The following is a 56,407-nucleotide window of genomic DNA, read 5'->3' on the forward strand; positions in this document are numbered from 1 at the left end:
CCCCATTATCCCATTCCCCCATTCACTTATTTTTGCGCCCATGGGCTTTCAGCTGACAGAAGTGACGACCGAGGCGCAGGCGCGCGCTTTCCTGATGGTGAACGTAACGGTGAACCGCGCCAACCCTAATTATATCCGCCCGCTCGACAAGGACGTGGAAGATGTGTTCGACAAGGCGAAAAACAAGGCCTTCCGATTTGGCGAAGCGACCCGCTGGGTGCTGCAGGACGAAAACGGAAACCTGCTGGGCCGCATTGCCGCTTTCACCAATAAAAAATACAAGAACAAGGGCGACGAGGTACCCGTGGGCGGCGTCGGCTTTTTCGACTGCATCAACGACCAGGCGGCGGCCGATATGCTGTTCGATGTAGCGAAGCACTGGCTGCTGCAGCGCGGCATGCAGGCCATGGACGGGCCGATCAACTTCGGCGAGCGCGACCGCTGGTGGGGCCTTGAGGTGGAAGGCTTCCAACCGCCGCTATACTGCATGAACTTCAACCTGCCTTATTATAAGGAGTTGCTGGAGCACTACGGATTCCGCCCCTTCTACAACCAGGTGTGCTTCGGGATGCCCATTAAAGACCCGCTGACCCCCAAGATCCTCGACCGCGCCGCACCCTACCAGAAGGATCCCGCCTTCCGGGCAAGAACCATCGAAAAAGACAAGCTCGAAAAATACGCCGCCGACTTCGCGGCCGTGTACAACGCCGCCTGGGCCGGCCACGGCGGCCTCAAGGAAATGAAGCCCGAGCAGGTGCTCCTCATGTTCAAAAAGATGAAGCCCGTGCTCGACGAGCGCCTCGTGTGGTTCGTGTACCACCACGACAAGCCCGCCGCCATCTTCGTCAACCTCCCCGACCTGAACCAGTGGTTCAAGCACCTCCACGGCAAGTTCGGGCTGCTGCAAAAACTCAAGTTCCTCTGGATCAAAAAAACGAAACCCTGCACCAAGGCCACGGGCCTCGTTTTCGGCATCATCCCCGAATTCCAGGGCAAGGGCCTCGACGCCTTTCTCATTGCCGAAGCCGGCAAGGTGATGCAGCACATCGAGTACGAAGAATACGAGATGCAATGGATCGGCGACTTCAACCCCAAGATGATCAACGTGGCTAAGAACATCGGCGGCCATACGTATGTGAGCCGCAGGCTGAGCACCTTCCGCTACCTGTTCGACCGCACGAAAGAATTCAAGCCTCACCCGGTGCTGAACTAAGCGGCTGTTTGCTGCCGTTGTACCAGTACCAGGGCAGCGCAAGCGCGGCAAACGGGGCGCAAGCGCCCGTTGTACGCGACGGCACGACGGCACGACGGCGCAACGATACGTTTGTAGCGGCGCCGGCTAGCTCTATTAACACCTGACGTCGCGTCGTTGCGAACTGAAGGCCGCTTGCGGCCGGCGGAATGCGGCCGCCCTTCCTGGTATTGCAAAAACACCCATAACGCTACGAGCCGCCAAGCCCCCGGGCGGGCTATCTTCGCGTTTCGTCATACCAATTGCTTATGCCTTTCCGCTTTCGTATCCTTCCCGCCCAGGCCATCGTGTTGCTGGCCGTGCTGCAGGTGTTCTGCGTCACCTACGGCCTGCAGCTGCCCCACGCTTCGGGCTTCCTCAGCCTGCTCTTTTTCGCCAGCGGCCTGGCCATCGCGGGGCTGATCCTGGAAGTGCCCGCGGCCCGCTTCGATAAAAAGAACTTCTTCAGCCGGCAGTCGATCCTGAAGGGCCTGGTGCTGCTGGCCCTCCTGCCGATCTCGCGCTACGTGGCCCGCGGCATCATGGACGGAACGCCCATCGCCATCGAGCACGCCGACATGCTGCCGATATTGAAGGTGCAGGCCACCCGCTTCCTGCACGGGCAGTGGGACCAGATCCACGCCCCCGTTCCCGAGATCTGGAACGGCATGGTGCCCATCTACCTGCCGGCACTCTGGCTCCCCTACTGCTACCCCATCGCGATGGACTTCGATATGCGCTGGCTCACGGTGGCGGCCATCTGGCTGTGCGTGGCGCTGTGCGTGCTGCCGGGTCGCTGGCGGCGGCCGCTGCCCTGGGTGGGGCTGTCGCTGGGCCTGCTCTTCCTCCTTTGCTGGTTTCATTTCGAAGGCACCAACAATGTGATCCGGCTTACCGAGGAAGGCATCATTTACGCCTACTACGCCTTGCTGGCGGCGGCGCTGCTGTCGGGCAATCCCTGGCTGGCGGGCATCGCCACGGCGCTGTGCTTTCTCAGCCGCTACGCCCTCATCGGCTGGCTGCCCTTTGCCCTCGTGTACCTGTTGTATAAAAAGGAGTATGGCTACCTGTGGCGCTTCGCCGCGGCCGGCGCGGCCACGGGGCTGCTGCTGCTGGCGCCGGTGGGCCTGCAGCCGCTGCAGATCCACGCCAACCAGCCCGGGCTCTACATCGCCCACGCCGAGCGGGTGTGGCGCGAAAACCCGGAGTACTTCTGGCGCTCCGTGGGCCTGTCGAAGTTCTTCGGCGCCGGCGGCGTGCGCGCCAACCACGCCACGCTGCTCTACGGCACCTTCCTGGCCCCGCTCCTGTTCTTCTTCCTCATCCGCAAAATGACGGTACCCCTGCCGCAGGCCCTGCTGGCCGGCCTGCAGGTGGCCCTGACGATCTTCTACAATTTCATGGACGTCTCGTATCTCTACCTGTTTTACACCCCGGTGTTCGTCAGCCTCGTGTCGGGCGCCTGGCTGCTGGCGGGCAGCGAGCGGAAGATCGCTGATCTCTGATGTCGGATGCCTGACGTAGATCTTGGAACTACGGATTTCAGATCTCTGATTTCAGATTCAGTGCATAAAAAAAACGGATCGCGTTGCGATCCGTTTTCATATCAGACATCCGACATCAGACATGCTCCTCCGCTGCCGCCGCCGCTGCGCGGCCTTTGCGTGCGGCAATGAGCCGGTCGTAGTCGGCGGTGATGGCGTTGATCTTCGGCACGAGGGCGGGCCAGGGCTCCGCGTTGGCCGATTCCTCGGCGAAGTGCACGCACTTTTCGAGCAGTTTGGTGTAGACCCGGCGGGCCTCCTGGCGCTTGTCTTTCATTTTGAAGGGCAGGTCCATTTCAGCGTTGAGGCGGGCGCGTTCGAGCATCGCCTCGTTCACGGCGTCGTTGGCGGCCTTGAGGGCCGTCAGCCAGCGCTCCAGCCCGAAGGCGGCTACGGCGGCGGCGCATTCCGGCCTGGCGAGGTCGGCCAGGAGGTTGCTCACGATGGCCGATTCGGCGTTGAGCCCCGCCTTACTCACGGCGCTGAGGGAGCCGTATTTGTCCAGCACCTGCTGGATGCGGGCCGCGGCGGCCGCCAGCGCGGGGTCGGGGTCTTCGGCATGGATCGCTACAAGGCCGTAGAGGTTGCTGAGGCGGGCGTCGCGGATCTCGTCTTCCTTCATGGCTGTTTCGGTAAGGGCTTTGACGGTGTCGCGTTTGAACAGCCGGTCGAGGTCGCTCTCCAGCGTGCTGAGTTCGGCGAGGAGGGCAACGATCGTGGGGGGCAGATTGCGGGCGCCGTCGAACTGGGCGCGCAGCTGGGGCAGGAACTGGATCGTTTCGTCGACCCGGAGGAAGAGCAGTTGGATCTTGTGGATCATGTTTTAAGGTTTGGTTGAACCCTAATGTACGAATAAGCGGGAAAACGGGCAAGGCACCCCGATTTTTCCAATCCCGGGGGCCGGATCGGGTTGATCCAGGGCCAAACAGCGTTGTTTGGGGGTGGATCAGGGCTGATTTGGGGGCAAACAACCTTGTTTGGGGGTGGCTCAGGGCTGATTCGGTGCCCGGAAACGTTGTTTGGTGCCGGAACAGGCTGGATTAGGGGCAAACAACGTTGTTTGGGGGTAAATCAGGGTTGGGTTGGGGCCGGGAAAGGTTTTGGGGGTGGAATGGGTTGGGCGGGGGGCGCCATTTTCCGGGTTACTGGCAGGTGCGCCGGCGTTACCTCGTGATCCTGGGTAAAAGCCCGCAGAGAAACCGCTCCTCCGGAGCGGCGTGTCACTGGCCCCGGGCGCCAGCCCGGGGAAACAGAGGACAACGACCCAACGCGCCCCGAAGGGGCGCCGTGCTGCCGCGCAGGGGGCACGTTACTCCACCGGCTCCGTAAACAAATACTCTGGCTTCCAGGCAATGCCCGCCGCATCCAACAATTCGATCAGCTCTTCCCGGTGTGACCGGGTCCGGTGGTGCTCCTGCTGGCGGGCGATATACCCGCAGACCGTGCCCACCGCCGAGGGGCTTACGCTGATCGCCGTGTATCCTTCCTGCCAGGCAAACGGTCGGGCCGTGAAGCTGCGGGCATTGATCCAGGCGGAGGAATTGCTTTTCAGCTCGCGCATCAGGTCGGGCAACGGATCGCGCGGCTTACAGCCAGCCAACACGTGCAAGTGGTCGGCAACCGAATTGATGGCAAGCAGCTTATGCCCGCGGCCCTGTATCAGCCCGGTATCATAGCGGTGTAACTCTTCGCGCCAGTCGTCGACGAGCAGTGCCTGGCGATACTTTACGGAAAAGGGGATGTGGTAATAGAGCTGGGTATAGGTGGACATAGTTGCAAGTTGGAAAACGGGCGCCAGGCGGCCATGTGATTTCTCCCAGTAATGGAACGTGTTTTTCCGGACGAAGCGCGTTGTTTTTCTCGCGGCAGGAGAAACACGGCGCCCCTGCGGGGCGCCAGAATCAGCTGCTTGCTTTTTACCCCGGGCTGGCGCCCGGAGCTTGTCCCGCCCAAAGCGGGAGCCAGGGACACAGCACCCCTTCAGGGTGCTCCATCCGAATATCTATCCTTTCCCCGCTTGCGCCCGGAGCTTGCGCCCGGAGCTTGTCCCGCCCAAAGCGGGAGCCAGTGACACGGCAACCCTTCCGGGTGCGCCATCCAAATCCCTATCCTTTCCCGGGCTTGCGCCCGGAGCTTGTCCCGCCCAAAGCGGGAGCCAGTGACACGGCACCCCTCCGGGGTGCCCTCTAGCTACTGCCTGCAACACCCAGTCCCCGCCCTGTCCCCGTCCGCCGTAGCTTGCCGTCTTCGCATGGCTACGACGGCCAGGGAGCGAAGGCGGACATTTCTTCACATTCCCCTGCCACCTCAAATCCCTAACTTGCAGGTTCGAATCCCATGGAAAAATTCATCGTCTCCGCCCGTAAATACCGCCCCCAGACCTTCGACACCGTCGTGGGGCAGGAACACATTACCACCACCCTCCGCAACGCCATCAAAACGGGGCACCTGGCGCACGCCTTCCTGTTTTGCGGCCCCCGCGGCGTGGGCAAGACCACCTGCGCCCGGATCTTCGCCAAGACGATCAACTGCGAGAACCAGACGCCCGAGGGCGAGGCCTGCGACGTGTGTAATTCCTGCAAGTCCTTCAACGAGGGCACGTCGATGAACATCCACGAGCTCGATGCCGCCTCCAACAACTCGGTAGACGATATCCGCGCCCTCGTGGAGCAGGTGCGCTTCGCCCCGCAGGCCGGCAAATACAAGGTGTACATCATCGATGAGGTGCACATGCTCTCGCAGGCGGCCTTCAACGCCTTCCTGAAAACGCTCGAGGAACCGCCGTCCTACGCCAAGTTCATCCTCGCCACCACCGAGAAGCACAAGATCCTCCCCACCATCCTGAGCCGCTGCCAGATCTTCGACTTCAAGCGCATCACGCTCCAGGATACGGTGAACCACCTCGCGGCCATCGCCACGAAAGAAGGCGTGAAAGCCGAGGAGACGGGCCTGCAGCTCATAGCCCAGAAAAGCGAAGGCTGTATGCGCGACGCCCTCTCGATCCTCGACAAGATCGTGTCGTTCACCTCCGGCGAGCTCACCTACAACAACACGCTCGAACACCTCAACATCCTCGACGCCGACTACTACTTCCGCCTCATGGACTGCATGCTGGACCAGGACCTGGCCGGCGCGCTGCTCCTCTTCGACGATATCAACAAGAAAGGCTTCGAGGGCGACTCCGTGCTCAACGGCTTCGCCGAGTTCGGCCGCAACCTGCTGATCTGCAAAGACGCCCGCGTGGCGGGCCTGCTCGAAGTGGTGGAATCCTTCCGCAAGCGCTACGCCGACTACGCCCAGAAGGTAGAAGCGGGGTACCTCGTGAGCATGCTCAACCTCCTCAACGAGGCCGAGGCCGGCTTCCGCACCGCGCGCAACAAGCGCCTGCACGTGGAGCTCACCCTCATCAAGCTGTGCTACCTGCGCCAGGCCATCCAACTGACGGCCGACGGCAGCGGCATCGCTAAAAAAAAAGTAACGGATAACGCCCGCGTGCTGGCCTTCAAGGCCATCCCGCCGTTCGTATTGGAAAAGAACCCTTCGGCCACAGCGTACCCCGCGCCCACCGAAGCGAAGCTGGTGATCGAAGAGCCGAAGCCGCAACCAGTGGTTGCACCCGCGGCCACCGTAAAGGCGGCTCCCGAGCCTCCCCGAACACCGTCTCCGGCTCCGTCCGCCGAAGCCTTGGCGAAGGCGGACCCCGCCCCGAAAGCCAGGTTCAACCTCGCCGCCATCCGCAACCAGGCCGCCGCGCAGGCCGGCATGGTAAGCACCGACCACCCCCTCACGCCGGAGAAGCTCGCAGAGGGCTGGAAGGCGTTCATCCAGGTGCTGAAAGACGAGAAGAATCCCGCCTGGAACCCCTTCGAGATGGCCCAGGTGTCGATCCGGGAAGACCACGTGTTCGAGGCGGTCGTCAACGACAACATCGCCTACCGCTTCCTGGAAACCGAGCGTGCCAAGGCCACCGAGTTTCTCAAAACGTACGTGGGCAACCGGCAGCTCCAGATGCTGCTCACCCTGGTGGAAACCAATGAGCCCATCGACCTGTCCGACCTGCCCCTCACCTCGCGCGAGCAGTTCATGAAGCTGGCCGAAAAATACCCGCTCGTGCAGGAACTCCGCGACCGCCTGCGGCTGGAGCTGGATTATTAAGCCCAACGATTTTGAAACATAGAAAGACTGCCCGCGGGTGGTCTTTTTTCTTGCCCGTCGGGGTGGCCCCACTGGTAACGACTCGTCAACAGCGACGGCATTCTTCTGCCCTACACCGCCCTCTGCGGCAAAAATGCGCTCACCGAAGGAACCACAGCCCCTGCTAAACCCAAGCACGCGAACCGGAGCGTTTTTCAGACAGCCCCACCCGTTAACATCCGCTTTAAGCGCTTCGGCAAAACCTTAACAAGGGGCTGGTCTACCTTGCCTTCAAATTCCAACATGCAGGACCGGCAGATCTTCCAAACGAACAGCGCGCTGCGCTGGCGCGGCTTCCAGTGGAGCACGCGCCTCTTCCTCCTGCTCCTGCTGCTGGGCATCGTGGCCGTGGTCATCACCCTGCTCACCGACCGGAGCCCGCAGATGCCGCAACTGCGCGAGTTCCGCCAATCGCTCACCGACACCAGCACGCCGCCGGGCAACAGCCGGCTGGCACGCCGCTACAAAAGCTTCCGCCAGTACATCAGCCAGAAGGGGCCGGCCAACCGGGTGCCCTACCGCGACAACGGCGCCCCGGCGGCCCACGCGGGCATCCGGGCCGGCTTTTACGTGAACTGGGACCGCGCGTCTTTTGCGTCGCTCCAACGCAATGTCAACCACCTCAACCTCGTCATCCCCGAATGGCTCTTCTTCGACCCGAAGTCGGACAGCCTCGTGTTGCAGACCGACCCGAAGGCGCTGGCCGTCATGCGTGCCGCCGGCGTGCCCATCATGCCGCTGCTGACCAATGCGCGCGGCGGCGTCTTCCACGGCGAATACCTGCGCCCCATCCTCCACGACCGCGCCAGGCGGGCCGCCGTGATCGCGCAACTGCTGCGCCTGCTGCAGCAAAACCGCTTCGCCGGCGTCAACATCGACTTCGAAGAATTGCAGGAGCCGACCAATGAGCCCCTCATCGCCTTCCAGCGCGAGCTCTATGGCAAGCTGCACGCCGCCGGCCTGCAGGTGAGCCAGGACCTCGTTCCCTTCAACCGGGACTATGACTACGAGGCCCTGGGCGCCTGCAACGACTACGTGTTCCTGATGGCCTACGACCAGAATTCGCAAAGCACCAAGGCCGGGCCGGTAGCCCACCAGAAGTGGATCGAGGCCGCCGTGGAGGAAGCCACCCGCCGCCTGCCGGCGCAAAAGACCGTGCTCTGCCTCGCCGCCTACGGCTACGACTGGCCGCGGGAACGGGCGCGGCCCGGCGAAGTGTCGGTCGTTTCGTACCCCAGCGCCGTCTTGCTTGCAAAAGAAGCCCAGGCGCATATCGATTTCGACAACGATTCCTACAACCTGTATTTCTCCTACTACGACGACGAAGACCGGCAGCACGATGTGTATTTCACCGATGCCGCCACCACCTTCAACGCCGTACGCTTTGCCAGCGAAGCCGGCCTCGCGGGCACGGCGCTGTGGCGCCTCGGGTCCGAAGACCAGCGCCTCTGGAAATTCTATGGCAACCCCCTCAACCGGGAGGCCGCCCGCCGCTTCGATTACAGCAGCCTGTCACAGGTGCTGAGCCCCGAAAGCGTGTCGTACAGCGGTTATGGCGAAGTGCTCGACGTGCTGGCCACACCCGAAAAAGGCACCATCAACTTCGAGGTCGACAGCACCGACGCGCTCATCGCCGAGGAATACTACACGAGCCTGCCCACCTCCTTCCTGGCAAAAAAGTACGGATGGAACGGCGCCGACACGGCCCGCAACCGCAAACAGATCGTGCTCACCTTCGACGACGGCCCCGACCCGCTGTGGACGCCCAGGATCCTCGACGTGCTCGCCGAAAAGGGCGTTCCGGCGACCTTCTTCGTGGTAGGTCTCAACTGCGAGGAGAACATCCCGCTGGTGAAGCGCATTTACCACGAAGGGCACGAGCTCGGCGACCACACCTTCACCCATCCCAACATCGCCGATGTAAGCCACCAGCGCGCCGTAGTAGAGATGGAGTCGACACGCCTCCTGATCGAATGCATCACGGGCCACAGCACGGTGTTGTTCCGCGCGCCCTACAACGCCGACTTCACCCCCGAAAAGATCGAGGAGCTCGGGCCCGTGGCCATTGCCCGCACCCACAATTACCTCGACGTGGGCGAGTCCATCGACCCCGAAGACTGGGAACCCGGGGTGACCGCCGACACGATCTTCCGGCGCGTGGTGCGGATCAAAGACAAGATCGAGCGCGAAGGCCGCGACCTTACGGGCGGCAACATCATCCTCCTCCACGACGCCGGCGGCGCCTCGCGTGCCGCCACGCTGAAGGCCCTTCCGCAGATCATCGACTATTACCAGAAGCGCGGCTACACCTTCACCACTGTATCGGGCTACCTGGGCAAGAAACCCGCCGACGTGATGCCGCCGGTGGCGGCGGGCAGCGGCTACTGGCTCATTCAAAGCAACTACCTGCTGGCGATGGCCGGCTACTGGACGGGCAAGGTGCTCTTCACCCTCTTTGTGCTGTTCATTGCGCTGTCGATGGGTCGCCTCGGGCTGATGACCGCGCTGGCCCTGCTGGAAAGACGCCGCGAGCGCCGCACCGCCCCCCTTCCCGCAACGGCCGGCCCCTGCCCGCCGGTGTCGATCATCGTGCCTGCCTACAACGAGGAAGTCAATGCCGTGGCCGCCCTGCGCAACCTGCTGAAAACCGACTACCCGCACTTCAACATATTGTTCGTGGACGACGGCAGCAAGGATGCCACCTACGCCCGCGTGCGCGAAGCCTTCGAAGGCCATCCGCAAGTACGCGTGTTCACCAAGCCCAACGGCGGCAAGGCCTCGGCCCTCAATTTCGGCATCGCGCAGACCGACGCCGGCTACGTAGTGTGCATCGATGCCGATACGCAGCTGCGCCCCGATGCGGTGACGATGTTGATGCGTCATTTCTTTACTTCACCCCTTCCCCTCGGGAAGGGGTCGGGAGATGGGCCGGGTGAGGTCGGCGCCGTTGCCGGCAACGTCAAAGTGGGCAACGAGTTGAACCTGCTCACCCGCTGGCAATCGATCGAATACATCACGGCACAGAACTTCGACCGCCGCGCCTTCGGCTACCTCAACGCCATCACCGTGGTGCCGGGTGCCATCGGCGCGTTCCGCACCGAAGCGATCCGTGCCGCCGGCGGCTTCACCACCGACACGCTGGCCGAGGACTGCGACCTGACGATCCGCATCCTGCGGGCCGGCTACACCGTGCGCAACGAGAACGCGGCGCTGGCATACACCGAAGTGCCGGAGCGGCTGCGTCCCTTCCTGAAGCAACGCTTCCGCTGGAACTTCGGCATCCTGCAAACGCTGTGGAAACACAAAGACCTCCTGTTCAACAGCCGGCAGGCGGCCCTCGGCTGGCTGGCGCTGCCCAACATCCTGCTGTTCCAATACCTCATACCCGCCTTTATTCCACTGGCCGACTTCTTCCTGGTGCTCGGTCTCTGCACCGGCAATGCGCCGCGCGTGCTTCCCTATTACGTGGCTTTCCTGCTGGTGGACGCCGCAACGGCGCTGCTGGCCTTCCGGATGGAACGTGAACGCATGGGGCGCCTCCTGTGGCTCCTGCCGCAACGGCTGGTGTACCGCTGGCTGATGTGGCTCGTGTTGTTCCGTTCGGTGCGCCGCGCGCTAAAAGGAGAATTGCAGCAATGGGGCGTGCTGAAGCGAACGGGCAACGCGCAACAAGGAAGCCGGCAGACAGCGGCCTCCGAAGCCCGGGTAGTTAGCCGGCGCGAACCGGAACAAAGTCTGTAGTTTTGTTTCAAACCGCCAACATGCACTCCGAACAAGAACTGACTCTCCCCGCACAACCTGCTTACTCCCTCGACTACTGGGCCAACGAAGCCGCCCGTATGCTGATCCAGGACCAGCGCACCCGGCAAGACGTCATCGAACACCTGGTGAATGGCGGCGTTGCCGAAGACGAAGCCACGGGCATCGTGGAAAGCCTTGCCGGCGCCATCAGTGAAGCCAAGCGCGCACGGGCGAAAAAAGACATGCTCTACGGCGGCCTCTGGTGCGCCGGCGGCACCATCCTCACGGTCGCCAACATCGGTTACATCTTCTGGGGCGCGATCGTTTTCGGCGGCATCCAGCTCGTAAAGGGCGTGGTGAATTACAACGACTAAGCAACCCGTCCGTTCCTGTAATGCTGCCGGTTGCCAATGCGCGGGCACTTCGTTTTCCCGGCGCGGCGCACCTGCTCAACCTCGGCAACCCGAATTCTACCATGAAACCCTCCGCGCATTCCTATCCAAACCCTGACGCCATGAACCCTGCCCTCACAGCCCTTGCCGCCGCAGCAGACGGCCTCTTCTTTATCAGCGAAACCGATGCCCCTTTCGAAGCGTTTCAAGTCGAACCCGGCGAAGACACGGAGGCCGCCCTGCGCCGCCTTTCGGGGAAAGAGAAAACCGCCCCCGTAGAAATACAGGAAGCCGGCTATTTCTTCCGCAACCACACCCGCGCCCCCGATCCCGGCCCGGAAGCCGATGCCCGCGCTGCCCGCTTCCAGGCACTGCTCCGGCAACTGCAACAAACATTGGCAGACCTGAAGGTGTACCGCGTTGGTACGATCCAGGTAGACGCATTCCTACTCGGTTCGCTTCCCGACGGCACCCGCGGCGGATTACGCACACGCCTCGTGGAGACGTGATGATGAATAATGAGCAATGAATAATGAGTGCGATATTCTTATTCAAACAAAAAGGCCCCACGATGTGGGGCCTTTTTCTCATTACTGATAACTCATTACTCATTGCTGATCACTCATTGCGTCGGGCCGTTGTCTACGCGGCTCTCGATGGTGCTTTGAATGGTCGACGACACATTCGAGAGCAGGTTGTAGCCCGTAGCGGATTCGATGGCATCGACTGTGGTGCGGTAGGTGCCCCAGCTGGTAGAAATACTGTTGGTGTTGGGCGTGTTCACCGCAATGACGCGTGTGGCGGTCGTGATGCGCGCCAGGTCGCCGGTGCCCTGCGGCAGTACTACGAGCACTTTCCAGATGCGGTTGGGCACCGTGATGCGTCCGGCATCGATGGTGTTAGCCGTGCCGCTGCTGCCCGTGCCGCCTGTGCCGTAGGAGCCCATGATGATGTACACCTCGTTGCCCTGGTTAACGAGCGTGCGGGCGTAGTTTTCCAGGTTGGCCCAGGTTTGCTGGTTGTTGGTGGGCGCCTGCGGGATCATGTTGGTCATAAGGAAGGTAGCGCTGTTGTCGGCAACGCTGTAGGTGCGATCGGCAGAGGGGCAGTTGTGCCCGCGGTCGAAGCCCGATCCGCTGTAGGAGGTGCTGCCTACGCGGTACCAGCCGCTGGGGAGGGTAGCGTCGGCGGAGAAGTTGTCCTGGCGCGCCGTGCTTCCCAGCCAGGTCGGATCGAGGTGCCAGCTCACCCAGTTGGGCGTAGCGCGGTCGCGGTTGTAGCTGAGCGAATACTGCGTTTTCGTCATCAGGTAGTTGGTATAGTTGGCAGTGTTGGCCACCGCGCCGCTGGGGTTGCCGAGCGCCAGGTTGTCGGCGGAGGTGCGCAGCAAGGCGCTTGTGGCATCGGCGGCAGTCTGGCGGTCGTGCCAGGCTACGGATTCTTCACCGGCAGGCGCTGCAGCGGGTTCTTTTTTACAGCTGCTGACAAAGAGCGCAATTGCCAGCAGTGCAGACAGGGAACGAAAGGACGGTTTCATGTGTGTGTGGTTTGGTTAAAAAATAAAGTTCCTCGACCTGACCAGGAAAAACACGGTCAGGTGCGTTACGTTTTGATGAATAAACGGTGTTGAACTCGGTTAGGGTACGATCGGTCGGAACGACACGGACATGGCAGGCACAGCAATCGTGTGAAAAAGAAAATTAGGCAGGAATGCGTTGCCGTCCCAAACAATTTTTTCCACAAACAGTAAGAACACTTAGCCGGCGCAACGCCCCGTCCCGGAAAGGCGCACACGAAAAAGCCCCCGTTTTCACAGGGGCTCACACTTTTAAATCAGACATCCGAAATCAGGCATCCGACATTTTTTCTACCATTTAATCTCCAGGAAATTATTTCGCCGCAGCACGTCGGCCATCCGGCGGCTCGGGTCGATCTCCACCGAGCGGATGTCGGTGAGCGGGCGGGCCGTGTTGATCTCGTAGTAGGGATGCGTCCACTTCCAGGCCTCGTACACCTTGCGGCCTTCCTGGCCGGGCTCCGGTGCTTTTTCACCGAACTGCAGGTATTGCGGGATGTAGTGCCATTCGCTGCTGCCGTCGCGGAAGGTGATCTTCACATCGAGGGGCATCGGCACCATGCCGTCGTTGCGCAGGCGCACGCGGCTGCCGCCGCCGTCGCTCCAGAGGCTGTCTACGGCGTAGTCGATCGTCTTGGTCGTGTTGACCCAAAAGCCGCGGTACCAATCGAGCTGCAGCCCGCTTACCTTTTCGGCCACGCGGATGAAGTCGTTCGGGTTCGGGTGCTTGAAGCGCCACAGGCGGTAGTATTCTTTCAGGATGCGGTCGCGTACGGCGGCACCGGTGATGTAGCCCAACTGCTCGATGAACACGCCGCCCTTGGTGTAAGCGGCGTTGCTGTAGGCATAGTTGGTGTTGAACTGGTCGGCGTGCGTCGTAAGCGGCTCCTCGCGGCCGCTGCGGGCGAGCCCGAAGTAGCCGGCGTAGATATCGTCGAACATATGATTCTTCTTCGCCGTATCGGCCTGCGCCTGCTCGCTGGCGGGCAGCTTGCTGCGGCGCGACACCGAATCGTAGTAATCGCCCACGCGTTCGGAAGCCCATTCGGTGAAGCCTTCGTCCATCCAGGCATGCTCGCTTTCGTTGGTGCCCAGCATGCCCTGGTACCAGGTATGCATCCACTCGTGAAAGGCAGTGCCGATGGAAGCGCTTGAGATCATCGTGCAATTGGGATATTCCATGCCGCCGTCGCCGCCGTGGATGAAGGAGTATTGCTTATAAGGGTAGGGACCGAACGTCTTCGCGATGAAGGGATACACGGTCGCGGCCGCGTCGGCCACTTCGTTCCATTTGCGGTCCTCATCGGCGCTGGCTTTCGGGTTCTTGTACAGCACGTTGATGGTGGGACCGTTAGGCACGTGGCGCACGAGGTGCTTGTAGCCCGGGTCGGCGGCCCAGGCGAAGTCGTGCACGTTGGGTGCGGCGAACTTCCAGGTGCGCTTGCCGGCGGGGTCGAGCGGCTTCGCGCCTTTTGCCTCGTAGCCGAAGCCCACTTCGTTGGCGTTGCTGATGGTGCCGGAGCCACCGAGCAGGTAGCTTTTGTCGATGCGGATGGTAACGTCGTAGTCGCCCCACACGCCGTAGAACTCACGGGCGATGTACGGCGTCGGGTGCCAGCCTTCGTAATCGTATTCCACCAGCTTCGGGTACCACTGCGTCATGGTGTAGCGCACGCTGGTTTGCGGGTTGTCGCGTCCGCTGCGGCGTACCTGCAGGGGCACCTGGGCGGTCCAGTCCATATCGAAGGTCACTTTCGACCGGGGCAGGATGGGTTTGTCGAGCTGCACTTCCAGTATGGTCTCGTGCTCCTTGAGCTTTTGGGGGCGGCCGTTCATGCGCAGGGCGCTCACGCGCTGGTAGCCGATCTCGTCGGGCTTGAGGTTCACGATGCGGTCGCGCACACGCTGGTCCCAGTCCACGATCTCGCGGCCGTTGCGCGACGCGAGCACCACGCCGCCCTGGCGACGGCTGCGGGTATCCATCATGCTGTTGGGCTGAAAGGCGTTCCAGTACAGGTGAAAGAACACGCGCTTCAGCGTGTCGGGCGAATTGTTCCAGTACGCTACGGTCTGCTTGCCCGTGTATTGATTCGTCTGCACATTCATGTCGACGTTCATCGTATACTTCACGCGCTGTTGCCAGCGATCAGGCTGTGCGAATGCAGAAAGTGCAAGCAGGCTGAGGGCGGTTGCAAGAGAAAGGCTTCGTTTCATCAGTGTCGGAAAAAGGGGGTTCTGTTTGGCGAAAGGGTCCAAGTTAAGGAGAAATAGTACCGGCCACAGCCCCCTGTCCCCCAAAGGGGGCACTTAGGTGCAACATTCTTCCCCTTTTCAACATTTTTTATTTGATTGGTAATGAAAAACCCGGATCGCCATGCGATCCGGGTTGTATTCCCCTTCCCCTCGGGAAGGGGTTAGGGGATGGGCCGGGTGGCTTACAGCGAAAGCTTATCTTTCACGAGGCGGCCCGTGCGGTTGAAATAGAGGTAGCGCTTCTGGAAGTCGCCCTTGCTCACTTTGACGCGGAACTGCTCACCCCCGCCCTGCGTGGACGTGAGATACAGCTGCAGTACTTCCTTTACCTGCCAGTCGGAGAATTTGCTTTTCATGAAGCCGTCTTTTACTTCCGCCGACAGCCGTTCAAAGGAGATCGTTTTGTCGGAACCTTGCCAGACGCCCTTTTTGTTGTAGTGGGCAGTCATCCGCGCGGTGTCGCTCAGGAAGCGCACACTGTAGTCGCCGAGGTTGTCGCTGTACGACACTTGCTTCGCATCGGGGTATTGGCGGCTGAAGGAATCGGTAACGGCGGCGGGGATCTTGCCCAGTTGGGCCGAGGCGGAAACGGAACACAGAACGGCACAAAAGCAGGCCAGCACAATAGAGCGGAGCATGGGGGATGTGGTTTTTTAAGGAAGCGGAAAATTAGGGTTTTCCGCCGATAACGACCACGATTTCTCCCTTCACCCCTTTTTGCGCAAAGTGGTCGTGCACCTCCTGAAGCGGGCCCCGGACGTGCTCTTCAAACAACTTGCTTACCTCGCGGCTGACGCTGCAGGGGCGGTCCGCACCGAAGTAGGTGATGAACTCGGCCAGCGATTTCACGAGGCGCATCGGCGACTCGTAGAGCACGATCGTGCGTTCGTCCTGCGCCAGCTCCGTGAGCAGCGTATGGCGTCCTTTTTTGGGAGGCAGAAAGCCTTCAAAGCAAAAGCGGTTGGTGGGCAGGCCGCTGCTGACGAGGGCCGGCACAAAGGCCGTGGCGCCGGGCAGGCTTTCTATTTTGATCCCGTTGCGTACGCATTCGCGCACCAGTAGAAATGCGGGATCGGAGATACCCGGCGTGCCGGCATCGGTGATCACGGCCATCTTCTTTCCGGCCAGCAGTTGATCCACGAGGTGTTGCAGCACCTTGTGCTCGTTGTGCTGGTGGTAAGGCGACAGCGGCTTCTGGATATTGTAGTGCTGCAGCAGCTTCGACGAGATGCGCGTGTCTTCGGCCAGGATCAGGTCCACGTCCTGCAGCACTTCCAGCGCACGCAGCGTGATATCCTTGAGATTACCGATGGGAGTGGGAACTAAATAAAGCATGGAAGTGGGAAGTTTGAAGTGGGGAGTGAAAGAGCATAAACCTGCTTCCGACTTCCCACTTCGGACTTTTATACTTTCTCTATTTCGTAGTATTCCATCACCGCGTTGGCGAGCAGCTTCTTACTGGCTTCATCGGCAATAACGCGGGCGGCTTCTTCCGACTCGGCTTCGATCTGCAGGGTGATGCGCTTGCCGATGCGTACGTCGCCTACGCCCTTGAGGCCCAGGTTCGACAATCCGTTGAGCACAGCTTTTCCCTGCGGATCCAGCAGGTCTTTGAGCGGCATTACATTCACCTGAATCGTATAGGTCATGGAGAAAGGTTTTTGAGCGGTTTTTAGGGTTCTGAAGGTTCCGGTGCAAAGTAAAGCGAATACCGGCGAAAGGTTAATTGGTCTATTGGTTTATTAGTTGATTGGTAACCGGTTCAACGAGTTTGGAGTAACTGGTGGCGAAGAACAATCCTTACCAATAAACCAGTAGCCGAATAGTCCATTACACCGTGATGTCTGTTTCCTCGCGGTCGGTCTTCGGGCTCACTGCGGAGACTGCCGGCTCTTTTACGAAGAAAGACAGCACTACATACAGGAGGAAGATAGCCGGCACCGAGAGCCAGCCCAACAGGATGATCAGTACGATCCCGGCCGCGACGAGCGCATATTTGAGGCCGTTGTTGCGCAGCGAGTAGTCGCGGAACTTGAGCGCCATCATCGAATGACGGCTGACCATAAGGTAAGCCACCAGCGCAATGAGCGCATACAGCACCCAGGGGTTCAGCAGGAAGCGCGCGATGTTCCAGTCCTGGTCGTACCAGAGCACCAGCGGCAGCGAGGCCACCAGCAGGCCGCCGGCGGGTGAAGGCACACCTTCAAAGCTGTATTTCTGCGTGGTGCTGATATTGAACTTGGCCAGGCGCCAGGCTACGGCGATGGTAAAGACAAAGGCCGGGAGCAGCGCCGCCCAGCTCACCTCGAGACCGTTCTCGTTTTGCGCATAGGCCATGCGCAGCAGCTGGTACAGGATCATCCCCGGCGCCACGCCGAACGACACCATGTCGCTGAGCGAGTCGAGCTGCTCGCCCATGCCGCTTTGCGCCTTCAGCAGGCGCGCCAGGAAGCCGTCCAGGAAATCCACTACCGCCGCCGCAAAAAGAAACAGCGAGCCCCACCAGATCTTCTCCGGGAAATTAACGATCGTGCCCGTGGCCGATTCGTCGCTGAGGGCAATGATGTTCTCGCCCGTTTGCAGCACGCACACAATGGCGAGGCAACCGAAGACGAGGTTCAGGAGGGTAAAGAAATTCGGGACTTGCTTCATGAAGAGCGGGTTAGTGGGACAAATATAACGACATGGGGTCGGGAAGCCCCAGGCAACCGTCATTGCGAGGGAGCGTAGCGGACGAAGCTATCTCATGCTCACCTACTCAAGTGCCTCAAGAGGCTCCGGAGTCAAGAGGGTAAGATTGCTTCGTTGTCTTCCTCCGGTCGCCGCCTCGCAATGACGGTTCCGATGAGCCTAGCCTCGCATCGCCGCCTCGATCTCTTCCACCGTGATCGGGATGCCGTCAAACAGGTCCACGTTGCCGTCTTTCGTGATCCATATGTTGTTTTCGATGCGGATGCCCATTCCTTCTTCTTCGATGTAAATGCCCGGCTCCACGGTCAGCAGCATGCCTTCCAGCAGGGGGCCGCTGCGGGTGCCGAGGTCGTGCACGTCGAGGCCGAGGTGGTGCGAGATGCCGTGGTACAAGTACTTGCGGTAAGCGCGGTTGTCGGCGTCCTCGTTTTTCACATCGCTTTCGGAAAGCAGCCCGATCTGCACAAACTGCTTCGTGGCCTCCTCCCCTACTTTGTCGGTATAGTCCAGGATGGAGATGCCCGGCTTCAGCAGGCTTTTGGCGTAGTTGTGCAGGTGCAGGCAGGCGTTGTACACTTCGGCCTGCCGCGCCGTAAACTTCCCGTTGACCGGGATGGTACGTGAGAGGTCGGCGTTGTAGCCGCCATAGGCCGCGCCGAAGTCGAGCAGCAGCAGCTCACCGTCTTTACACTCCGCGTTGTTGCTTACGTAGTGCAGCGTACGGGCCCGGTCGCCGGAAGCGATGATGGAGCTGTAAGCCTCGCCCGAGGCGCGCTGCGACAGGAAGCTGTGCACGATCTCCGCTTCAATCTCATATTCCATCACGCCCGGTTTTACGAAGCGGCATACCCGCTCAAAGGTGTTGGCCGTGATGGCGATGGCCTGCCGCGTCACCTCGATCTCGAAGGGCGTTTTTACTGCGCGCAGCTCGCCCAGGATGCGGGCGGCCCGCTCGAAGCGGTGCAGGGGATAGCGCCGCTGCAGCTCGGCGATGTAGCGGTAGTCGCGGGTTTCGAAAAAAGGACCCCGGCGGTCGTTCTCGTTGCTGTCGAGGTAAATATTGTCGGCGGCATGGATCCAGCCCTGGAGCAGGCCCTCGAGGCTGTCGAGCCAAACGATGCTGCTTATGCCCGAGATCGCGGTGGCCTCCTCGCGGCGAAGCCGCTTGCCGTCCCACTTTTCCTTCAGCTCGTTGGGGCGCACCAGCACGAGCACCTCGCGGTACTTCGGGTCGGGGTTGTCGGGAAACAGGATGACCATCGAGTCTTCCTGCTGGATGCCGCACAGCCAATACAGGTCGCTGTTCTGGCGGAAGGGATGCAGCGCGTCGCCGTTGGCGGGGTATTCGTCGGCCGAAAGAAAGATGGCGATCGAACGGGGCGCCAGGCGCTCCACGAAGCGGCGGCGGTTGCTGCTGAAGAGCTCGGGATTGAGGGGCAAGTGCTTCATGACGGCAATGTAGGCGGGAAACGGGAATCGGCAATGAGTCGTGAAGCGTGAGCCGTCAGCCGTGAACCGTCCGTCCTGGCTAAAGTGAGCGCCCGTTCGTTAATTAAAAAGAACCTGCAGCTCTGGCATAATTCTTTTACTGCAAGGAACCTTTCACTACCTCACCCATGGCCGAAGCGCCTTATTCCGAACGAGCCGCGCGCGCCTCACCGCTCACGGCTGACGATCCTAATGTGTACCCGTCACACGGCGCGAAAAATGCTAAGACACAAACTTTTACCTTTGTATTCTAAACAAACGATTGCTTCTATGTCAGTACCTACAATTTCCTTCCCGAAGGGGAAGCTGGTGACGATTGGCCTTACCAACACGGATGTCATTCATTATCAGTCTACACCCGAAGAACTCGTGCAGGACTCCCTGCGCCTGGGTGAAGGAGAGCTCACCGACAGCGGCGCCCTTGCCATCCGGACCGGGGAGTTTACGGGCCGCTCACCGCAGGACAAATTCACCGTCAAGGACGAAACCACCGAGAACACCGTTCACTGGAACAACTTCAACATCCCGATTGAAGAAAAGTATTTCTTTATCATCAAGGAGCAGATCCTGGCTTACCTCAACCAGCAGCCCGAACTCTGGGTGCGCGACTGCTACGCCTGCGCCGACCCGCGCTACCGCCTCAACATCCGCGTGGTGACCGAAAAGCCCTGGACCAACCTCTTCGCCTACAACATGTTCCTCCGCCCCGAAGAAGAGGAACTGGAAGACTTTGAAGCCGAGTGGACCGTACTCTCCGCCCCCGGCCTGCACCTCGACCCCGCCGTTTGCGGCACCCGCCAGCACAACGCCGCCGTGGTTTCCTTCAAGCACAAGACCATCCTCATCGCCGGCAGCGGTTATACCGGTGAGACCAAGAAAGGCATTTTCAGCGTGCTGAACTACATTCTCCCGCAGGAAAAAGGTGTGCTGAGCATGCACTGCTCGGCCAACATGGACGACAAAGGCGACACCGCCGTGTTCTTCGGCCTCTCCGGCACGGGCAAAACGACGCTCTCCGCCGACCCGAAGCGCAAACTGATCGGCGATGACGAGCACGGCTGGACGGCCGACGGCGTCTTCAACTTCGAAGGCGGCTGCTACGCCAAGCTGATCAACCTCTCCGAAGAGAAAGAACCCGAGATCTTCCACGCCATCCGCCCCGGCGCCATCGTGGAAAACGTGACCTTCTACGAAGGCACCAATAAGATCAACTTCGACGACGCCTCCATCACGGAGAACACGCGCGTTTCGTACCCGCTCGATTTCATCTCCAACGCCGCCGAGCCCTCCATCGGCAATGTGCCCCGCAACATCTTTTTCCTCACCTGCGACGCCTACGGCGTGCTGCCGCCCATCTCGAAGCTGACGAAGGGCCAGGCCATGTACCAGTTCATTTCGGGCTACACCGCCAAGGTGGCCGGCACCGAAGCGGGTGTTACCGAGCCCAAGCCGACCTTCTCGGCCTGCTTCGGCGCTCCCTTCCTGCCCCTGCACCCCGGCAAATACGCCGAGATGCTTGGTAAGAAGATGGAGGAGAACCAGGTGAACGTATGGCTGATCAACACCGGCTGGACCGGCGGCCCGTACGGCGTTGGCCACCGCATGAAGCTGGGTTATACCCGCGCCATGATCACGGCCGCCCTCGAAGGGAAGCTGGATGGCGTGGAAACCGTCAACGACCCGATTTTCGGCGTTGCGGTACCGAAGGAAGTGCCGGGCGTGCCCACCGAGGTGCTCACCCCGCGCAACACCTGGAGCGATGGTGCCGCCTACGACGAGAAGGCGAAATACCTCGCCGGCCTGTTCGTGAAGAACTTTGAGAAATATGCCTCGGGCGTCAGCGAAGAGATCCGCAACGCCGGCCCGAAGGCCTAAGTAGCTACGCTTGCTGTATGATTGACAGAGTCCCGGCCTTGCGCCGGGACTTCTTTTTTTCTGGGACTGAAGTCCCAGGCGAAAAAGGGCGCCGCTATGCGGCGAAGGCGGTTGTCCCGGTTTGAACCCACACGTAGTGTGGATGCCTTCCGGGACAAGCGGGCTGGATCTACAAGCCGTGTAAATGGCTTCCGGAACAAGCGGGAGGCATCCACACGACGTGTAATAGCCAACCGGAACAAGCGGAAAGGGGTTACACGGCGTGTAACAGGCAACCGGGACAACCGGAACACATTTTCACAGCGTGTAAGTACCAGCCGGAACAACCGGAGGCAGGTGACACGGCGTGTAACCGCAAACCGGGACAAGCGGTGAGGTACAGGGGCGTTTCGCGCCCCTTTCCTTTGGAGAGGGGTTGGGGGTGAGGTCGGATGCCGCCGGAAAGCCGGTTTTCATCTCCAAAAAACCGCCTTTTACCGTAAGTGTCAACGGTTTGATAGCCGGCCGGAGTAATTTGAATACGAAATTCAACCGGCTCATCGTTAAACAAACCTATGAACCTGACGTCCCTCGGCCTCCCGATCCTGCTGCTTGCCTTTTCCGGAATGCGTCTCACCAGCGCCGCACCGGAAGTTACGACCGCCACTACGGAACCCTCCCTTCTTATCGCTGCCGTGTCCTCCGAAAAGCCCCTCCGCGAGGAGAGCCCGGAGCTTATTCCCTGGACGGCCCGCCGCATCGTGGGCTGGGAAGATTTCCAGTCCGCACCGGTAACCGGCACGGAAGCAGTGGCCTCCACGAGCACCTCGCTCGGCCTCACCTACCAGCTGAAGGACGGTGTGCTGACCTACAATGTGACCTGTAATTTTCAGAAAACGAAGTCCTGGGGCCTCATGAAGACGGAGTATATCCTGGCCCACGAGCAGGCGCATTTCGACATCACCGAGCTCAGTGCCCGCCGCCTGCACCAGGAGCTTTCCAGCTACGTATTTGACCGCCGCACCTTCAAGGCCGACCTCTCGCGCATCTACAATGCCGTGGTAGCCGAAAAGGAAGCCCTCCAGAATACCTACGACCGCGAAACGGACCACAGCCGCAACCGAAAGGTGCAGGCGGAATGGCTCCAGCGCATCGACCAGCAACTGGCCGACACAGAGCCGTATGCCAGCTACCCCTGATAATTTCAGATCTCGGATTTCAGAATTCAGATTGGAATCAAATAATAGAAAATGGATCGCTGTGCGATCCATTTTCTATTTAAATCTGAAATCCGAGATCTGAAATCTGAGATTATTCAAATACGTGAAACCGGATCGCCATCTGCAGCCAGCTCTTCGTGTCGCGGCCCTCGATATTGGCGGGGGTCCACTTGCCGCTGTTCTTAACCAGCTGCAGGGCGGCCTGCTCGAGGCCGTAGCCCACTTCCTTACCGATCGTGCGGCTTTCGCCCACCGAGCCGTCGGCATTGATGGCAAAGCGCACGGTGACCACGTAAAAGCCGGTTTTGAGCCCCTGCTTAGCGGCTTCGAGGCCGGCATTGAGCACGAGGGCCGAGGAATTCACATAACGGCTCCACTTGTCGTTGCCACCGGGGAAGAAGGGCGGCGTATCGACATAGGGATATACAAAATCACTGTTGGCTAAATAAGAGCGGACATCCTGGAGGCTTTGGCGCTCGGTGTCGGTCTGGGCAAAAGCGGCGCTGGCGGTCAGGGCCAGGACAAAGGCGATGAAGGTGCGTTTCATGAGAATAGGGAGTAGGTTAACAACACCCTACTGAAAACAAATAGCGTGCGGATTATTTTTAATATGAACGCGCCTTATGGATGGGGTCTTTGTTGCCCGGTTTGAGCGGGAAAGGTTGGGGAAGGGAAACAAGGATCTTAACCGCGAAGAGAATAAGAAAAGAAGTTGGTACGCAAAGGGTAAACGAAATGAACCTGCCAAAGGCAGGTCCATTCATATTCTTAGAGAAGCGCTTATTCTCTTCTTTTCTTAGCGGTGAAAAACCTTCTTCTCCTTAGCCTCCTTAAAACAGCCCGAACAGCTCCGCATCGATCAGGTTCACGATCTTTCCGAAGTCTTCGGCGCGGTCGCCGAACTTGTTCTCGTCGCCGTTGATGATCAGCAGGGGGCCTTCCTTATAGCCTTCGATCCACTTGTTGTAGTAGTCGTTGAGGCGCTTCAGGTAGTCGAGGCGGATGTTCTCTTCGTAGTCGCGGCCGCGCTTCTGGATCTGGCCTACGAGCGTCGGCACGGAGCATTGCAGGTAGATGAGCAGGTCGGGGGGCTGCACCATGCTCTTGAGCGTGGAGAAGAACGTAAAGTAGTTGTCGTAGTCACGCTTGGTCATCAGGCCCATCTCGTGGAGGTTGGGCGCGAAGATGTGGGCGTCTTCGTAGATCGTCCGGTCCTGGATCACCGTTTCGCTGCCGCGCTGGATGTCGATCAGCTGGCGCAGGCGGCCGTTGAGGAAGTAGATCTGCAGCGGGAAGCTCCAGCGGGGCATGTCCTCGTAAAAGTCGTTCAGGTACGGATTGTCGTCCACGTCTTCAAACTGCGGGATCCAGCGGTAGTGCTTGCTGAGCATCTCGGTGAGCGTGGTCTTGCCGGCGCCGATGTTGCCGGCGACGGCGATATGTTTGGGTTTCTGATTCTTCGGCATAAACGGAGAGCGGTGGGATAGGTCCCTTCCCGTGAGGGGGTTGGGCTGGGTCGGCCCAAATTAGGGCATAGGGTTGAGATCGGGTAAAAAAAATCAGCACAGGTAGTTCAGTCCCATCAGGCGGCGCACCTCGCCGAGCGTGCGCTGCGCGCTTTCGCGGGCGGCCTCGGCGCCGCGCGCCATCACGCGTTTCAGGTAGTCGGTGTCCTTGCGGATCTCGACGGCCCGGCCGCGGATCGGGGCGATAAAGGCGACCATATCCTCCGCCAGCTGCTTTTTCATGTCGCCGTAGCGGATGCGCGCGCCGTTGAAGTCGCCGCGGAATTTCTCCACCACTTCCGGAGCGCTCACAAGGCTCATGACCTGGAAGATGTTCTGGATGTAGTCGGGCATTTCGGAGTTTGGCTCCGTGGGGCCGGCGTCGGTCTTGGCCTTCATCACTTTTTTGCGAATGAGCTCGTCGTCGTCGGCGAGGTAGAGCGTGGCGTTCTGGTTCTCGCTCTTGCTCATTTTACCCGCCCCGTCGAGTGACGGAACTTTTACGAGTTCCGCGCCGAAGTTAAAAGCCTGCGGTTCGGGGAACAGCTCGCCGTAGCGGTGGTTAAAGCGCTGGGCGAAGTTGCGGGTCATCTCCAGGTGCTGTTCCTGGTCTTTGCCTACGGGCACGTACAAGGCACGGTGAATGAGGATGTCGGCGGCCATCAGCACGGGGTAGGTCAGCAGGCCGGCGTTGACGTTGTCGGGCTGGGCGCGGACCTTGTCCTTGAAGGTGGTGGTTTTTTCCAGCTCGCCTTTGTAGGCCAGCATGTTCATCAGCAGGTACAGTTCGGCGATCTCCGGAACCTCGCTCTGGCAGTAAAGCGTCACCTTTTCGGGATCGAGGCCGGCGGCGATGTTCTCGGCCAGCACGTTGAGCACGCTGTGCTCCAGCTCGCGGGTGTCGGGGTGCGTGGTGAGCGCATGCCAGTCGGCCACGAAGAAATAACAGTTATACTCCTCCTGCATCCGCACATAATTGCGCATGGCACCGAAATAATTGCCCAGGTGCAGTTGCCCCGTGGAGCGGATGCCGCTGACGACGATTTGCTTGCTCATTAAACCTCGATTGGAGCGCGAAAATAGTTTGAAGTTTCCAGTTTCCGGTTTCCAGTTGGCCAGGGCCGCACCCCCGCTGCGCCCAAAAGCCTACTTTAGCACGATGACCCGTTTCCCGGGCCTTTGCGCCCTGATCGTGCTTGCCACATGGCCCTGCGTTGCCCCGGCGCAATCGCCCGTGGAGGCGGCCATCTTCCACCAGCTTCCCGAAGCGGCCCTCCTCGAGCTCCGGGTGCCGGCGCGCAGCCTGCAGGCGATCGCCTACCGCGCCCTCTACAGCGACCCGCCGCCTTCGGCCACCGACAGCAGCGTGCGCAGCTTTTACCCAAGCGGTCACCTGGAAGCGGAACGGCGCTACCTCAAAGGCGATGGCCGCCTGCTGGACGAACGCGTGTACCGCGACAACGACCGGGACGAACTCCTCCGGACGCGGGTCTCGGGCCAGCCCAATTTCTCGTACGATTTCCAGTACGACAGCACGGGCCTATCGGTCGTCACCTGGACCGAGAACGGCCGCCCGATGAAACGCAGTTTTCAACGCCAGCGCGACGGGTCCGGGCGCACCATCGACGAAAGCAGGGCGCTGAACGGAAGCGAGGAGTACCACTACCGCTTTACCTGGGATGCCGAAGGGCGCAAGACCAGCGAGGTCCACCTGGACGTCAACGGCACCGTCACCGACACCTACCAGTACCGCTACGACCGGGCGGGCCGCCTCGTGCAGGAGCTGCGCCTCAACAGCCGCAATGAATCCGAATACACGGCCACGCATCAATGGAACGGCGCCGGCCTCCTCACCCGCACCGACCATGGCCGCGGCGGCTACCTGGATCGGTATACGTTGTTTCGCTATGACAACACCGGCCGAAAGACCGAAGAGGCCACTTTTTACGCCAACGGCCGTGCCAGCGACCACCGTTTTTTCACCTACGACAGCAGCGGCACTGTGCGCAAAAGCTGGACGAGCGAGCTCGCCTCCGACGACTGGCTGCGGTTTGACCAGGAGGGTCATTGCCTCGAACGCCGGAACGACCTGTTGCACGCCGAATCGCGCTACGCGCAGGGACTTTTGGTGGCCGACAGCCAGTTTATGCAGGAACGGCTGGTCATCGCCTACGCGTACCAATACGACGGGCAGGGGCGCGTTCAGATGCGCACCGGCTCCGACGGCGATACGGTTCGCTATACCTATGGCAACTGCGGGCCCGAACGCGCCACCCGCAGCGTTCCGGGAAATGGCCCTTACCGGCGCGCCTACCAGGTAGATACGGTCTTTCACTACGACAAGCAATGCCGCCTGGTAAAGATCGAGCAGCCGGTGTACGAAGACCGCAGCGGCTGGGACCTGCCGGCACCGCCGCCACCCACGGAATTGTCGGTCCGCTATGCCTACGACCGGCGCGGGCGCCTGCTGCGTGCCTGGCACACGCGCAACAACGACACGACGGCGCAGGTGATCGACTGGAGCTACAGCCCCGACGGCAGCCGCGAAGTACGGGTGCGGGCAGCAGGCAGCGGCGCTCCCCTCCTGCGCTGCCGCTACGGGGCCGACGGCCTGCTCGTTTACTTTTGCCAGGACGCTACGGCCCGGCCCGTAGAACACTTCTACACCTACACGTTCGACGAGCGCGGCAATTGGATCCGCCGCGATGAGGCCATCACGGGGCGCTACGGCTGGACCGAGCACGCCCTGTCGCTGCGCCTGGTCAACTATGAGTGAGGGTTCAACTATATTTGAGCTATGCAAGGCATCATCCACCTCGAAGGCATCCGCAAGAATTACTTCCTGGGCAAGCAGGTCATCGAAGTGCTCAAGGGCATTTCGCTCAACATCTTCCGCAACGAGTACGTGGCGCTGATGGGCCCTTCGGGCTCCGGGAAAAGCACGCTGATGAACATTCTCGGCTGCCTCGATACGCCCACCGGCGGCCGCTATGTGCTCAACGACAAAGACGTGAGCCGCATGACCGACAACGAGCTGGCCGGCGTGCGCAACAAGGAGATCGGCTTTGTATTCCAGCAGTTCAACCTTCTCCCCCGCCTCACCGCCGCCGAAAACGTGGCCCTTCCGCTCGTGTATGCCGGCATCGGTAAAAAAGACCGGATGGAAAAAGCCCTGCACGTGCTCGACATGGTCGGGCTTGCCGACCGCAGCCACCACAAGCCCAATGAAATGAGCGGTGGCCAGAACCAGCGCGTGGCCATCGCCCGCGCCCTCGTCAACGATCCTTCGATGATTCTCGCCGACGAGCCGACGGGCAACCTCGATACAAAGACCTCTCACGAGATCATGGAGATCTTCGGCAAGATTCATACATCCGGCAATACCGTGGTGCTCGTCACCCACGAGGAAGACATCGCCAACCACGCCCTCCGCATCATCCGCCTCCGCGATGGCGTGCTGGAAAGCGACCGGCGCAACCAGACCGCGCACAAAGCAGTGTAGTGGATTGGTCTATTGGTGTACCGGTAAATTGGTAAAAGACTCCGCTGTGCGGAGTTAACTTTATTCCGCGAACTTTACGTCGCTCGAACAGTTAGGTGAGGTACGAACAGAGTTCACGCTTACCAATTAACCAATAGACTAATAAACTAATCAACGCTCCCTCCCATGGCACTGAAGATATACACCAAGACCGGCGACAAAGGCACTACGGCGCTCATCGGCGGCACGCGCGTACCGAAAAGCCATCTCCGCATTGAAAGCTACGGTACCGTAGACGAACTGAACTCCTGGATCGGCGTGTCGATGGACCACCTGTCCGACGCCCATTCGGTGATGACGCTGCGCGAGATCCAGGACCGGCTCTTTACCCTGGGCTCCGCGCTGGCCTGCGATCCCGAAAAAGAGCCGAAGCTGAAGATCCCCGACCTGCACCAGGGCGATGTGGAGCTGCTCGAAAAAGAGATCGACCGGATGAATGAAGCCCTCGAGCCGATGCGCTCCTTTATCCTTCCGGGCGGTGCGCCGGCCGTTTCCTTTCTCCACGTGGCACGCTGCGTGTGCCGCCGCGCCGAGCGCCTTTGCGTGGCGCTGCAGGAGGTGGACGCCGACCTCGAAACGCTGATCCTGCAATACCTCAACCGCCTCAGCGACTACCTCTTTGTGCTGGCCCGCTACGCGGCGCACCTGTTGGGCGTGGAGGAGATCAAGTGGAAACCCAGGGTGTAGTGCATTGATCAATTAACCGGTTAACCGGCTGATTCATTAACTGATTACTTTCCCATCTTTCATAGATACCACACGGTCGCTCAGCTGGGCGAGTTCTTCGTTGTGGGTCACGATGAGAAAGGTCTGGCCGAGTTCGGCGCGGAGGCGGAAGAAAAGATCGTGGAGTTCTTTGGCGTTGGCGGAATCGAGGTTGCCCGTGGGTTCGTCGGCGAACACGATGTCGGGGCGGTTGATGAGGGCGCGGGCCACAGCCACACGCTGGGCCTCGCCGCCGGAAAGCGTCCCGGGCTTGTGATCGAGGCGGTGACCGAGGCCAAGCAGCTGGAGCAGGCGCTCCGCTTCCGGGCGCACGGAGCTGCGGCTGCGGCCGGCGATCCAGGCGGGTATCGACACGTTTTCGAGGGCAGTGAATTCGGGCAGCAGGTGGTGAAACTGGAATACGAAGCCGATACGGCGGTTGCGTACCTCGGCCAGCTTCCGGCCTGCCAGCTTCGTCAGCGTGCTGCCGCCGAGTGTCAGTTGCCCGCTGTCGGCCCGGTCGAGGGTGCCGAGAATGTGGAGCAGCGTGCTTTTGCCGGAGCCCGAAGGACCCACAATAGATACGATCTCGCCTTTGTCCAGCGACAGGTCAACGCCCTTGAGCACTTCAAGCTGCCCGAAGCGCTTGTGAATACCGGTTGCCGTTAATAAAGCCATCGGCGCAAATATAGTTTGTGGTGGGTAGTTTGTGGTTAGTAGTTAGGGGAACCAAGGGCCGGCGTGCGCAGCCAACCACAACCAACAAACCGCAAACTACAAACGGCCCTCCCCGAAGCCTGATTTGAAAAATTGCGTTTTCCCCCTACTTTTGCCGAAATTTCCGGGCCGCCCCGGACGTTCAACCCGTTGATTGGCATAGAAATTAGTCCGGGTTAAACGGAACTATTTAGCTACCGATAAAACACGATAATCATGTTCTGGACACTGGAATTAGCCTCTTACCTGGAAGACGCACCCTGGCCGGCTACTAAAGACGAGCTGATCGACTACTCTATCCGCTCGGGCGCACCCATTGAAGTGGTGGAGAACCTGCAGGAGCTCGAAGACGAGGGCGAAGTGTACGAAAGCATCGAAGATATCTGGCCCGACTACCCGTCGCAGGAAGATTTCCTCTTCAACGAGGACGAGTATTGAGCCGCACTGAACCGTGCAAAAAAGCTGCCCCCGACGGGCAGCTTTTTTTTACCTTGCCCTTCGCTAAATCCCCCTGCATGAACCGCATCTTCCCGCTTCTCCCGGCCCTCCTCGCCGCCGGCACCTTACAGGCCCAATCGTACCACTACGACCGCAATACCGGCGAAGTGACCGTGGGCGGCAAGACGGTGTTCTACCTCGCCCGCACCAACGGCACCCTGGGCTATGCCGTGCGCAATGCTGCCGGGCAGGACCTGATCCGCGTGTCGAATGGCGAAATGGACAAAGAAGGCCGCGGTGATGTGGCCGGCTACAAATTCACCTTTGCCGCTTCGGGCAACTATTGCTCCTTCCTGCCTTCGTCCGTTGGCTTCAACACCCAGAAGTCGATCATCAACACGGTATTACGCCACAGCCTTGTGGCCGCCGACACGGTTACGGCCAGCAGCGAGCGCGCCTTTGTGCTCAGCAACCGCGGACACTACGAGCGCCCCGCACCGCCGCAGACGGTCATAAATACGAACAGCACGGCGCCCGCCGTACCAACAACACCGACTGTTGTTGCTACCCCAACGTCAGCCGCTGGCAATGCCACTTCGGACAGCGTCTGGCTCAATGGCGAAAAAGCCTATGCCGGTAACCGGTTGATCGGAAACTTCCGGCGCGAGACAGACATTCATGGCCTTTATGTGATCTATGGCCCCGACGATCTCTTCGTAGCTAAAGCCGGCTGTTACCCGGGCTGCACCGAATGGAACATCGAAACAAAAGACGAGAAAACGTTCCGGCTTCGTAATTACCCGGACAGGAGCCTGGAACGCGTCTTTGAATTCCTGCTAAAATTCAATTATTTGAAATAACCTCCTAAAAAGCAAATCCCCGCCAGCTGGCGGGGATTTGCAATACTCATTACGGATCATTCGTTACTCATTTTCCTTCGGCATCATCGTATCGATAATCGCCTGGCTCACCCCCGTGAAGGAGAAGCCGCCATCATGAAACAGGTTCTGCATCGTGATGTAGCGCGCCAGGTCGGAGAAGAGGAAGGAGCAGTAGTTGGCGCAATCTTCGGCCGAAGCGTTACCCAGCGGGCTCATCTTGTCGGCGTAGTCCACGAAGGCGTCGAAGCCTTTCACACCCGATCCAGCCGTGGTGCGGGTGGGCGATTGCGATACGGTGTTCACACGCACCTTGTTGCGCACGCCGTAGTGATAGCCGAAGGAGCGGGCGATGCTTTCGAGCAGCGCCTTGGCGTCGGCCATTTCGTTATAGTCGGGGAACACGCGCTGCGCGGCGATGTAGCTCAGGGCCACCACCGAACCCCATTCATTGAGGGCGTCGAGGTCCCAGGCGGTGCGCAGCACGCGGTGCAGGCTCGTGGCCGAAATGTCGAGGGTCTTCTGGTGCCACTCGTAGTTCATTTCCGTGTAGTGCTTGCCCTTGCGCACGTTGATGCCCATGCCGATGGAGTGCAGCACAAAATCGACCTTGCCGCCGAAGTGCGCCATCGACTCTTCGAAAAGCTTCTTCAGATCGTCCATGTTGGTCACGTCGGCACCGATAACGGGCGCGCCGATCATTTCCGAAAGCTTGTTGATCTCTCCCATGCGGAGCGCGACGGGAGCGTTAGAGAGCACGATCTGCGCGCCCTGGGCGTGGCAGGCGAGGGCGGTCTTCCAGGCGATCGATTTTTCATCGAGTGCGCCGAAGATGATGCCTTTCTTTCCCGCCAGTAGGTTATTGGCCATAAGTAGATTTTTTAAACCGATGCTCGGTGCACAAATATAATGTGCTAGTCTGCTAATGTGCTAGTCTGCCGATACATATTCTCCGCTAACAATGCGAACGCACGGCCAATGGCGGGACATTCGTTTATCAGCAGACGGGCAGATTAAATCATCAGCAGATCAGTTCATCACCATTTCCCGTGCATTCTCCAGCGCTGCGGCTGTGGGCTTCTCGCCGCTCAGCATTTTGGCGATGGCCACTACGCGTTCGTCGGTGGAAAGGGTGCGGATGCCGGTCTTGACGATATCTTCCTGCACGGATTTGTACACGAAGAAGTGACGGTCACCCTTACCCGCGATCTGGGGCTGGTGCGTGATGCAGATCACCTGGCGGGCAGCCGCGAGGTCTTTAAGAATGATGCCCACCTGCTTGGCCGCTTCACCCGAGATACCGGTGTCGATCTCGTCGAAGATGAGCGTGGGCAGGTTCATGGAGGTGGCCACCAGCGATTTGATGCACAGCATGAGGCGGCTCAGCTCACCGCCCGAGGCCACCTTGCGCAGCGGGGCAAACTGGTTGCTTTTATTGGCGTCAAAAAGGAATTCGATCTCGTCGAGGCCGAAGGGCAGCAGGGCGGCGCCGGGCGCCACCTGCACCTTCAGGCGCGCGTTGGGCATGCCCACCTGGGCCAGCATCGCGTTGACGCGCTTTTCGAGCGGCGCCACCTGCGCGCTGCGTGCGGAAGACAGCTCCTTTGCCAGCTTCAGCGCCTCTCCTTCCCGTAGTTCTACGGTACGGGCCGCGGCAGCGATATCGCTGTCGATATTGAGCACGGCCTGGAGCTTTTCCTCCAGGTCAGCCTTGATGGCCAGCAGTTCGGAGGTGGTTTGCACGCCGTGCTTCTTCAATAATTTATAACCGAGCGACAGGCGCTCGTTGAGTTGTTCGATCGTAGCGGGGTCGGCGTGCACCTGGCTGCTGATGCGGTCCAGTTCGCCGGCAATATCCTGCAACTCGATGTACGCCGATTCGAGACGCTGCGTCAGCGCGGGCAGGTCGGGGTGCAGGTCGCGGAACGGCTGCAGGGCCGAGGTGATGCCGCGAAGACCACGCACCATCGGCGTTTCTCCTTCGCCCAGCTCGTAGCAGGCTTTGCCCAGTGCGTTCTTGATCCCCTCGGCGTTGGTCTGCACCTTCAGCTCGCGATCGATCTCTTCGAGCTCGCCGTCGCGGAACGCCGCTTCCTCGAGTTCACTGTATTGAAACTGGTGGTAGTCGAACTCACGGGCGGCTTGCGCCTTCGTTTCCTCGAGGCGGGCGAGAACGCGGCGCGCTTCGGTAAGATCGGCATAAACGGCGCGGTAGGCTTTGAGGGGGGCGCGGTTGCCGGCAAGCGCGTCGAGCACCTGGCGCTGGAAGTCACTTTCGCCGAGCTCGAGGGTGTCGAACTGCTGGTGCAGGTCTACAAGCAGGGAGCTCAGCTGGTTGAGCTGAGCGAGGTTAACCGGCGTATCGTTCACAAAGGCGCGGCTTTTCCCCGAAGGGGCGATCTCGCGGCGAACCACGAGGTCGTCCTGCACGTCGAGCTCCTGCTCCTGCAGGAACTGCTGCACGGCTTCGTCGAGGGCTTCATGGCGAAAGAGGCCTTCCACCACGCATTTCTTCTCGCGATTGAGGAGGGCGCCGGCATCGGCGCGGCGGCCGAGGATCAAGCCCAGGGCGCCCAGCAGGATGGATTTACCGGCACCGGTCTCACCGGTGATGATGTTCAGGTTTTCGGAAAAGTCAACCTCCAGCTGGTCGATGATGGCGTAGTTCTGTATCGCGAGTCGGGATAGCATACGGGTCAACAAAATAAAGCAAAAGGCGCCGCTCCACCACGTGCGGAAGGCCAAAAAATGATAAATTTTTTAGCAGGATTTCCCGGCGGGAAAAACAGCAAGGTTTTAAAGGAAAAGAAGGTTCGGAACCGCGAAGAGAAGAAGCAAAGAAGACCGTACGCTAAGGTGCCGACAATAAAAACGTCCCCGCCTTTGGCGGGGACGTTTTCGTATCTCTTCGCGAAACGCTTATTCTCTTCTTTTCTTCGCGGTAAGAAACCTTATTGGGCTTCCAAACCTTATTGCACCTCGATGGAGTCGCTCAGCTCGGTATCGACGAGGATACGGCCGCAGTTTTCGCAAACCATTACCTTTTTGCGCTGCTTGATCTCGCTTTGCTTCTGGGGCGGGATAGCGTAGAAGCAGCCGCCGCAGGCGTCGCGCTCAACCGGCACCACGGCCAGGCCGTTGCGGTACGAAGAGCGGATCTTCTCATACGAGGTGAGCAGGCGGGGATCCACAGCGGTGCGGGCCTTCTCGGCGTCCTGCTGGTACTGCTTTTCTTCGGTTTCGGTGGTGGAGATGATCTTCTCGAGTTCGCCTTTTTTGGCGTTCAGCACGCCTTCCTTGTTGCCGAGGGCTTTCTTGGCCTTGTCGAGGGCGATGGCTTTCTCGGAAATCTCTTCCTTGGCGTCCTTGATATGTTTCTCGCAGAGCTTCACCTCGAGCTGCTGCATTTCGATCTCCTTGTTGATGGCCTCGAATTCGCGGTTGTTCTTCACGTTTTCGGAGTCCTTCTCGTATTTCGCTACCAGGGCTTCGGCGGTTTTGATCGCTTCCTGCTTCTGGGAAATGAACTCGGTGATGCCGTTGATCTCCTCCTCGATGCGCAGCTGGCGGGCCTGGAGGCCCTGGATCTCGTCTTCGAGGTCGGCCACTTCCATGGGCAGCTCCCCTTTCAGGATGCGGATCTCATCGAGCTTGGAATCGATCTTCTGCAGGTTCACAAGGGCGGTCAGCTTTTCTTCGACCGAGTATTCTTTTACGTTTGCCATGAGCGGGTATGACGTTTAAAAGTTTGATTCGCCCGGCGCTTCCTGACCCAGGAAATACCGGAGCGGGTTCGTCGGCACCGACGATTTAAGGACGGCAAAGGTAGGGAATTTTCCGGCGATTAGCTCCCGGAGGAGGTCTACGGTAAACTGCTCGCTTTCCCAGTGGCCGATGTCGGCCAGCAGCATCCGGTCTTCGGCGTCGAAAAACTCGTGGTACTTGACGTCGGCGGTCACATAGGCGTCGGCGCCGGCGGCCATCGCCGCCCGGATGAGGAAGGCGCCCGACCCGCCGCAGAGGGCCACCCGGCGTACCGGCTGCCCCGCTCCCGCCGTATGCCGCACCACGGTCAGCCCGAAGGCTTCTTTTAACTTTTGCAGGAAGGCTTCCGGCGCCAACGGCTCGGGCAGCTCGCCGATAAGGCCGGCGCCGACGCCGAGGTGCGCGTTTTCCATCGTAAAGATGTCATAAGCTACTTCTTCGTAGGGATGATGGTCCACCAGGGCCTTCACCACCTGGTTTTCCAGGTAAAAGGGGAAAACGATCTCGATCTTGGTCTCCCGCTCCGCATGACGCTTGCCCACCTCGCCCACGTAGGGGTCGGCGCCTTCTTCGGCCTTGAACGTGCCCTCACCTACGGTGTTGAAGCTGCACTCGGAATAGTTGCCGATGTGGCCGGCGCCGGCAGCAAAGACGGCGTCGCGCACCGCCCCGGCCTTGTTTTCGGGCGCAAAGGTGATGAGGCGGCGCAGGGGCCGGGCTTTCGGCGCCAGCACCCGCCCTCCCACGATCCCGAGGCGGTCGGCCATGCGGCGGCTGACGCCCTCGATCACGTTGTCGAGGTTGGTGTGACAGGCATAAATGGCGATATCTTTCTTAATTGCGGTAATCAGGGCCCGCTCGATGTAGTTCTTCCCGTTGATCCGCTTCAGTCCTTTGAACACGATCGGGTGGTGCGCCACTACGAGGTTGCAGCCGCGGGCGGCAGCCTCTTCGATCACTTCGGGGGTGGCGTCGAGGGTGCAGAGCACGCCCGTGCACGCCCAGCCGCGCTGGCCGGTGATGAGCCCGGCATTGTCGTAGTCTTCCTGCAGCTCGGGGGCAGCGAAGCGCTCGAGCACCTGGAGGATGTCGTGGATCTTCATGCGGGCAAGATAGGTCAGTTCAGCGTCCAGCTGATGCCGAAGCGGGCTCCCCGCAGGAACGTGGGCTTGCCCGCCAGGAATCCTTTGGACTGGCGGTAATCCGTAAAGCCATAGGAGTAGCCGGCATGAAGCGCAATGCGGCTGAACCGCAGCGCCACGTTGGCACGCCCGCGGAAGTCGATACCCGGATTTTCCGTATCGCCGGAAACTGTTTCGGTATAGGAGCGGCCGTTGTTAAAATAGGTGACCCTTCCGCGCTGTTTGCTGCTTCCCGGAAAGGCAAATTCAGGCCCGGCTGTAAGGTCGAGCTTCACGCGCTTGTCGAAAACGCGGCCACCGAAGAATACGTGCATCGTTCCAAAGCCGGCGCTCCACTCCACCCATGATTCCCGCTCCGCGGCGTTCAGCTGTGGGGAGGCGCTGTAAGGATTTATCACCAGCGAGTCTACGCGGCTACTGGTGCGCAGCCGCTCATAACTAACCGACACACCGCCCACAAAGCGGTGGGCGCCTACCCGCAGCACCTCGATCGCTACACCAGTGGCCAGCGCCGGCCGGTGTCCGTACGGGTTGGAAACGCTGCCTGGGCCGGCGGGGGGCAGGAGGTAACGCGTCACAGGCGTCGCACCTTTTCCTCCGAAATAAAACAGGCCGGAGTTGAGGGCTATCCGCATTTCATTTTTCTGCGCGTGGGCACCGCCTGCCAGCAACACGGCAACGAGCAAAGGGTTCTTTTTCATAGAGGAGGGTAAAGGTAATTGTAAGAAAACTGGCTTAGCGGCTATCGGCAGCTACCGTCGGGTGACGGTTCGGTAAAAAAGGCCGCTGCAGGTGCAGCGGCCTTCGAAAGCGAACATTCATGGCATCAGCGCGTTTTCACAAAGGAATATGTCCGGACGTTTTGCTGGGTGCGCACGCGCACCACGTAGGTACCGGCTGGCAGTCTACGCAGGTCGAGCTGCACACTGGTCTTTGCGGTTCCCGAGGTCTGCACCGGCAGCACGCGGCCGTTGAGATCCAGCAGGTCCACAGACAGGACCGATTCGTTGTTGCCGAGGCGCACCGTCACAAAGTCGCTGGCCGGGTTCGGAAAGAGCCCGGCTTCGGCAGGAACGTCGCTTCGCTTGCGGGCGAGTTCGTCGATATTGCGCTGGGCAATGATCGACGTGTTGTAGCTGTTGCCGCCAAATGAATAGGAAGTGATGGTCGGCGACTGCGTACAAGGGATGTTCTGGTAGCCCCAGTCCACTGTTGCTTCGAAATTAGTGCCCGGTCCTGCTTCGAACTTCGGATTCAGTAGCACGTAGGCTCCGGCACGGAAGGTGACCTTCTGCGTCGTGTTGATCGTCGTATAAAAGTCTTTGGTAAAGTCTTCGGTGCCACTGGTCACGATGCTGTACGGAAAGTAAAACTCACCTCCGGAATTGAACGGGTAATTGCTCGAGTAGCCGTAATAGGCGCTGGCGGGCTGCTGGTAAAGCGACGTACCGAAGTTACTCCAAACATAATAGGAAGTGGCCGGCGGCGCCAGGGTGTAGTTTGCATAAGGCGGCAGGGCCGACACATTCGTGGAGATGTCGCCAGGAATGTCGGCGGGGTTGCCGGGCCGCTCTGCTATGGCGAAATCGCGCACGAAGAAGATCTGTCCGCCCTGACCATCAGCGCGGCGCAGGACGGCGCGGATCCGGAGACTCACCGTCATGATGCCGTCCATAATGTTCATGGATGCCTTGTTGATGCAATCCAGCGGGTAGTACGCGGTTTGAACCGCGTGATACTTCCCCTCGTCCGTGTCGTATTTGGCCACTTCCAAACGGTTGGCATACACATCGGCCGCCATATGGTTATAGAATCCAACCGGGAGGCCGTCGGCCGTTCCCCGCCGGGGCGCCCATTCCAGCGGACCGAACTGCGCCGGTTCCCGCTGGGCGTCGCTGGTATTGTAGTTGTTGGTCACTTTAGCCACGAGCGCGCCTTCCAGGCGCTCAAGCACCAGCCCGGTCCCGCCATTGTATACCACCTGCAGGTTGTCGCGCATCCGGTACGCCACGTAGGGAACGGTGGTAGCCACGTGGTATTGGGCGTAAAACGATGCCGACGCCGGCTCCAATGCGCGCCGGTTGTAACGTAGCACATCGGCGGTGGGCGTTACCTTCAGGTTCAGCGTTCCCATCGGATAGTTAAAATAGGTGGCATTGTTGGCGTTGGTCGGCGCGGCCGACGTGCCGGGCAACTTCATCACGAATTTCTGCACCACCACCTGGGCAGTGATCGTACCGGATATAGTCAGATTGTATGAGGTATAAGTGGGCGACGCGGCAGCGGCCACATCATCCTTGAAGAACCCGATCACGGCTCCAATCATATTCAGTGTCTGGCCTACGGTCCCAAGAAAACCGCTGACCGATTGAAACGTTTTCGCAAAGCTGGCTTTCGAGTCGGTGGCGGCGAGGATGCCTTCCGCTTGCTTGCGCAGCGCGCCAAGAAAGCCTGTCTTTCCGCTTAGTGACGTGACCACCTTCTGCGCGCTTTCGTGCACCTTAGACACGAATTCGTCGAGCGATTTGGACAGCTTCACCATCCGCTCGCCCGTGGCCGTGTAGTTAAAGCTGCCGCCACTGGATACCGATGGTGTAGAAGCCGCCTTGAAAGCCAGGTTGGCAGCAGCGTCGGCACTGCTGGCCGATACGGAGCTGCCTTCCACTTTCGCCTCCAACTGGTTCGACGTAACCCCATAAATGGTTACTTCCAACGATGCGTTCGCGTAGTTTGTCGACGTGATGTTATCATCGAGCATCATGTAGAATTCGGCTACCGCCCAGTTGTTACCACCAACCGATTCCCCGATGGAAATGATCAGGTCGGTGTTGGCTCCAAGCGCCTGGTTGTTGCTGTATTTGTCGATCGCCCGTAGCTGCTGGCTGCCGTCGGCAAGCGTGGCAGGGCGGAAGTCGTATACACTTTTTACGGCCATCAGCAGCGATTGGTAGTTGGCTGTCGACTGCGCGGGCAGGTACACAAACACCCGCATCAGGCCCGTGTAGCGGTTATAGAGTACGAAGTAGGGATTGGCCACATCGGTCTGACAGCCGAACTTGCGCAGCAGCAGTTCCCAGCCTTTCGCCTTCGTGTAATCGCCTTCATCGGCGATTACTTTCAGCTTGCCGCTGCCGGCGTTGACCCAGGGGGCACCCATTCGGACAAGCAATGGGTCCGGTCCTGTCTTCGCATACCAATTGCCGCAGTAGTTCGGGTTGGTAGGATCGTTCAGCTCCCAATTCCAGAAGGAGTTGCCGGCGCCGTCGCCATAGGGACCGCACACGTTGGTCGCATTAATATCGGTCGCATTGGGACATTGCGCCCCGCCTGCCATCCAGACCACGGAAAGCAGGCATGCTATCATAATTTTCAATCGCATATGATTTCGGTTTTTGGAGTAAAGAGGAACGGCTTAGCGCTTCCCCGCATCGAGGCGGCTTTTGAGCGCGTCCAGTTGTTGCTGCAGGGCCTGGCGGTCGCTGGCGGCCTGCTGCTCGAGCTGCTGCACTTTCGTTTCGAGCTTCGTTTTGTCTTCGTGCAGCTGCACGATGTACAGGCTTTGCTCCTCGATCTTTTCCAGCAACTTGGCCGACATCGAACCGAGGTCGAGGCCTTGCTTCACCATCTCTTCTGCACTGGGCACTCCGGGTAGATGGCCGTTGCGGCGCACATAGCTGCCGAGCTGGTTGAGGGGCAGCAGCTTGTAGTCGTTGCCGAACACATAATCGGCCCAATCGCCGGTGGTGCGCAGGGCTACACGCACCCGCTCGGTAAGGATGCCGGTTTCCACATACAGGCTGTAGTTGCCGGGATACTGGTAGTTTGCCCAGATGTTGTGCCCGATGAGCACCTTACCGTCTTTGCGGGCGACCAGCAGGCGGCGGAACATATTCAGCTGCGGGTCGTAGTTGCTCAAGACGATCCCTTCACCAGCGGAGCTGTTGCCCACCGAAACGAGGCTCAGCGAACCGCCGCCGTCGTTGTAGTTGGAGGTATTGGTCGGAAAGAAATGCACGTAACTTCCGGTAGCCGGCGTACCGTCGCCGGCGGAAAGGACCATTCCGTTGGTGCTGTTGTGGATGTTGCCCCTGAACGAAGGGGGCGTTCCGGGCGCATAGCTGATGATGTTGTTGCTGGGAACGGTCTGGGCATGAGCGGCCTGCATCGCGCCGAAGGCGATGGCCGCAAGAATGAAGTTCTTCATTGTTTACAATTGATTATCGGGTGATCAAAAAAGTGTTTAAAGGGGATCCATCATGCATGTTGGTCGAAACAAAAGTAGCCGCCCGATCGGGCAGCCACAAGAGAGGAAATACGGTATTTTTTTACGATACCCGACTAGGGGATTTACGACGAACTCGGTAGAAACCGCATCCATACCGCATTTCGCAATGGCGTACATTGCCGATGCCGAAATCCTTTCGTGATGGCAGGACCCCATTTATTCACCATATTCACCAACATGATGCAACCCGAACGGAGCCGCAGCCTCGAGTCGGTGCGGCGGATACGCGCGGCCCGCCAGCGGCGGCAACGGCTACGCGACGGCCTCGTTGACGGGCTGCAGATCGGGTTGGGCGTGCTGTCTGCCGGCTTCGGGCTCAAGGGTTTCCTGCTGCACAACGGCTTTATCGACGGCGGCGTTACCGGGATGTCGCTGCTCACGCAGCACGTTACCGGCTGGCCGCTGCCGGCGCTGCTCATCGTGCTCAACATCCCCTTCCTCGTGCTCGGCTGGCGGCAGATCGGCCGCGGCTTCAGCATCCGCAGCATCGGGGCCATCAGCCTGCTGGCGCTGGCCCTGCTCTTCATCCCCTACCCCGCCGTAACCAACGACAAGATCCTCGTGGGCGTGTTCGGCGGTTTCTTCCTCGGCGCGGGCATCGGCCTCAGCATACGCGGCGGCGCCGTGCTCGACGGCACCGAAGTGCTGGCCATCTTTCTCAACCGGCGCAGCAACCTATCGGTGGGCGACTTCATCCTCGTCTTCAACATCTGCATCTTCGGCGTCGCCGCCTGGCTCCTGTCGGTAGAAACGGCGCTCTATTCCATCCTCACCTACCTGGCGGCGTCGAAAACCATCGACTTTATCCTCGAGGGAATCGACGAGTTCACCGGCGTCACCATCGTCTCCGTGCGCAGCCGGCAGATCTCCGACATGATCACCGAAAAGCTGGGCCGCGGCCTCACCATTTACCAGGGCAAGCGCGGCGTGGGTAAGAGCGGTGAAAAAACCAACACCACCGATATCATCTTTACGGTCGTCAGCCGCCTGGAGCTGCACCGCCTCAAGACGGAAGTGGCCGCCCTCGACCGCAACGCTTTTCTCGTCATGCACCCCGTGAAGGAAACGCACGGTGGCATGGTGAAGCGCAAGCCGCTCAAGAAGATCAAAGGATGATCAAAAAGTCAGATCTCCGATTTCGGATTTCTGATCTCAGATTTCGGCTGTGCGCAATACTCAGCGCTCATCGTGTTCACGACGCACGCCTTCCGTCGCGGGTATTCTTCTGTACGGCAACGGCGGCAAAGAGGCTCAGCACGAACGACATCGCATAAAAGCCTTTCTCGGCGCGGGTGAGCGTGGCGTTCCATAGTCCGACGGTCATCAGCAGCACCGAAGCGACAGTGGCGAACCAGGCGAGGCCATAATAGAGCCCGGTGACGGGAATACCTTCCAGCTGATCGCGCACGGCCTTCTGCACCGAGATCGACGCGAAGAGACCGAAGAGCAGCACGGTGAAATAGTAGCCCTTTTCATTCAGTTGCATGTCGGCATTCCAGAGACCGATGATAAAGGCGAAAAAGCCGGCGGCAAGGGCGAGCCAGGAGGCGCCGGAAAAGGCGGCGGACGGTCCCTTCGGTTGTACGGGTTCCATGATTTCTGATTTGTTTGCAACAAACCTACCTGTGACAGGAAGGTCCCTTCTTGACAAAGATCAAATAGGAAGAAAGGGAATGTTAAGGGAATGCGCAGCCGCGATCACACATCCGAAAGCCGCGATCGTATGCGGCTCAGCGTTTCGGCGCTGATCCCCAGCCAGGAAGCGAGGTGGCCCAGCGGCACACGTTGCAGCAACTCGGGCTGGCCTTCGAGCACGTCGCGGTAACGGTCGGCCGCGCTGCGGAACTGCGCGTTGAGAAAACGTTCCTCGAGGCGGATGTAGTAGCGCTCGTAGGCGATGCGCAGGGCGCGTTCAAGCTCGTGGTGCTGATCGAGCAGGCCCGCCAGGCGCTCCTTTGAAATAGACCAGAGCACGGCGTCTTCGAGCAGCTGCACGTGCTCCACGGAAGCCGTGCCGGTGCTGAAGCTGTGAAAGGAGGTCACGAATTCTTCGGCGAGGGCGAACCAATGCGTCACCTCCTTGCCATCGGCGAGGTAATAGCCGCGGAGCGCACCCGATTCCAGGAAATAAAGGTGGCGGCAGATCTGGCCCGGGCGTACCAGCGAGTCGCCCTTTCCGAGGTGCACCTCCTCGAAAGCAGGGGCGATCGCCGCCCGCGCGCCGGCGCTGAGTGGGTGAAAAGTAGCGATATGTTGCAGCAGGCGTTCCGGCACGGCGTCAGCGTTTACCCAGCCAGAAACCCAGGCTGAACTGACCCACGATGGTGTAGCTGTTGGCCGACTCCGTCCAGGTCGTGTAGGTATAGGGATAGGTGTTTGAATACTGGTAGCGGGTTTCTTTGCGGAAGGCATAGCCGACACCGACGGCCAGCTCGAGGCTGAAGCGCTTCGGGTAGTTGCGCTGCAGCCCCCACACAAACCCAAGGTCGTGTTCGGGACGCACTTCGTCCTGCTTTTCGCCAACCGGCGCATACATCGAATTGCGCGTCCAGAACACCTGATAAAGGGGCCCAACGAAATTGAGGTTGTTGTTTTCGGTGCGCTTGCCGGCGCGGCTGCGGGCTTTGTAGTTGTAGTAATACCGGTATTGGATCGAAGCCCCCGGCTCGAAATAAACGTCGTAGCGCGCCCCGACGATGCTGGAATTGGAGTTACCGTTCAGCCCGAGGCCGGCATAGGCTTCGGCCACTACCGACTGCAGGCGTCCCACGCGCTTTTCAAAGCCCAGCCCGGGGTTCAGGAAGGTTACGCGCGGCATGTCGCGGATGTCGCCGCTGTCGGCCGGCGCCCGTTGCGCCCGGGCAGCACCCGCCAGCACAAGGAATAATACAGTCAGCTTGATCGCATGCATAGGTAATGGTTCAGGAAGATTCCGGCCCGGAAGGTACGCGAAAAAAGGACGAGGCCCCGGCCCAAAGCGCATTCAGCGAGTACGGTTAGCGGCACCGGGAATCCCGAGATCAGGCCTCGGCCAGTTGCGCCTTCAGGAAGGCCACGATCCACTCCTGCTCGGCACGGTTGGCATTTTCGAAGAAATAGACGGTACCGCTGCCGCTCAGTACGGCGGGCGCGAGCGACAGCGGGCCGAAGCGGCCGGCGCGCGCCAGTGCGTTACCCGGTGGCGGCAAAGAAAGCGGCTTGCTGCGCAGCTCCTCGAGGCGGATCGCCTGGATGGCGCGGGCTTCGAAGGAATGGCGCTTCGAAAACAGGAGCCGCTTTTTGTCGATGAGTAGCCGGCTGCGGGTAACCCGTACCGTTTGCGTTTTCGGTCATGAAATTAACCGCGGCCAGCAGCAGGCCACCGCCGATCAACCAGAAAAGAATCGAAAAGAGCGCGAAAAAGCCCGACGCCGATGCCGCAAGAACGGTCCACACCGCCACGAACGAGAGCCAGAACAGCGCGAAACCCATGAAAAAGAAAGTGCCGCAACCGGCCCTGCGGCGAGGCAGGTGCACTTCTACGCCATCAAGCCCGCGGGACAGCTGCAGTGCCGAGCCGGGTGGCGGCTCCTGCCGCACAGCCGCCGGCACACCGGGCGCAGGCGCCAGGCTGCTCAGCCGGTGCAGCGCACCGCAGGCGGGGCATTGCGCCAGGTCGGTGATCACATTGATGTGCTGCGGCGGGATGGAATGCCCGCAGTCGGGACAGCTCAGTTCCATGGAGGTAAGGTACCGCTTTTAGCGCACTCGTGCATAGCTCCTGCGGCCCTTGGGCCCATAAGAATGCCGCCCCCGGACGAGGGCGGCTTCAGTCAACGATGCTAACATTCAATCGGTTTGCAACAACCGGCCATTGACGCTGTTACGGCCAATGGGGAGGCGATACAATACGAGTGAACAAAGGTTACCGTTGATGCTTGTCCGTATGCCGTCGGCGAACAGGCAACAAGCGGCCGCGCTGCTCTGGAGCGAAATAATTTTATTGCAGTTGATTTGAATGATGGCACCTTTTGGCCAGGCACAATACCACATCTGCGCAGCCACGGCATAGTGCTGTGTTTTTAGGTTAGCAAAACCTGCCGGGGCAGGTGGATTGGATCATACGCGAGGCGGTGCGCACCGCAACCACACGACCTATCGGAACGATCGGCTCGGTAGCGAAGTGCCCGGGGTGCAATAGTGAGCGTGCATGGGTAAGGAGAAAACTTCCGGGGCCGGAAGCTGCGTTGGTCAGGTCTTCCCCGCGGTGCGGGGCACGGTTGGCATCACTGAAAAGAGCACAAACTTGGGGCCCGGTTTCCCGTAGAAATACTACATGCGTGCCGAGCTGTAGCAATGGCGCCCGTAAGGCACTGACGATAAAGCGATTGCCACGGGAAAGCGCCCCCGCATTGCCCTCACTTTTTTTGATTCGTTCAAAGTTGTGACGCGCAGCCAACGGCGTATCCGATGCAAGTGTATGCGGCGGCACAAATTGTAGCGGCAAAGTCCCAACCAGTACATTTGTCCTATGCCCTCCTACTCCGACTACGTGACTACGATGCAGCGGATCGCCGACATCCGCGCCGCTTCCGCCGTGCTGCAATGGGACCAGGAAACCTACCTGCCGCCGAAGGGCGCGCACTTCCGCGGCCGCCAGTTGAGCACCCTTTCGGAAATCGCCCACGAGGAATTCTGCAGCGACAGCATCGGCGCCCTGCTCGACGGCCTGCTGGCCGCCGGCACGCTTGACGATGCACAGCGCCGCAATGTGGAACTGAGTCTCGAGGATTACCAGAAGGCCAGGAAGTACAGTGCCTCGCTCGTGCGCAGGCTTTCCGACGCCGGCAACAATGCCTTTCACAGCTGGATGGAGGCGCGCCGCCGCAACGACTTCCGCCTCTTCGCGCCCGCCCTCACCGAGATGGTGGCCCTCAAGAAAGAAGAAGCCTCCGTGCTGGGCTACACGGCACACCCCTACGACGCGCTGCTTAACGAATACGAGAAAGGCGCCACCACCGCGCAGCTCGATGCCGTCTTCGGCGCCCTGCTGCCGCAGCTGCGCGGCTTGCTCGACGAACTGCTGGCGCAGCCTGCCGCCGACGATTCCTTTCTCCGCCAGCACTACCCCGCCGACACCCAATGGCAATGGGGCCTGCACCTGCTGCGGGCCCTCGGCTTCGACGGCGAGGCCGGCCGCCAGGACCGCAGCGAGCACCCGTTCTCTACCAGCTTCTCGCCGCAGGATGTGCGCATTACCACGCGGATTGACGAAGCGGATTTTGCCAACATGACCTGGAGCACGATCCACGAGCTCGGTCATGCCCTCTACGAGCAGGGCCTGCCGCCGGAGCAATACGGCCTCCCGCTGGGTGAGGCGGCTTCCCTGTCGATCCATGAATCGCAATCACGGCTCTGGGAAAACAATGTCGGCCGCAGCCCCGCCTTTTGGGAGTACTGGCTGCCGCAGCTCCGCACCTATTTTCCTGGACAGCTCGCCGCGGTGGACGGCGAGCGGTTTTTCCGGGGCATCAACAAAGTGCAACCCTCGCTGATCCGCACGGAAGCCGACGAGGTGACCTATCATTTTCATGTGTACATTCGGTATACGCTCGAGAAAGCGCTCCTGGACGGCAGCCTGCAGGTGGCCGATGTCCCGGGATATTGGAAGGAGAACTACCGCAAATGGCTCGGCGTGACCCCGCCCGACGACAAGAGCGGTGCCCTGCAGGATGTGCACTGGAGCCACGGCTCTTTCGGCTACTTTCCGACCTACAGCCTAGGCAGCCTTTACGCCGCCCAGTTTTACGCCGCCGCGGCGGCGGCGCTGCCCGGATTGGAAGATGACCTGCGCCAAGGCCGCACCGAACGCCTGCTCGACTGGCTGCGCCGCGAAGTGCACCAGCATGGCCGCCGTTATACCAGCGATGGGCTATGCCGGCGAATTACGGCACAATCGTTGAGCAGTGCGTACTTCATTGATTACGTACGGCAGAAGTACGGCTTAACCTGAAAACCGCCCAAACACGCATTATGACCCGTTTAACCGCCCTCCTCTTCCTGCCCGCCCTGCTGGCGCTCGGTAGCTGCAAAAAATATATCGAAGACAAGCAGGAGGAAGCTGCCGTGGAGATCATCACCAACGGACGCTGGAAGATCAGCAGCTTCAGCACCGGCAGCACCGACCAGTTGGCCCTGTTCAATAACTACCTGTTTCAGTTCAACGCCAACTCCACGGTGGATGCTTTTTACAACGGCACGATGCAGTTGAGCGGTGGCTGGACCTACGACATTCCCGCGCGCACGGTGACCGGCAATTTCCCCACTTCCTCCGACCCGCTGGCGCTCATCAACGGCACCTGGACGGTAACCAATTCGACGCAGACGACCGTGGATGCAGAGCGTAGCGTGAACGGCGAAACCCGCCGCATGCATATGGATAAGCAATAATATTAACAAACGGCTCTGTTTTTGCACTCTGACCGGGTACGGCCACCATTTCCCCATTTCGGGGGCTGTCCAACCTAAACACCCGTCTGAGTGAACCAACGAATCGTATTACTGCTGCTTTTGCTGGCCGGCGCCCTTTGCGGGCGGGCCCAGCTCACCGCCGATTTCATCTCTGATATCCGGCAGGGATGCTCGCCCATTGTCGTCAATTTCCAGGACCGCTCTTCGGGTGGTGCCACCGCCTGGCACTGGGACTTCGGCAACGGCGCAACCTCCACGCTCCAGAACCCTTCGGCCACCTATTTCACCACCGGCAACTACACCGTCACCCTTACCGTCACCAGCAATGGCGGCGCGGTAAGCAATTCGGTGACGAAAACGGCCTATATCTCGGTGCTGGACGAACCCCAGGTAAACTTTGTCGCCGACCGCACGACGGGCTGCTCGCCGACGGTAGTGACCTTCCAGGACCAGTCGACAACGCCCGCCGGATCCAGCATCACCAACTGGCAGTGGGACTTCGGCGACGCGCAGACGGCCACGGGGCCCAACCCGACGCATGTGTTCCGCGGCGCCGGCTCCTACACGATCACGCTCAGCATCACCAACAGCGCGGGTTGCAAGAAGCTCTTTTCGATGCCGAATTACATCAACGTCAACCCCGGCGTCACACCGCGCTTTACCTGGAGCGACCCCGGCGTTTGCCGCGCCCCCGCTACCGTCAACTTTACCAACAACTCTACCGGACCCGGCACCATCACCTACAACTGGACCTTCGGCGACGGAGGCACCACGAGCGACGGCTCGCCCTCCCATACCTTTCAAACCAACGGCACCTACCACGTGGTGCTGATGGCAACCAGCTCGCTGGGCTGCTCCGATTCGGCCACCTCCGACATCGTCGTGGGCCGCGTGAACACCGATTTGACTGTGCCCACGCACATCTGCCCTCGCCAGCCAGTGACGTTCATGAACAACAGCAACCCACGGCCGATCGCCTCGCAATGGACCTTTTCGTCCGGCGCCCGCGATACGCTGCCCAATGCCGTCGTTTCCTTCCCCGCGCCGGGCACCTACACCGTGCACCTGGTGAATACGTACGCTACCTGCGTGGACTCGGTAGAGAAAACCTTTACCGTGAGCACTGTACCGCAAACTTCCTTTACGGTGTCCGACAGCGGCCGCTGCCAGCCGCCGCTGAACGTGCAGTTTACCAACACCTCCTCGCTGAGCACCAGCTACCAGTGGATCTTCGGCGACAACAGCAGCTCCACGGACGCCAACCCGGCACATACCTATAACGCGCTGGGCGCTTATTCGGTGACCCTCATCGCGACCGACACCAGCGGCTGCAGCGACACGCTCACGCGCAGCAACCTGATCAACATCCGTAAGCCGATCATCTCCTACGTAGGACTGCCCGAAGGCGGCTGCATACCCGATACGGTAGGCATGAAAGCCAATGTGCAAACCTTCGGCACGGTCACGTCCTGGCTTTGGAATTTCGGCGACGGCTCCGCGCCCTCCAACCTCGACTCGACGGGACATATTTACACCAACCAGGGCACCTACGACATCATGCTCACCATCACGACCAGCGATGGCTGCACGGTGACCGACACGCTGCGTGAAGGCGTGAAGGTGGGCACACACCCCGTGCCTCAATTCATTGGCAACCCCACCACGGCCTGCGCCGACCCCGGCGTGACCTTCACCAACCAAAGCACCAACGCCACGGACTACCTCTGGAACTTCGGCGACGGCACCACGTCCACCGATGTCAACCCCATTCACGTATTCGCCGATACGGGCCGCTTCAACATCCAGCTCACCGCCATCAACAACGGCTGCCGCGAAGAGCTGATCAAGCTGCGCTACATCACCATCCTGCCGTCCGTATCGCGGTTTACCTGGCGCGCCGACTGCAGCAGCCAGCTGCGCTATACCTTCATCGACCGCTCCCTTTCGGCTACCGGCTGGACCTGGGATTTCGGCGACGGCACGACCTTTAACGGCCAGAACCCGCCGGCGCATACCTTCCCTGGCTTCGGCAGTTACACGGTGAAGCTGACCACCACCAACGGCAGCTGCACCTACACCCTTTCGAAAACGATCCAGGTCATCGACCGGCAACCGAGCATCAACGGCATCGACAGCATCGGCTGCCGCCCCTTCCGCGCGCACCTGCGTGCCGAAGGCGCCGACCTGGGCATCTTCCGGAAGTACCAGTGGAACTTCGGCGACGGCACACCGGTGGATACTTCCGGGGCAGACCTCACCCACCTGTACACCCGCCCCGGCACCTTCAATGTGACCCTCACCGCCATTGATTCCTTTGGCTGCCGCTATACCATCACCGACACGGGGCTCGTGCGCGTGAACGGGCCCATAGCCGCCTTTGGCGCTATCAACCCGCGCGGCTGCCGCGGCATGGAAGTGACCTTCACGGACTCCTCCAGCACCGATGGCCGCAACGGCATCCGCCAATGGGTATGGGAATTCGGCGACAGCGTGCGCCACAGCTTTTTGGCGCCGCCTTTCACCCACGTGTTCGACAGCACCGGAGACTTCGACGTGAAGCTCGTGGTGACCGATTCGGCCGGCTGCTCCGACAGCGTCATCAAGCGCCAGCTGGTGCGTACTTCCAGCCTCAAAGCCGACTTCACAGCCCTGCGCGAGTACTGCCCGCGCAGCAACCTGTATTTCCCCAACCTCACGCAAAGCGACCTGCCCTTCACCCAGCTCTGGGAGTTCGGCGACGGCGGCACCTCCACCGACTATAACGCCTATCACAGCTATGCCGACACCGGTTATTACTCCGTAACGCTGATGGTGGAAGACTTCCTCGGCTGCCGCGACACGCTGCACCGCGACACGTTCGTGCATATCAAGCGACCGACGGCCGACTTCATCGCCAACAACCTGGTGACCTATTGCACGCCCTTCCAGGCGATGTTCCAGAATACGTCCAACTTCTACTACATGAGCGAATGGAGCTTCGGTCCCGGCATCGGCACTTCCAACCAAACGCATCCCTACGCCTACTATACCCGCCCCGGCACCTACCCCGTGAAGCTTGTTATAACGGCCTATGGCGGCTGCAAGGATTCAACCACGCAGAACATGGTGGTGCACGACCAGGCCGACGCGCGCCTCGACTATTCCCCGCTTAACGGCTGTACGCCGCTCAACGTGGACTTCAGCGCCTTCGCCCCGATGAACGCCCGCTTCGTGTGGGACTTCGGTGACGGCAACGTGGTAGACACGACGCTCAATGCCATCCAGCACCGTTATTACGACTTCGGCGACTTCACCCCACGCATCATCATGCGCGAGCTGTCGGGGCAGTGCACCATTGCCCTCGTAGGGACGCGCACTATCAGCTTGCTGGGCACGCACGCCAAGTTCGAGCTCGACTCGATGCTTTTCTGCGATGCCGGCACCATCCATCCCAACTCCGACTCTACCACCGCCAATAACCCGATCACAAGCTACCAGTGGACCTTCGGCGACGGCGGCACCGCCTCTGTGCCCAACCCGGTGCACACCTATAACAGCCCCGGCCAGTATAACGTGCAGCTGGTGGTGAACACCCAGGCGGGCTGCACCGACACGGCCATCATCGGCCCCGTGAAAGTGGCAGCCACCCCGCGTGTAGCCATCGTGGCCGACAGCATCGTCTGCCGCAACGAGCGCGTGCCCTACGCCGGCCAGTTCCTGGTCACCGACACGTCGGTCGTGCAATGGAGCTGGATCTTCCCGAACGGCAATACCAGTAATCAACAAAATCCCGGTGTGCAGCAATACGACACAACCGGCACCTTCGATGTGATGGCCGCCGTAGTCAACAGCAGCGGCTGCCGCGATACCCTGCACCAGCAGCTGACGGTGCATGGCCTGCCCACGGTGACGCTCCCGGCTCAAATCACGAAGTTTGTCGGTGTGCCCTCCGTGCTTTATGCGCAGTATACTTCCGGCGTGACCGGCTACTCCTGGTCTCCGGCAACGACCCTGAGCTGCGCCAACTGTCCGCAACCCGTTGCCACGCCGAGCTTCAACACCTTGTATACCGTTACCGCCACCGACAGCAACGGTTGTAGAAATACGGCATCCGTGCAGGTGCTGGTGCTTTGCCAGGGCGCCCGCGTGTTTGTACCGAACACGTTCTCGCCCAACGGCGACGGTCACAACGACCGCTTCTTCGTGGAAGGAAATGGCCTCGCGCGGATGAAATCGCTGCGCGTGTTCAACCGCTGGGGCGAAGTGGTTTTTGAATCGCGCGACTTCCCCGTGAACAACGCGTCCTACGGCTGGGACGGCATGTACAAGGGGCAAAAAGCGGCACCAGATGTGTATATATACCAGCTTGAGGTCTTCTGCGAGAACAGCGAGGTACTCAAGTTCGAAGGCAACGTGGCGCTTATCCGCTGAGGAGCCGCGCCCGACATAACCTAAACATCCGACCGACGATGAACACCTTCCATAAATTGTGTACCGCTTGGGCAGTATGCCTGCTGGGCGGGACCCTGCAAGCGCAGGACCTGCACTTCTCGCAGTTCTTCCAGGCGCCGCTGCTGCGCAACCCCGCCCTGGCGGGCATCTTCACCGGCGACATCCGCGTGCAGGCGCTCTACCGCGACCAGTGGAACAGCGTGACCAACGCCTACCGCACCACCTCGCTGAGCGGCGAGTACAAGATGCCCATCGGCAAGGCCGACGACTTTCTCACCCTCGGCGCACAAGTGCTCTACGACCAGGCGGGCACCGTGTCGTGGAAGACCACGCACGTGCTGCCTACGGTGAACTACCATAAATCGCTGAGCACCGAGGTGAACCGCTACCTCTCGGTGGGCTTCATGGGCGGCGTGGTGCAGACCCGCATCGACCGCGACAAGGTGCAAACGAGCGACTGGTACAACGGCGCGGGCGACGGTGAATCCTTCACCGGACCGAAAGCAACCTATCTCGATATGGCCACCGGCATTTCGTTCAACACGCAATGGCGGGAGAAGTCGGACGACAACCTGTTCCTCGCTGTCGCCTACCATCACTTCAACCGCCCGAAGCGCTCCTTTTACCAGGACGCCTCCGCGGAGCTCAAACCAAAGATCGTGATCTCCGGCGGCATCCGCTTTTCGGTTACCGAGGCGAGCTACCTCAACCTGCAAGGCGATTTTTCGAAGCAGGGCCAATACCAAGAAAGTGTGCTCGGAGCACTGTACGGCATCAAGATGGGCCCGGAGCTCGACAACCCGCGCTATACCCTCCACGGCGGTGCCTTCCTCCGCTGGAACGACGCCGTGGTGCCCGTCATCAAGGTGGACTATCACCCCTTCTCGTTTTCCTTCAGCTACGACGTCAACATCTCCAAGCTGAAGACCTCCACGCTCGGCGCGGGCGGCTTCGAGGTGGGCCTTACGTATACGGCGAAGAACAAGCGGCGCGAGGAAATGAAGGGCGTCATCTTCTGTCCGAAATACTAGCAGCCAAGACAAAGGATCCGCAAATTTTTAAAGGTTGGCGCGGCCCCGGGCGAACCAATCCTGACCTTTGCTGTTGTAACCCGAAACGAACATGATGCTGAAAACAGGCGATCAGGCTCCCGACTTCTCGCTCCCCGATTCTGACCGGAACATGGTTTCCCTCTCCAACTTCCGGTGGCGGCCCGTTTTGCTGTTGTTTTTCCCCGCCGCCTTTACTTCTGTCTGCACCGCCGAGCTTTGCTCCGTGCGCGATGAACTGGGCCGCTACGAAGAACTGGGTGCACAGCCGCTTGGCATTTCGGTGGACCTTCCTTTTACCCTGAACCGCTACAAACAGGACGAAAGGCTGAACTTCCCCCTGCTGAGCGACTTTAACAAAGAAGTTTCGGCGGCGTACAACGCCCTTTACGAGGAGTTCATCTTAGGATTGAAGGGAGTTTCAAAGCGGGCCGCCTACCTCATCGACGGCGACGGAACGATCCGCTACGCCGAGGTGTTGGAAAATGCCGGGGAACAGCCGGATTTCACCGCCATTAAGGCCGCGCTGGCCGCTCTTGGAACGCCTTCTTCCTAATTCTTTAGCAAAAACCGGCAAAAGTTTTGCGTTTTAGGAGTTAGTCGGTAATTTCATCACACTAAAAAAGGAGAAAAAGCGTTGAAGCGACTTGTACTTTTTACTTTACTGATCCTTACCCTGACTGCCGGAACGCAGGCGCAGACGCGCGCATCGTTCACTGGCGATCCGGTTACCATGCTGCGCTTCTACCCCAACCCGGCAACGACGCAGATCACCTTCGACTTCAGCCGTAGCTACGACCGCGGCTATACCATACAGGTGTTCAACTTCCTGGGGCGCAAGGTGTTCGAAGCCGGCAACGTAGGGCAGCGTACCGCTGTAAACCTCACCGATTACCTCCGCGGCGTATACATCTACCAGCTGTGGGATAAGAACGGCAAGCTCGTCGAATCGGGCAAATTCCAGGTTTCGAAATAAGCCCCCTACCCCCCGAAGGGGGCACTTAGCAAGATACTATCTGCCCCGTGTTGAAACATGTACACTAATAAATAGCTTAATAAGAAAAGCCCCGATCGCTACGAGACCGGGGCTTTTCATTTCCCCCTTCGGGGGTTAGGGGGCCCCGACTTCGATGATCAAAAACTTCAGGTACTGCGTATTTTCCATTCCGAACACGATGGGGTGATCCTGGCTCTGCGTCTGGAACGTGACCTGGCGGATGGGTCGGCGCGCGTCTTTGGCTGCCAGCTGGATGATCTCCAGGAAGAGCTCCGGGGGCACCAGGTTCGTGCAGGAAGAGGTCACGAGGAAGCCGCCGGGCTTCACCAGCTTCATCCCCCGCAGGTTGATCTCCTTGTAGCCCGTAATCGCCTTCTGGATGTTGGCGCGGCTCTTCGTAAAGGCCGGCGGATCGAGCATCACTACGTCCCACTTCTTGCCTTCCTTGCCCCATTGCTTCAGTACGTCGAAGGCGTTGGCCTGCTCGAATTTGACGATGGATTCCAGCCCGTTGAGGGCGGCATTGCGGTTCGCCTGATCTACGGCGCCCTGCGAAATGTCGAGACCCAGCACCGATTTGGCGCCGTAGTGCGCCGCGTGGATCTCGAAGGTACCGGTATAGGTAAAGGCACCCAGCACGTCCTGCCCTTTCACGATGTGCTCGATGGCACGGCGGTTGTCCTGCTGGTCGAGAAAGTAGCCGGTCTTCTGGCCGTTCTCCACGTCGACGCGGAACTTCAGCCCGTTTTCATTGATGATGATGTTGGTGTCGAAGGGCTCCGACAGGAATCTTTTGTGCTGCGGCAGTCCTTCGAGCTCCCGCACGGGCACGTCGTTGCGCTCGTAGATGCCTTTGGGGGAAAACACTTCCTGCAGCGCCTTGACGATAGCCGGCTTCCACAGGTCAATGCCGAGGGCGAGGGTCTGGATAACGAAATAGTCGTTGAACTTGTCGATGATGCACTGCGGCAGGCCGTCGGCCTCACCGAACACGAGGCGGCAGTTCTCGGTATAGCCGATGGCCTGGCGGTACTTCCAGCAGGCCTCGATCTTACGTTTGAACCAGGCTTCGTCGATCGTGTCTTTCACCTCGCGGGTCAGCAGGCGCACGATGATCTGCGAGGCCGCGTTGTAGTAGCCCTTGCCGCAAAACTTCCCATCGCCATACAGCACGTCCACGATGGCACCGGGCTCGGGGCTGCCCTCCACCTTCTCTACTTCGTTGGCAAAAATCCAGGGGTGTCCGTTAAAGATGCGCGGCGCTATTTTCCGGCGGAGATGAACTTGGGGCATAGCCGGCAAAGGTAGGCAACGTGAGGCGTGAACCGTGAGCCGTGAGCGGTTTTCGCGGCGGCCAACCTCACGCCTGACGCGTCACGCCTTACGACAAAATGTCCTTAAATCCCCACTGGCTCCATCTTTGACCCTTACCTTTGCTCCCAATTTTGTTGCGCTATGAATGAAAATAAAGAGAACCTGAACGGACAAAATGACCCGGCTGAAGCCGATGTTCCTGTCAATATTAACGTGGATGACAATACGCCCGGCGACCAGCACCTGAACGAGCCGGTGGCCGAGGAAAGCGAGCTCGAGAAGCTGAAAGGCCAGCTCGACGCCAAAAATGACCAGTACCTGCGCCTGGCCGCCGAATTCGACAACTTCAAGCGCCGTACGGCCAAGGAGCGGATCGAACTCATTCAGACCGCCGGCAAGGACGTGATCACGTCGCTGCTCGACGTACTGGACGATTCCGAGCGCGCCGAGCAGCAGCTCGAGAAGACCGAAGACGTGGCCCAGATCAAGGAAGGCATTCGCCTCGTGTTCACCAAGCTCCGCAACACCCTCGCGGGCCGCGGGCTGAAGCCGATGGACGCCAAGGGCCAGGATTTTAACGCCGACTTCCACGAAGCCATCACCGAGATCCCCGCCGGCGACGCGCACAAGGGCAAGGTGGTCGACGAAATAACGAAGGGCTATACGCTCAACGACAAGATCATCCGCTTCGCGAAGGTCGTTGTGGGAAAATAACCCTTCGGCAAGCTCAGGATGACAAGCGGAAAATGGCTGGCCGGATGGGTATTCACCCTTGACCATTCACCATTGACCCCAAACAAGCAACCACATTATGTCTAATAAAAGAGATTACTACGAAGTGCTGGGCGTGGCCAAAGGGGCCGCGGCGGACGAGATAAAAAAGGCTTACCGCAAGGTCGCCATGCAGTTCCACCCCGACCGCAACCCCGGCGACAAAGCCGCGGAGGAAAAGTTCAAGGAGGCCGCCGAGGCCTACGAGGTTCTTTCCGACGGCGACAAGCGGCAGCAATACGACCGCTTCGGACATGCCGGCGTTGCCGGTGCGGCCGGCCGCGGCGGCTACGGCGGCGGCCCCAACATGGACGACATCTTCAGCCAGTTTGGCGACATCTTCGGCGATGACATCTTCGGCTCCTTCTTCGGGGGCCAGGGCGGTCAGCGGGGCGGCGGTGGCGGCCAGCGGCGCGCCCGCGGCACCCGCGGCTCCAACCTGCGCATCAAGCTGAAGCTGACCTACGAGGAGATCGCCAAGGGCGTCACCAAGAACATCAAGGTCAAGAAATACGTGCCGTGCAACGTGTGCAGCGGCTCCGGCGCTAAAGACAAAGGCTCCGTGCAAACCTGCGGCACCTGCGGCGGCTCCGGCCAGGTACGCAAGGTCACCAGCACCTTCCTCGGCCAGATGCAGACCGTGACCACCTGCCCCACCTGCAACGGCGAAGGCTCCGTGGTAACGTCCAAATGCACCCACTGCAAGGGCGAAGGCCGGGTGTATGGTGAAGAGACCGTAACGATCGACATTCCGGCCGGTGTGCAGGAAGGCATGCAGCTCAACATCAGCGGCCGCGGCAACGCGGGCGAGCGCGGCGGCCCTGCCGGCGACCTCGTGATCCTCATCGAGGAAGAACCGCACAAGGAGCTCGTGCGCGAGGGCCTCAACGTAGCCTACGAGCTGCACCTCTCCTTCCCCGACGCGGTGTTCGGCACCTCCGTGGAAGTGCCCACCATCGACGGGCGCGCCAAGATCAAGATCCCCCCGGGCACGCAAAGCGGCAAGGTCTTCCGCCTCAAAGGCAAAGGCTTCCCCGCGGTCAATTCCTACGAAAAAGGCGACCAGCTCGTGCAGGTCAATATCTGGACCCCGCAGCACGTAAGCTCCGAGGAAAAAGCAGCGCTCGAAAAGCTCCAGGCTTCGTCCAACTTCAAACCGCAGCCCGAGAAAGGCTCCAAGTCGTTCTTCGACAAAATGCGGGAAATGTTTTCCTGATGCCTGATCTCGGATGTTTGATGTCTGATAGGTTGTCGATAAATACAAATAGAAAAAGGATCGCATTGCGATCCTTTTTCTATTAAATCTGCCCCGTCCTAAAATAAGTTGACACATCTGAGACTTATGTATGTCAACATCAGGACAGTCAAGGAAACGGAAGAGTCAGAAGGATTATACACTATCCTTCAAATTGCAGGTAGTTGCCCAGATCGAGAAAGGGGAGTTTACCTACCTGCAGGCCCAGCGTCATTACGGAATTCAAGGCAAGACAACGGTGTTGGTCTGGCTACGCAAACTGGGTACCTTACAGTGGAAAACCCGTTCGCGTATGGAAAAAGCAGAAAAGACCCCGGAGCAGCGCATCAAAGAACTGGAAGCTGCACTTCAATGGGAGCGCGACAAGAACCTGCTGCTGGAAACCACCATCGAGGTAGCGGAAAAGCAGTTCGGAATCGTGTTGCCAAAAAAGTTGCGCGCCAAGCTGCCCAAACCCTCCAAACGCAAGGACGGCTGAGCCTGAGCCGCGCCTGCAGGCTGCTTGGCATCTCACGGCAAGCCTTTTACCAGCAGCGCAGCCGCAATGAAGTGCGCGCCCTTCGGCTGGCGCCTGTACGCCACCTGGTGCAGGAAAAGCGACAGCTCATGCCCCGTCTTGGTACCCGCAAGCTTCATTACCTGCTTGCCCCCGAACTAAAGACCCGGGGCTTGAAGCTGGGGCGCGACGCCCTGTTCGACTACCTGCGGGGCGAGCACCTGTTGGTGCAACCGCGTAAGTGCTATACGAAAACGACAAACTCCAAACACTGGTTGCGCAAGCATCCCAACCGCACCGAAGGCCTGGAGCTGACGCGTCCGGAACAACTCTGGGTGGCCGACATCACTTACGTCACAACCAAGGAAAATACCGCCTACCTGTCGCTGATCACCGACGCCTACTCGCGCAAGATTGTAGGGCACTTCGTATCCGATAGCCTGGCAACAGAAGGTGTTGCCTGTGCCCTGAAAACGGCCTTGAA

General features: G+C 59.9%; 50 protein-coding genes. 24 read left to right on the top strand and 26 right to left on the bottom strand.

What is annotated here, in order from left to right; genetic code table 11:
• Positions 1–94 precede the first annotated feature (94 nt).
• On the top strand, positions 95–1,213 hold the full coding sequence (locus E0486_RS13410) for a hypothetical protein (protein ID WP_243697442.1): 1,119 nt from the start codon (positions 95–97) through the stop codon (positions 1,211–1,213).
• A 287-nt stretch (positions 1,214–1,500) separates the two neighbouring features.
• The gene (locus E0486_RS13415) at positions 1,501–2,736 is read left to right on the top strand and encodes a hypothetical protein (protein ID WP_131852693.1); all 1,236 of its coding nucleotides are present in this window, start codon (positions 1,501–1,503) and stop codon (positions 2,734–2,736) included.
• A gap of 115 nt (positions 2,737–2,851) precedes the next feature.
• Here E0486_RS13415 and E0486_RS13420 read toward each other — a convergent pair whose 3' ends face one another.
• Both E0486_RS13420 and tnpA read right to left on the bottom strand, forming a co-directional pair.
• Positions 2,852–3,595, bottom strand: a complete 744-nt coding sequence (locus E0486_RS13420; RefSeq protein ID WP_131852694.1) for a DUF6261 family protein — start codon at positions 3,593–3,595, stop codon at positions 2,852–2,854.
• A 489-nt stretch (positions 3,596–4,084) separates the two neighbouring features.
• Complete coding sequence (tnpA, locus tag E0486_RS13425; protein ID WP_131852695.1) at positions 4,085–4,546, bottom strand: IS200/IS605 family transposase; 462 nt, start codon at positions 4,544–4,546, stop codon at positions 4,085–4,087.
• A gap of 566 nt (positions 4,547–5,112) precedes the next feature.
• On the opposite strand from tnpA, the gene E0486_RS13430 reads away from it, so the two are divergent.
• The 4 genes from E0486_RS13430 (at position 5,113) to E0486_RS13445 (ending at position 11,611) form a co-directional block, all read left to right on the top strand.
• On the top strand, positions 5,113–6,930 hold the full coding sequence (locus E0486_RS13430; RefSeq protein ID WP_131852696.1) for a DNA polymerase III subunit gamma/tau: 1,818 nt from the start codon (positions 5,113–5,115) through the stop codon (positions 6,928–6,930).
• 282 nt (positions 6,931–7,212) lie between these two features.
• On the top strand, positions 7,213–10,710 hold the full coding sequence (locus tag E0486_RS13435) for a trifunctional glycoside hydrolase family 18/polysaccharide deacetylase/glycosyltransferase family 2 protein (RefSeq protein WP_131852697.1): 3,498 nt from the start codon (positions 7,213–7,215) through the stop codon (positions 10,708–10,710).
• A gap of 20 nt (positions 10,711–10,730) precedes the next feature.
• Positions 10,731–11,084, top strand: coding sequence for a hypothetical protein (locus E0486_RS13440; RefSeq protein ID WP_131852698.1), 354 nt, complete (start codon positions 10,731–10,733; stop codon positions 11,082–11,084).
• 140 nt (positions 11,085–11,224) lie between these two features.
• Positions 11,225–11,611 carry a nuclease A inhibitor family protein gene (locus E0486_RS13445; RefSeq protein WP_131852699.1) on the top strand — a complete coding sequence of 129 codons (387 nt, stop codon included), beginning with the start codon at positions 11,225–11,227 and terminating at the stop codon, positions 11,609–11,611.
• A gap of 113 nt (positions 11,612–11,724) precedes the next feature.
• Here E0486_RS13445 and E0486_RS13450 read toward each other — a convergent pair whose 3' ends face one another.
• From E0486_RS13450 to E0486_RS13480, 7 genes are all read right to left on the bottom strand, one after another.
• A complete protein-coding gene (locus E0486_RS13450; protein WP_131852700.1) occupies positions 11,725–12,639 on the bottom strand; it encodes a DNA/RNA non-specific endonuclease in 915 nt (304 codons plus the stop codon).
• Positions 12,640–12,969: 330 nt separating this feature from the next.
• Entirely contained in the window at positions 12,970–14,892 is a 1,923-nt protein-coding gene (locus E0486_RS13455; RefSeq protein WP_131852701.1) for a M1 family metallopeptidase, read from the bottom strand.
• A 221-nt stretch (positions 14,893–15,113) separates the two neighbouring features.
• Positions 15,114–15,569 (bottom strand): PepSY-like domain-containing protein, encoded by a 456-nt coding sequence (locus E0486_RS13460; RefSeq protein WP_131852702.1) that lies wholly within the window; start codon positions 15,567–15,569, stop codon positions 15,114–15,116.
• 31 nt (positions 15,570–15,600) lie between these two features.
• Complete coding sequence (rsmI, locus tag E0486_RS13465; RefSeq protein ID WP_131852703.1) at positions 15,601–16,266, bottom strand: 16S rRNA (cytidine(1402)-2'-O)-methyltransferase; 666 nt, start codon at positions 16,264–16,266, stop codon at positions 15,601–15,603.
• A gap of 68 nt (positions 16,267–16,334) precedes the next feature.
• On the bottom strand, positions 16,335–16,580 hold the full coding sequence (purS, locus tag E0486_RS13470; protein WP_131852704.1) for a phosphoribosylformylglycinamidine synthase subunit PurS: 246 nt from the start codon (positions 16,578–16,580) through the stop codon (positions 16,335–16,337).
• Positions 16,581–16,761: 181 nt separating this feature from the next.
• Complete coding sequence (locus E0486_RS13475; protein WP_131852705.1) at positions 16,762–17,583, bottom strand: CDP-alcohol phosphatidyltransferase family protein; 822 nt, start codon at positions 17,581–17,583, stop codon at positions 16,762–16,764.
• A gap of 198 nt (positions 17,584–17,781) precedes the next feature.
• On the bottom strand, positions 17,782–19,071 hold the full coding sequence (locus tag E0486_RS13480) for an aminopeptidase P N-terminal domain-containing protein (RefSeq protein WP_131852706.1): 1,290 nt from the start codon (positions 19,069–19,071) through the stop codon (positions 17,782–17,784).
• A 309-nt stretch (positions 19,072–19,380) separates the two neighbouring features.
• Between E0486_RS13480 and pckA the strand changes: the two genes are divergently transcribed.
• Both pckA and E0486_RS13490 read left to right on the top strand, forming a co-directional pair.
• Positions 19,381–20,985, top strand: a complete 1,605-nt coding sequence (pckA, locus tag E0486_RS13485; protein WP_131852707.1) for a phosphoenolpyruvate carboxykinase (ATP) — start codon at positions 19,381–19,383, stop codon at positions 20,983–20,985.
• A 554-nt stretch (positions 20,986–21,539) separates the two neighbouring features.
• Positions 21,540–22,163, top strand: a complete 624-nt coding sequence (locus E0486_RS13490) for a DUF922 domain-containing protein (protein ID WP_131852708.1) — start codon at positions 21,540–21,542, stop codon at positions 22,161–22,163.
• 112 nt (positions 22,164–22,275) lie between these two features.
• On the opposite strand, the gene E0486_RS13495 is transcribed toward E0486_RS13490, so the two are convergent.
• The 3 genes from E0486_RS13495 to trpS all read right to left on the bottom strand — a co-directional run bounded on the left by E0486_RS13495 (position 22,276) and on the right by trpS (position 24,745).
• Entirely contained in the window at positions 22,276–22,731 is a 456-nt protein-coding gene (locus E0486_RS13495; protein ID WP_131852709.1) for an energy transducer TonB, read from the bottom strand.
• A gap of 283 nt (positions 22,732–23,014) precedes the next feature.
• Entirely contained in the window at positions 23,015–23,650 is a 636-nt protein-coding gene (locus E0486_RS13500; protein ID WP_131852710.1) for a deoxynucleoside kinase, read from the bottom strand.
• Positions 23,651–23,743: 93 nt separating this feature from the next.
• Entirely contained in the window at positions 23,744–24,745 is a 1,002-nt protein-coding gene (trpS, locus tag E0486_RS13505; RefSeq protein ID WP_131852711.1) for a tryptophan--tRNA ligase, read from the bottom strand.
• A gap of 103 nt (positions 24,746–24,848) precedes the next feature.
• Here trpS and E0486_RS13510 point away from each other — a divergent pair, with 103 nt between their 5' ends.
• The 3 genes from E0486_RS13510 (at position 24,849) to E0486_RS13520 (ending at position 27,917) form a co-directional block, all read left to right on the top strand.
• On the top strand, positions 24,849–26,465 hold the full coding sequence (locus E0486_RS13510; RefSeq protein ID WP_131852712.1) for an RHS repeat domain-containing protein: 1,617 nt from the start codon (positions 24,849–24,851) through the stop codon (positions 26,463–26,465).
• A gap of 21 nt (positions 26,466–26,486) precedes the next feature.
• Positions 26,487–27,191: an ABC transporter ATP-binding protein gene (locus E0486_RS13515; protein WP_131852713.1), complete on the top strand. Its 705-nt coding sequence runs from the start codon at positions 26,487–26,489 to the stop codon at positions 27,189–27,191.
• Between the two features lie 165 nt (positions 27,192–27,356).
• Positions 27,357–27,917: a cob(I)yrinic acid a,c-diamide adenosyltransferase gene (locus E0486_RS13520; protein WP_207906254.1), complete on the top strand. Its 561-nt coding sequence runs from the start codon at positions 27,357–27,359 to the stop codon at positions 27,915–27,917.
• Positions 27,918–27,953: 36 nt separating this feature from the next.
• Here the strand turns inward: E0486_RS13520 and E0486_RS13525 are convergent, their stop codons facing one another.
• Positions 27,954–28,613, bottom strand: coding sequence for an ABC transporter ATP-binding protein (locus tag E0486_RS13525; RefSeq protein WP_131852714.1), 660 nt, complete (start codon positions 28,611–28,613; stop codon positions 27,954–27,956).
• Between the two features lie 255 nt (positions 28,614–28,868).
• Between E0486_RS13525 and E0486_RS13530 the strand changes: the two genes are divergently transcribed.
• Complete coding sequence (locus tag E0486_RS13530) at positions 28,869–29,090, top strand: DUF2795 domain-containing protein (protein ID WP_073045655.1); 222 nt, start codon at positions 28,869–28,871, stop codon at positions 29,088–29,090.
• Positions 29,091–29,167: 77 nt separating this feature from the next.
• Positions 29,168–29,950 (top strand): hypothetical protein, encoded by a 783-nt coding sequence (locus tag E0486_RS13535; protein WP_131852715.1) that lies wholly within the window; start codon positions 29,168–29,170, stop codon positions 29,948–29,950.
• A gap of 63 nt (positions 29,951–30,013) precedes the next feature.
• Here E0486_RS13535 and E0486_RS13540 read toward each other — a convergent pair whose 3' ends face one another.
• The 7 genes from E0486_RS13540 to E0486_RS13570 all read right to left on the bottom strand — a co-directional run bounded on the left by E0486_RS13540 (position 30,014) and on the right by E0486_RS13570 (position 39,079).
• Positions 30,014–30,838, bottom strand: a complete 825-nt coding sequence (locus E0486_RS13540; RefSeq protein ID WP_131852716.1) for an enoyl-ACP reductase FabI — start codon at positions 30,836–30,838, stop codon at positions 30,014–30,016.
• Positions 30,839–30,997: 159 nt separating this feature from the next.
• Positions 30,998–32,659 carry a DNA repair protein RecN gene (gene recN / locus E0486_RS13545; RefSeq protein ID WP_131852717.1) on the bottom strand — a complete coding sequence of 554 codons (1,662 nt, stop codon included), beginning with the start codon at positions 32,657–32,659 and terminating at the stop codon, positions 30,998–31,000.
• A gap of 278 nt (positions 32,660–32,937) precedes the next feature.
• The gene (locus E0486_RS13550; RefSeq protein WP_131852718.1) at positions 32,938–33,693 is read right to left on the bottom strand and encodes a zinc ribbon domain-containing protein; all 756 of its coding nucleotides are present in this window, start codon (positions 33,691–33,693) and stop codon (positions 32,938–32,940) included.
• Between the two features lie 15 nt (positions 33,694–33,708).
• A complete protein-coding gene (locus E0486_RS13555) occupies positions 33,709–34,836 on the bottom strand; it encodes a Nif3-like dinuclear metal center hexameric protein (protein WP_131852719.1) in 1,128 nt (375 codons plus the stop codon).
• Positions 34,837–34,850: 14 nt separating this feature from the next.
• Positions 34,851–35,576 carry a hypothetical protein gene (locus E0486_RS13560; RefSeq protein ID WP_131852720.1) on the bottom strand — a complete coding sequence of 242 codons (726 nt, stop codon included), beginning with the start codon at positions 35,574–35,576 and terminating at the stop codon, positions 34,851–34,853.
• A 125-nt stretch (positions 35,577–35,701) separates the two neighbouring features.
• Positions 35,702–38,239 carry a T9SS type A sorting domain-containing protein gene (locus E0486_RS13565; RefSeq protein ID WP_165917331.1) on the bottom strand — a complete coding sequence of 846 codons (2,538 nt, stop codon included), beginning with the start codon at positions 38,237–38,239 and terminating at the stop codon, positions 35,702–35,704.
• Between the two features lie 48 nt (positions 38,240–38,287).
• Positions 38,288–39,079 (bottom strand): hypothetical protein, encoded by a 792-nt coding sequence (locus E0486_RS13570; protein ID WP_131852722.1) that lies wholly within the window; start codon positions 39,077–39,079, stop codon positions 38,288–38,290.
• Between the two features lie 222 nt (positions 39,080–39,301).
• Here E0486_RS13570 and E0486_RS13575 point away from each other — a divergent pair, with 222 nt between their 5' ends.
• On the top strand, positions 39,302–40,276 hold the full coding sequence (locus tag E0486_RS13575) for a YitT family protein (RefSeq protein WP_207906255.1): 975 nt from the start codon (positions 39,302–39,304) through the stop codon (positions 40,274–40,276).
• Positions 40,277–40,352: 76 nt separating this feature from the next.
• Here the strand turns inward: E0486_RS13575 and yiaA are convergent, their stop codons facing one another.
• The 5 genes from yiaA to E0486_RS13590 all read right to left on the bottom strand — a co-directional run bounded on the left by yiaA (position 40,353) and on the right by E0486_RS13590 (position 42,880).
• Positions 40,353–40,754: an inner membrane protein YiaA gene (gene yiaA, locus E0486_RS13580; RefSeq protein WP_131852723.1), complete on the bottom strand. Its 402-nt coding sequence runs from the start codon at positions 40,752–40,754 to the stop codon at positions 40,353–40,355.
• A gap of 104 nt (positions 40,755–40,858) precedes the next feature.
• The gene (locus E0486_RS13585) at positions 40,859–41,434 is read right to left on the bottom strand and encodes a Crp/Fnr family transcriptional regulator (RefSeq protein ID WP_207906256.1); all 576 of its coding nucleotides are present in this window, start codon (positions 41,432–41,434) and stop codon (positions 40,859–40,861) included.
• Positions 41,435–41,438: 4 nt separating this feature from the next.
• A complete protein-coding gene (locus E0486_RS19095; protein WP_207906257.1) occupies positions 41,439–42,071 on the bottom strand; it encodes a hypothetical protein in 633 nt (210 codons plus the stop codon).
• Positions 42,072–42,180: 109 nt separating this feature from the next.
• Positions 42,181–42,348, bottom strand: coding sequence for a hypothetical protein (locus E0486_RS18925; protein ID WP_165917332.1), 168 nt, complete (start codon positions 42,346–42,348; stop codon positions 42,181–42,183).
• Positions 42,332–42,880: a hypothetical protein gene (locus E0486_RS13590; RefSeq protein ID WP_131852725.1), complete on the bottom strand. Its 549-nt coding sequence runs from the start codon at positions 42,878–42,880 to the stop codon at positions 42,332–42,334. Before E0486_RS13590 ends, E0486_RS18925 begins: the two co-directional genes overlap by 17 nt.
• A 790-nt stretch (positions 42,881–43,670) precedes the next feature.
• Between E0486_RS13590 and E0486_RS13595 the strand changes: the two genes are divergently transcribed.
• The 6 genes from E0486_RS13595 (at position 43,671) to E0486_RS13620 (ending at position 52,066) form a co-directional block, all read left to right on the top strand.
• The gene (locus tag E0486_RS13595; protein ID WP_131852726.1) at positions 43,671–45,152 is read left to right on the top strand and encodes a carboxypeptidase M32; all 1,482 of its coding nucleotides are present in this window, start codon (positions 43,671–43,673) and stop codon (positions 45,150–45,152) included.
• A 20-nt stretch (positions 45,153–45,172) separates the two neighbouring features.
• Positions 45,173–45,589, top strand: coding sequence for a hypothetical protein (locus E0486_RS13600; protein ID WP_131852727.1), 417 nt, complete (start codon positions 45,173–45,175; stop codon positions 45,587–45,589).
• Positions 45,590–45,679: 90 nt separating this feature from the next.
• On the top strand, positions 45,680–50,020 hold the full coding sequence (locus E0486_RS13605) for a PKD domain-containing protein (protein ID WP_131852728.1): 4,341 nt from the start codon (positions 45,680–45,682) through the stop codon (positions 50,018–50,020).
• Between the two features lie 38 nt (positions 50,021–50,058).
• Entirely contained in the window at positions 50,059–51,072 is a 1,014-nt protein-coding gene (locus E0486_RS13610; protein ID WP_131852729.1) for a PorP/SprF family type IX secretion system membrane protein, read from the top strand.
• A gap of 91 nt (positions 51,073–51,163) precedes the next feature.
• Positions 51,164–51,646, top strand: a complete 483-nt coding sequence (locus E0486_RS13615; protein WP_131852730.1) for a peroxiredoxin — start codon at positions 51,164–51,166, stop codon at positions 51,644–51,646.
• A gap of 177 nt (positions 51,647–51,823) precedes the next feature.
• Positions 51,824–52,066 (top strand): T9SS type A sorting domain-containing protein, encoded by a 243-nt coding sequence (locus E0486_RS13620; protein ID WP_131852731.1) that lies wholly within the window; start codon positions 51,824–51,826, stop codon positions 52,064–52,066.
• Between the two features lie 135 nt (positions 52,067–52,201).
• Here E0486_RS13620 and E0486_RS13625 read toward each other — a convergent pair whose 3' ends face one another.
• The gene (locus tag E0486_RS13625; protein WP_131852732.1) at positions 52,202–53,380 is read right to left on the bottom strand and encodes a class I SAM-dependent rRNA methyltransferase; all 1,179 of its coding nucleotides are present in this window, start codon (positions 53,378–53,380) and stop codon (positions 52,202–52,204) included.
• A gap of 162 nt (positions 53,381–53,542) precedes the next feature.
• Here E0486_RS13625 and E0486_RS13630 point away from each other — a divergent pair, with 162 nt between their 5' ends.
• From E0486_RS13630 to E0486_RS18935, 4 genes are all read left to right on the top strand, one after another.
• Positions 53,543–54,115, top strand: coding sequence for a nucleotide exchange factor GrpE (locus E0486_RS13630; RefSeq protein WP_131852733.1), 573 nt, complete (start codon positions 53,543–53,545; stop codon positions 54,113–54,115).
• Between the two features lie 97 nt (positions 54,116–54,212).
• Complete coding sequence (gene dnaJ / locus E0486_RS13635; RefSeq protein WP_131852734.1) at positions 54,213–55,388, top strand: molecular chaperone DnaJ; 1,176 nt, start codon at positions 54,213–54,215, stop codon at positions 55,386–55,388.
• A gap of 331 nt (positions 55,389–55,719) precedes the next feature.
• Positions 55,720–55,905, top strand: a complete 186-nt coding sequence (locus tag E0486_RS18930; protein WP_165917166.1) for a hypothetical protein — start codon at positions 55,720–55,722, stop codon at positions 55,903–55,905.
• A gap of 128 nt (positions 55,906–56,033) precedes the next feature.
• The coding region (locus tag E0486_RS18935; protein WP_165917165.1) for a DDE-type integrase/transposase/recombinase at positions 56,034–56,407 on the top strand (374 nt) is incomplete at its 3' end.

This window comes from Flaviaesturariibacter aridisoli, assembly GCF_004343705.1.
Classification (GTDB): Bacteria; Bacteroidota; Bacteroidia; order Chitinophagales; family Chitinophagaceae; genus Flavisolibacter; species Flavisolibacter aridisoli.

Bases quoted from the DNA above. Each gene is read 5' to 3' on its own strand.
- E0486_RS13410 (WP_243697442.1), top strand. From the start codon at position 95: ATGGTGAACGTAACGGTGAACCGCGCCAACCCTAATTATATCCGCCCG.
- E0486_RS13415 (WP_131852693.1), top strand. From the start codon at position 1,501: ATGCCTTTCCGCTTTCGTATCCTTCCCGCCCAGGCCATCGTGTTGCTG.
- E0486_RS13420 (WP_131852694.1), bottom strand. From the start codon at position 3,595: ATGATCCACAAGATCCAACTGCTCTTCCTCCGGGTCGACGAAACGATC.
- tnpA (WP_131852695.1), bottom strand. From the start codon at position 4,546: ATGTCCACCTATACCCAGCTCTATTACCACATCCCCTTTTCCGTAAAG.
- E0486_RS13430 (WP_131852696.1), top strand. From the start codon at position 5,113: ATGGAAAAATTCATCGTCTCCGCCCGTAAATACCGCCCCCAGACCTTC.
- E0486_RS13435 (WP_131852697.1), top strand. From the start codon at position 7,213: ATGCAGGACCGGCAGATCTTCCAAACGAACAGCGCGCTGCGCTGGCGC.
- E0486_RS13440 (WP_131852698.1), top strand. From the start codon at position 10,731: ATGCACTCCGAACAAGAACTGACTCTCCCCGCACAACCTGCTTACTCC.
- E0486_RS13445 (WP_131852699.1), top strand. From the start codon at position 11,225: ATGAACCCTGCCCTCACAGCCCTTGCCGCCGCAGCAGACGGCCTCTTC.
- E0486_RS13450 (WP_131852700.1), bottom strand. From the start codon at position 12,639: ATGAAACCGTCCTTTCGTTCCCTGTCTGCACTGCTGGCAATTGCGCTC.
- E0486_RS13455 (WP_131852701.1), bottom strand. From the start codon at position 14,892: ATGAAACGAAGCCTTTCTCTTGCAACCGCCCTCAGCCTGCTTGCACTT.
- E0486_RS13460 (WP_131852702.1), bottom strand. From the start codon at position 15,569: ATGCTCCGCTCTATTGTGCTGGCCTGCTTTTGTGCCGTTCTGTGTTCC.
- rsmI (WP_131852703.1), bottom strand. From the start codon at position 16,266: ATGCTTTATTTAGTTCCCACTCCCATCGGTAATCTCAAGGATATCACG.
- purS (WP_131852704.1), bottom strand. From the start codon at position 16,580: ATGACCTATACGATTCAGGTGAATGTAATGCCGCTCAAAGACCTGCTG.
- E0486_RS13475 (WP_131852705.1), bottom strand. From the start codon at position 17,583: ATGAAGCAAGTCCCGAATTTCTTTACCCTCCTGAACCTCGTCTTCGGT.
- E0486_RS13480 (WP_131852706.1), bottom strand. From the start codon at position 19,071: ATGAAGCACTTGCCCCTCAATCCCGAGCTCTTCAGCAGCAACCGCCGC.
- pckA (WP_131852707.1), top strand. From the start codon at position 19,381: ATGTCAGTACCTACAATTTCCTTCCCGAAGGGGAAGCTGGTGACGATT.
- E0486_RS13490 (WP_131852708.1), top strand. From the start codon at position 21,540: ATGAACCTGACGTCCCTCGGCCTCCCGATCCTGCTGCTTGCCTTTTCC.
- E0486_RS13495 (WP_131852709.1), bottom strand. From the start codon at position 22,731: ATGAAACGCACCTTCATCGCCTTTGTCCTGGCCCTGACCGCCAGCGCC.
- E0486_RS13500 (WP_131852710.1), bottom strand. From the start codon at position 23,650: ATGCCGAAGAATCAGAAACCCAAACATATCGCCGTCGCCGGCAACATC.
- trpS (WP_131852711.1), bottom strand. From the start codon at position 24,745: ATGAGCAAGCAAATCGTCGTCAGCGGCATCCGCTCCACGGGGCAACTG.
- E0486_RS13510 (WP_131852712.1), top strand. From the start codon at position 24,849: ATGACCCGTTTCCCGGGCCTTTGCGCCCTGATCGTGCTTGCCACATGG.
- E0486_RS13515 (WP_131852713.1), top strand. From the start codon at position 26,487: ATGCAAGGCATCATCCACCTCGAAGGCATCCGCAAGAATTACTTCCTG.
- E0486_RS13520 (WP_207906254.1), top strand. From the start codon at position 27,357: ATGGCACTGAAGATATACACCAAGACCGGCGACAAAGGCACTACGGCG.
- E0486_RS13525 (WP_131852714.1), bottom strand. From the start codon at position 28,613: ATGGCTTTATTAACGGCAACCGGTATTCACAAGCGCTTCGGGCAGCTT.
- E0486_RS13530 (WP_073045655.1), top strand. From the start codon at position 28,869: ATGTTCTGGACACTGGAATTAGCCTCTTACCTGGAAGACGCACCCTGG.
- E0486_RS13535 (WP_131852715.1), top strand. From the start codon at position 29,168: ATGAACCGCATCTTCCCGCTTCTCCCGGCCCTCCTCGCCGCCGGCACC.
- E0486_RS13540 (WP_131852716.1), bottom strand. From the start codon at position 30,838: ATGGCCAATAACCTACTGGCGGGAAAGAAAGGCATCATCTTCGGCGCA.
- recN (WP_131852717.1), bottom strand. From the start codon at position 32,659: ATGCTATCCCGACTCGCGATACAGAACTACGCCATCATCGACCAGCTG.
- E0486_RS13550 (WP_131852718.1), bottom strand. From the start codon at position 33,693: ATGGCAAACGTAAAAGAATACTCGGTCGAAGAAAAGCTGACCGCCCTT.
- E0486_RS13555 (WP_131852719.1), bottom strand. From the start codon at position 34,836: ATGAAGATCCACGACATCCTCCAGGTGCTCGAGCGCTTCGCTGCCCCC.
- E0486_RS13560 (WP_131852720.1), bottom strand. From the start codon at position 35,576: ATGAAAAAGAACCCTTTGCTCGTTGCCGTGTTGCTGGCAGGCGGTGCC.
- E0486_RS13565 (WP_165917331.1), bottom strand. From the start codon at position 38,239: ATGATAGCATGCCTGCTTTCCGTGGTCTGGATGGCAGGCGGGGCGCAA.
- E0486_RS13570 (WP_131852722.1), bottom strand. From the start codon at position 39,079: ATGAAGAACTTCATTCTTGCGGCCATCGCCTTCGGCGCGATGCAGGCC.
- E0486_RS13575 (WP_207906255.1), top strand. From the start codon at position 39,302: ATGGCAGGACCCCATTTATTCACCATATTCACCAACATGATGCAACCC.
- yiaA (WP_131852723.1), bottom strand. From the start codon at position 40,754: ATGGAACCCGTACAACCGAAGGGACCGTCCGCCGCCTTTTCCGGCGCC.
- E0486_RS19095 (WP_207906257.1), bottom strand. From the start codon at position 42,071: ATGCATGCGATCAAGCTGACTGTATTATTCCTTGTGCTGGCGGGTGCT.
- E0486_RS13590 (WP_131852725.1), bottom strand. From the start codon at position 42,880: ATGGAACTGAGCTGTCCCGACTGCGGGCATTCCATCCCGCCGCAGCAC.
- E0486_RS13595 (WP_131852726.1), top strand. From the start codon at position 43,671: ATGCCCTCCTACTCCGACTACGTGACTACGATGCAGCGGATCGCCGAC.
- E0486_RS13600 (WP_131852727.1), top strand. From the start codon at position 45,173: ATGACCCGTTTAACCGCCCTCCTCTTCCTGCCCGCCCTGCTGGCGCTC.
- E0486_RS13610 (WP_131852729.1), top strand. From the start codon at position 50,059: ATGAACACCTTCCATAAATTGTGTACCGCTTGGGCAGTATGCCTGCTG.
- E0486_RS13615 (WP_131852730.1), top strand. From the start codon at position 51,164: ATGATGCTGAAAACAGGCGATCAGGCTCCCGACTTCTCGCTCCCCGAT.
- E0486_RS13620 (WP_131852731.1), top strand. From the start codon at position 51,824: ATGCTGCGCTTCTACCCCAACCCGGCAACGACGCAGATCACCTTCGAC.
- E0486_RS13625 (WP_131852732.1), bottom strand. From the start codon at position 53,380: ATGCCCCAAGTTCATCTCCGCCGGAAAATAGCGCCGCGCATCTTTAAC.
- E0486_RS13630 (WP_131852733.1), top strand. From the start codon at position 53,543: ATGAATGAAAATAAAGAGAACCTGAACGGACAAAATGACCCGGCTGAA.
- dnaJ (WP_131852734.1), top strand. From the start codon at position 54,213: ATGTCTAATAAAAGAGATTACTACGAAGTGCTGGGCGTGGCCAAAGGG.
- E0486_RS18930 (WP_165917166.1), top strand. From the start codon at position 55,720: ATGGAAAAAGCAGAAAAGACCCCGGAGCAGCGCATCAAAGAACTGGAA.